The following is a 57,671-nucleotide window of genomic DNA, read 5'->3' as shown; positions in this document are numbered from 1 at the left end:
GCCGATTCGGGTGTCCCCCTCACGGAGATCAAGGTCGACGGCGGTATGATCGCCAACAATCTGCTCATGCAATTCCAGGCCGACATCCTTGGTGTCCCCGTGGTCCGACCGGTCGTCGCCGAAACGACGGCGCTGGGCGCCGCCTACGCTGCCGGCCTCGCCGTCGGCTTCTGGAGCAGCCTGGCTGAGCTGCGCACCAACTGGCAGGAAGACAGCCGCTGGACTCCGCAGATGGACGAAGCCGAACGCAGCCGCCAACTGCGCAACTGGAAGAAGGCGGTCACGAAGACCTTCGGGTGGGTCGACGAGGACGTCCTCTAACGAACAGCCCGAAACTGCGGCGGCCCGGTCTCAGACTTGGGTCGCCGCAATCCACGACGACAGCTTGGCCGTGGCCGCCCCGGAATCAATCGCTGCGGCAGCCACGGCCAATTTGCTGCGAAAACGGTCCAGGATGGCGACCTGCACCTGCGACGCATCGTTGGCCAGGTCGAACGCCACCAGTCCGGCCGCGGCGTTCAGTAGCACGATGTCTCGAATCGGACCCGGGTCGCCGGCGAGCACGGAGTGCACGATATCCGCGTTGTGCTGGGGCGAACCGCCCACCAGCTCGCTGATCTGGGCTCGCTTCAGGCCGAGATCCCGCGGGTCGATGTCGTGTTCGGTCACCAGACCCCGCGAGACCTCCCAGACGTGACTGTGACCTGTGGTCGTCATTTCATCGAGCCCATCATCCCCGCGAAAAACCAGTGCCGTCGCGCCTCGGGTTTGAAAGACGCCGACGAACAGCGGCACTCGATCGAGGTCGGCCACCCCCACAGCCGATGCCTCCGGTCGCGCCGGGTTGCACAGCGGGCCGAGATAGTTGAACACCGTGGGGATACCCAGCTCCTTGCGGGTGAGGGCCGCGTGGCGGAATCCGGGGTGAAAAGCCGCCGCAAAGGCGAAGGTGATCCCGGTTTCCTTGAAGACTTGGGCGACCCTGGTCGCGTCCCGCGACAGATCGATGCCCAATTCGCCGAGGACATCGGACGACCCGGAGGCGGAACTAGCGGCACGGTTACCGTGCTTGACGACCGGCACACCGGCCGCTGCGCAGACGATGGACGCCATCGTCGAGATATTCACCGTGCCGAACTGGTCACCACCGGTACCGACAATGTCGAGCGCCATCGGATTGACCGCCAACACTATGGCCTGCTCGAGGATCGCATCTCGGAATCCGACTATCTCATCGACGGTCTCCCCTTTGGCGCGAAGAGCGACAAGAAAGGCGCCCATCTGGGACGGCGATGCCTCGCCGAGCATGATGCGTTCCATGCTCCAGGCGGCATCTGCCACACTCAGGTCCCTGCCGGAAAGAAGGGAATTTAATATGTTGGGCCAAGACTGCGATTCAAGCATGATTCCGATCATAGGAGAACGGGCCCAACTCCCCCGAATTCACGGCATGGGAGTGCTGAAATTGCCCACCCCAACGAGGTAGAAACTCTCACTTGCACGCCCGATTGAGAAAAACCTGTGGGAATATCGGCCATAATGGAGGGGTGACCAGCACCTCAATTACTCAGACGGCGAGTGCGCCCGTCGTGAACCGGCCCAACAGCGTGGCTGTAGGCACCATTGTGTGGTTGGGCAGCGAGGTGATGTTTTTCGCGGGGCTCTTCGCAATCTACTTCACGCTCCGTTCAACCGCCCCCGAGCTGTGGCTCTTTGAGGCCGACAAGCACAACTTCACGTTCGCGTTGATCAATACGCTGGTGCTGGTGTCGTCGTCGGTGACCTGCCAGTTCGGAGTCTTCGCCGCCGAACGGCTACAGGCTCGTTCAACCGGTTGGAAGCCGAGTGAGTGGGGCATGGTGGAGTGGTTCTTCCTCACCTATGCTCTCGGCGCGATCTTCGTCACCGGGCAGGTGTTCGAATACGCCACCCTGGTATCCGAGGGAATCTCACTCTCCTCCAACGCTTACGGGTCAGCGTTCTACATCACGACCGGCTTCCACGGTATTCACGTGACCGCTGGCCTGCTGGCCTTCCTTCTTGTGATTGGGCGCGGCTTCGCGGTCAAGAACTTCGGCCATAAAGAAGCCACCAGTGCGATCGTGGTTTCCTACTACTGGCACTTCGTCGACGTCGTCTGGATCGGGCTCTTCCTGGTCATCTACGTTCTCAAATAGAAGTACATACCTAGAAACGGGAGCGGACTACTTCAGCATGACCACGATCAAAACCCCTCGCGCACGCCGGCCACGCAAGACCGGACGTCGCCATCCACTCGCCAGCGTTGCGCTCATTGCCATCGGACTGCTCTTCACTGGAGGCGCCTATGTCGCCTTCAGTAGCAGCACTGCCGTTGCGACAACGGATGCCTCGTCACAGCAGACCATCGCTCAGGGTGAAAAACTCTTCGCGGCAAACTGCGCCACCTGCCACGGCCTCAGCGCCCAGGGCTCCTCAGAAGGTCCGAGCCTGATCGGAGTCGGCGCAGCCTCCGTCGACTTCCAGGTGGGCACCGGTCGCATGCCGATGCAGATGCAGGGCCCGCAGGCGCAGAAGAAGCCGGTTCAGTTCACGGCCGAGCAGACCGCTGCCCTGGCCGCCTATGTGGCCTCGCTGGCTCCCGGTCCGGCGATTCCCGCCGCCGAGCTGCTGGACGCTGCCGGTGACGCCGCAACCGGTGCTGAACTGTTCCGCATCAACTGCGCCATGTGCCACAACGTTGCCGGTGCCGGTGGCGCACTGACCGAGGGCAAGTTTGCGCCTGCCATCGAAAACGTTTCGGCCCAGCACATCTACGAGGCCATGATCACCGGCCCGCAGAACATGCCCGTCTTCAACGACATGAACATCTCCCCCGAAGACAAGCGCGACATCATCACGTACCTCAAGTACGTCGAGGACAACCCGTCTCCGGGCGGACTGGCTCTCGGTTCTCTCGGACCGGTAGCTGAAGGACTCTTCATCTGGATCTTCGGACTGGGCGCAATCGTGGCCCTCACCGTGTGGATCACCGCAAAATCGAACTGAGACTCGGTACCCCGTCTTGACACATCATTCGGTACCGATCGAACGTCGCGTAGCACCAGAGTGCACAGTATTTACACCCACGAAGGAGACCCATGGCCAAGGACGATAACGGCGCGGAGGACGTAACCGCCGCCGACTCGCCTGGCGCGCAGCTCGCGACATCCGCCGCAAGCACAGCCGTCGTTACACGGGATGCCCTGGCTAACCCAGGATTCCCGCCGCACCGTCCGCGCATCACCGACCTTGACCACAAGGAAGAGCGCAAGGCGGAGCGCACCGTTTACACACTGTTCTACGTATCCATCGTGGGTAGTGTCTTCGCGATTGCTGCGTACATGGCCTTTCCGATCGTTGCTGAGGATCCGGGTTCGGTTCGACTGAACAACCTCTTCATCGGTCTCGGTCTCAGCCTCGCGTTGCTCGCCATCGGTATCGGCGCTGTTCACTGGGGCAAGGCGCTCATGAGCGATCATGAGGGGGTTGACGAACGACACCCCGTTCGTGGGACCGAGCCCGTTCGGGCCCGTGCCGTGGAGATCTTCCAGCAGGCCAATGAAGAATCGGGCTTCGGCCGCCGCACACTCATTCGCAACAGCCTCATCGGCGCTCTCGTCGTCTTCCCGCTCCCGGCTGTCGTTCTGTTTCGTGGCCTCGGCCCGATGGATCAAGACCCGGTAGCCCTGCTCAATGAGACCATGTGGAAAAAGGGCGTTCGCCTCACCATGGACCCGAGCGGAACCCCGATCAAGGCAGCGGATGTCACGCTCGGCTCGTCGTTCCACGTCATCCCGGAGGGCCTGTCCGAAATGGGCCACGGCCGTTTGGAAGAGAAGGCGAAAGCCGCCGTTCTGCTTATCCGAATGGATCCGGACGACCTGATCGAAGCGGAAGACCGCAAGTCCTGGTCCTATGACGGCATCGTGGCATATTCTAAGATATGCACCCACGTTGGATGCCCGGTTGCCCTTTATGAACAGCACACGCACCACCTGCTTTGCCCGTGCCACCAGTCGCAGTTCGACGTTGAGAACCATTGCAAGGTCATCTTCGGACCGGCCAAACGGGCACTACCCCAGCTCCCGATCGCCGTAGACGCTGAGGGATACCTGATCGCGCAAAGCGATTTCACTGAACCAGTCGGCCCGAGCTTCTGGGAGCGAGCATGACCACGATAACCACCCGCGAATCCGCTGAGGACCAGGGCGTCGGGGTGAAGAAAACCGGTGGCTTCACCGCCTCCGCCGCCAACTACATAGACGAACGCACGAGTATCTCGGGCGCCGTCAAGGAGCTTGGGCGCAAGATCTTCCCCGACCACTGGTCGTTCCTGCTCGGTGAGGTGGCGCTGTACAGCTTCGTCATCATTTTGCTGTCGGGGTCATTCCTGACCTTCTTCTTCCAGGCATCAATGGCAGAAGTCGTCTACGACGGCTCCTATGCCCCGCTCAAGGGCATCCCCATGTCGGCAGCCATGTCCTCCACGATGGACATCTCGTTCGACATTCGTGGCGGACTCCTCATGCGTCAGGTACACCACTGGGCGGCCCTGCTCTTCGTAGCCGCCATAGGCCTGCACATGTTGCGCATCTACTTCACAGGTGCTTTCCGCAAGCCGCGCGAGCTCAACTGGGTCATCGGCTTCATCCTCTTCATCCTCGCCATGGCCGAAGGCTTCACCGGCTACTCCCTCCCCGATGACCTGCTCTCTGGTAACGGACTGCGCATCATCGACGGTCTGATCAAGGGCATCCCGGTCGTAGGTACGTGGGTATCGTTCCTGCTCTTCGGTGGCGAATTCCCCGGCACCGACATCGTCGGACGACTGTACTCGCTGCATATTCTGCTGCTGCCGGCCATCATCGTCGCGTTGATCGCCATGCACCTCTTGTTCGTTGTCGTGCACAAGCACACCCAGTACCCGGCCGCCGGACACACCAACCAGAACGTGGTCGGCTACCCGGTTCTGCCGGTCTACGCCGCTAAGGCGGGGGGATTCTTCTTCATCGTCTTCGGTGTGGTCATGCTCATCGCGTCGCTTTTCACGATCAACCCGATCTGGAATTACGGCCCGTACGATCCCTCGCCGGTATCGGCGGGTACCCAGCCGGACTGGTACATCGGCTTCGCCGACGGTGCCATGCGGCTGATCCCGACCGGGTGGGAGTTCGTCTGGCTGAACCACACCTACTCCCTCAACATCCTCGTGGTGCTCACCGTGGTCGGACTGTTCATCGTGACCGTCATGATCTACCCCTTCATCGAAGGATGGATCACCGGCGACAAACGTGAACACCACGTGCTCGACCGTCCGCGCAACGCGCCGACCCGCACCGCTATCGGCGCAGCCGGCGTCACGTTCTATGCTTCCCTGTGGGCCGCAGCATCGTCGGACATCATGGCAACGCACTTCCACCTCACCATGGAAGGTGTCATCCACACGCTCCAGGCGACCACGTTGCTCGGCCCGTTCCTGGCCTTCTTCATCGCCAAGCGTGTCTGCCTGGCCCTGCAGAAGAAGGATCGTGAGATCGTGCTGCACGGTTACGAGTCTGGCCGCATCGTTCGGCTGCCCGGCGGCGAATTCGTCGAGGTCCACCAGCCGGTTGACGAGTACGAGCGCTGGAAGTTGGTCAGCTACAGCGACTTCAAGCCGCTCATGCTGCGCCCGAACGCTCAGGGCAAGATCGGCCCGGCCGAAAAGGTTCGCGCCGGCCTGTCCCGCTGGTTCTTCGAGGACCGGATCACTCCGGTCACTCAGGTGGAGCTGAACCAGGCTCACGGTGATCACCCCGCGGAGATCACCGACAAATAGGCATAACTCCAACAGAACGGGCATCGATGTCACTCCAGACGCTTTCGGAGTGGCTTCGATGCCCGAACTGCTTTCTCCCTCTGAATCCAGGCGGCGAACTCCTACTGGGCTGTGAACGTGGTCATTCCTTTGATGTGAACAAGCGGGGCTTCGTCAACCTGCTCACCGGCCAGCGCAAATTCATCGGCGACAGCGCGGCCATGCTGGACGCCAGGGATCGATTCCTTCGCGCCGGGTGGTACGAACCGCTCCGCGACGCCATCCACACTCTCGTTGGCGGCGAGTCCCCCCGGCGGCTTCTCGACGTGGGTTGCGGGACCGGCTATTACCTGGGTGCAGCGCTGCCCCCGGGAAAAGACGTGCGGGCGCTGGGAATGGACCTCTCCCCCACCGCCGTGAGTCGCACCATCCGCTCGCACGGTCGCGTTGACGGGCTGGTAGCGGATGTCTGGTCGCCCCTCCCCATTCGCGACGGCGCCGCCGACGTGATTCTGAACGTGTTCGCACCTCGCAACGCTGCGGAATTCCACCGCGTCCTGCGGCCCGACGGACTGCTGCTGGTCGTAGTGCCGCAACCGACGCACCTGCGTCAGCTGCGGGAATCGGGGCTGGCCGTGGAGATGCAGGCCGACAAAGCCGCCCATTTGACCACGAGTCTGGGCGCCTGGTTCCGCCTCGAGCGCCATGAACAAATCGACCGCACCGTGCACCTGTCACCGTTCGAGGTGGCGTCGCTCATCGGTATGGGACCGTCTTCGCACCATTCCGGCTCCGCCGCCAGCGGGGACAGCCTAGCCGCCGACCAGCTTGTCACGGTCGCCTTCGACGTCTTCGGCTTCCGCCGCCGGTAGCCCAGTTACTCTTCCCCGGCCACAGCGCGCCCGTCAAACGAAGATACCGACCTCCCTGTGCGGGAGATCGGTATCGATAGCAACGTGCGCTCAGCGGGCGAACAGGCCCCGGTAGTATTCGTAGACCCAGCCGGTGAGGGCTACCAAGCCTAGGCCCAGGCCGATGAAGCAGATCCAGATTCCCACTGCGAGGCCCAGAAAAAGCAACGCTGTTGATGCGGCCAGAAAAATCGGCCACCAGCTCCACGGGCTGAAGAAGCCCATCTCGGGGTCACCGTCGTCGATGTTGCCATCGAGACGGTCCTCCGGAAGCTCGGAGCCCTGGGCGGCGTGAACTTTGTCCAGATAGAAGGCAATGAACGCAACTAGCAGGGTGGACAGCCCCAGCATGAACGTTCCGGCCCATTCCACTTTTCCATGAGCCGGATCGAGCAGGCTCCAGACAACATAAGCGACCGTCACGATGCCGAAGAAGGCGGTGAGGATCCAGAGGATGTTGACGTTGGTCTTCATTTACTTGACCTGATTCGAATCGATGTCGTAGACCGCGGCGTCGGGTGCGTCCTTGCCAGGGCCGATGCCGACGGGCAGGCCGGCTTCGGGGTGGTTCAGGTCGAAGGCCGGACGTTCGGAGCGGATGCGGGGAATGGAGGTGAAGTTGTGGCGCGGCGGCGGGCACGAGGTCGCCCACTCCAGCGATGAACCGTAACCCCACGGGTCGTTCACGGTCACCAGCGGAGCCTTGCGGGCGGTGATGTACACGTTCAGGAAGAACGGAATCATCGAGACGGCCAAGATCATGGCACCGATTGTGGACACCTGGTTCATCCAGGTGAATCCGTCTTCCGGTGCGTAGGTGGCGTACCGACGCGGCATCCCCATGACACCGAGCCAGTGCTGGATCAGGAAGGTGGTGTGGAAACCGATGAACAGGAGCCAGAAGTGCCACTTGCCGAGGCTCTCGTTGAGCATCTTGCCGGTCCACTTGGGCCACCAGAAGTAGAATCCGCTGAACATGGCGAAGACGACGGTTCCGAACACGACGTAGTGGAAGTGGGCGACGACGAAGTAGGTGTCGGAGACATGGAAGTCGAGCGGCGGCGAGGCGAGGATGACTCCGGTCAAGCCACCGAAGGTGAACGTGACCAGAAAGCCGATGGCCCAGATCATGGGAGTCTCAAAGGTGATTGACCCGCGCCACATGGTGCCGATCCAGTTGAAGATCTTCACTCCGGTCGGTACCGCGATGAGCATTGTCATCAGCGAGAAAAACGGCAGCAAAACCGACCCGGTCACGTACATGTGGTGCGCCCAGACTGAGACCGAGAGGGCGGCGATCGAAATGGTCGCATAGACCAGCGTCTTGTAGCCGAACATGGGCTTGCGGCTGAAGACCGGGAACACTTCGGAAACGATGCCGAAGAACGGCAGGGCGATGATGTACACCTCGGGGTGACCGAAGAACCAGAACAAGTGCTGCCACAGGATGGCACCGCCGTTGGCTGGATCATAGATGTGCGAACCGAAGATGCGGTCAGAGGCCGCGGCAAGCATGGCAGCGGCAAGTACCGGGAAGACCATGAGCGCGAGCAGGGAGGTGATGAGCGAGTTCCAGGTAAAAATGGGCATCCGCCACATCGTCATTCCCGGGGCGCGCATGGTGATGATCGTGGTGATGAAGTTCACCGAACCGAGAATGGTACCGAAGCCGGAGAGACCGAGGCCGACCATCCAGAGGTTACCGCCGACGCCCGGTGAGAACGTCGTGCTCGCGAGCGGCTGGTACGCGAACCAGCCGAAGGATGCCGCCCCCTGCGGGGTGAGGAACCCGGATACGGCGATGAGACTGCCGAAGTTGAAGAACCAGTAGGCGAGGGCGTTCAGGCGCGGGAATGCGACGTCGGGGGCACCGATCTGCAGCGGCACCAGAAAGTTCGCGAAGCCGAAGAAGAGCGGCGTTGCGAACATGAGCAGCATGATCGTGCCGTGCATTGTGAACAGCTGGTTGTACTGCTCCTTCGTCTGCACCACGTCAAGGCCGGGCGCGAACAGCTGAGCTCGAATGATGAGCGCCATGACGCCACCGAGGCAGAAGTAGATGAAGGAGGTGATCAGGTACATGTACCCGATGACCTTGTGGTCGGTGGAGGTGATCCACCGGACGAGCACGTTGCCCTTGCGTTCGGCCGAGGTCGAGACCGGCGCTGCCGGGCGTGACTCCACTGGTGCGATGGTCGTGGTCATGGCTTAGTTGCCCTCCAGTGCCGTCGGGGCACTCGTGCCCGGCTGATTCTGACGTCGGTCGAATTCGTTGCCGAGCTGACCGACGTTACCTGCGGTGCGCAGGGATTGAATGTAGGTGTCGTAGTCAGCCTGGGAGACGACCTTGACGTTGAAGAGCATGAGTGAGTGGTATTCGCCACAGAGCTCGGCACACTTGCCCGCGTAGGTGCCGATGCGCTGCGGGGTGACCGACATGTAGTTGGTCTTGCCGGGAATAACGTCTTTCTTGTACAGGAAATCGATCACCCAGAACGAGTGGATGACGTCCCGAGATTCCAAGGCAATCTCAATGGTCTTATCAACCGGAAGCACGAGCACGGGGAGTTCGGACTGGTTGATCGCACCGGTTTCGCCGTTCGGATCGAGCTGGCCCTGGATTCCGGGCGAGTACACGTCTTCATCGACATAGTTGAAGTCCCAGGCCCACTGCTTGGCTTGAACTTCAATCGTCACGTCGGGATTGTCGTAGCGTGCCTCTACGGCGATCTGGTCGCGCACGGTGAAGGCGAAGAAACCGACGACCAGAATGAGCGGAACGATGGTGTAGAAGATCTCGATCGGCATGTTGTACCGCAGCTGCACCGGAAGCCCGGTCTGGCCCTTGCGTCGTCGATAGACGACGATCGTCCAGATGATGAGGCCCCAGGTGATGAGGCCGACGACAAGGAGCACGATCCACGAGGTGGTCCAGAGACCCGCAATGCGATCGGTGTGATTGGTCACCGCCGTTTCGCCCTCTTGTTCAAAACCGGGCAGGAAACCATGGAGCTGGGCTTGCGTGCATCCGGCCAGTACAACGGCTAACGTCGCTGCGAGCGGAATGGCAGCCCAACGAAGGCGGTGGTTATTGCGCACCGGGGACCTTTCGGGAGATTCGAGGACGCTTCTCAGGAAGCGTTTTGATCGATTCCTAGCCTACTCCGCGAGAGTGCACACGAAGTGCACTACGGGTCGGGTCGCACACGAATTGTGCGCCTGAAAGCCCGCTCTCGGGGCAAATCCGGGCGAATCCGGTGCAGATTGGGCAGAAAAAAAGCGGGGACACCATCAAAGTGATGATGTCCCCGCCGGTCGAGCTTCTTTAGTGGAAGGAGTCCCCGCAGGCACAACTGCCGCCGGCGTTCGGGTTGTCGATGGTGAAACCCTGCTTCTCAATCGTGTCTTCGAAGCTGATCGAGGCGCCCTCGAGATAGGGAACGCTCATCTTGTCGACAACGACCTCGACACCGTCGAAATCGACGAGGGCATCCCCCTCGAGCACGCGTTCGTCGAAGTAGAGCTGGTAAATGAGGCCGGAGCAACCGCCGGGCTGAACGGCGACGCGCAGCCGCAGATCTTCGCGACCTTCCTGAGCCAACAGGCTGCGCACCTTGAGCGCGGCCGCCTCGGTAAGTCCCACGCCGTGTGCGGCGTGGGCGGCGTCAGCAGGCGCGGTGTCAGCAACGCTGACGGTTTCTGTCATGGTGTCGGTCATGCTTCTCCTCGGTTCACGCAGTCACGCACAGTGCGATCTCATAGACGACGGTGTATTAAATTCTACCTTCGACAACCAAAAAGTCGACGGGGTCATTCCCACGCTCTCACATTTCTTTGGACGTCGGCAGTTGACCGGGCGCTTACTCAGTGTCCGCTGCGCTCGTTCAGGCTGCCCAGGAGGAACGCTTCACTGAGTACGGCCCGTTTGAACACGCCGAGGTGTAATGACTCATTCGGACTGTGGGCCCGGGAGTCAGGGTCTTCCACTCCGGTCACCAGAATCTGGGCTGCCGGAAAGACCCGCACCAGGTCGGCTATGAACGGGATCGATCCACCGACGCCAATGTCGACCGGGGGAACGCCCCAGGCAGCCGTCATGGCGGATCGTGCCTCGGTCACGGCCCAGCCGCTGGTATCGACGAGGAAGGGCTCACCGGTATCCACATCGTCGATCTCGACAAGCGCACCAAATGGCGTGTGCTCGCGCACGTGCGCCTCGATCGCTGCGGCGGCTTCCACTGCGGACTGGCCCGGAGCGATCCGAGTGCTGATCCGAACACTGACGGCCGGGGTGAGCGTGTTGGATGCATTGTCGACACTGGGGGCGTCGATCCCGGTGACGGTAAGCGCCGGCTGCGACCAGATTCGGCTGAGAATGGAGCCGTGTCCGATCGGGGTGACGCCGGGGAGCAGTCCGGTCTCGGCGCGCAGTTGCTCCTCGGAATAGTCCGGCGTGGGCACGTCGATGCTGGTCAGGCCGGCCACAGCGACGGAACCATCGTCGCCATACATGGTCGCGAGCAGTTTGATCGTGGCGAGCATGGCGTCGGGTACCGCTCCCCCGAACATTCCGGAGTGCGAGGCGTGGGCGAGTGTGCGCACGGTCAGGCGCAGGGTGACGTTGCCGCGCAGGGCCGTCGTGATGGCCGGCGTGTTGATGTCCCAGTTGTTGGAGTCGGCCACCACGATGACGTCGCCGCGCAGCGCCTCGCGGTTCTCGTCGAGGAAGGTGGCGAAGGATCGGCTGCCGAACTCTTCTTCTCCCTCGATGAACAGCGCAAGCCCGAGGTCGAAGTCCGGGCCGACGGCTGCGACCAGCGCACGGATGGACGCGATGTGCGCCATCACGCCGGCCTTATCGTCGGCGGCGCCGCGTCCATAGAGGCGGTCGCCGCGCACGGTCGGTGTGAATGGGTCCGATTCCCAGTCCTCATCCTTTCCGGGAGGCTGCACGTCGTGGTGGGCGTAGAGCAGCACGGTCGGTCGGCCGTTGCGCGCCGGGCGAGAGGCCAGAATGGCCGGCTGGCCCAGTTCGGTGCCGCCGGGGATACCGGCCTGCACGATGTCGATGGACTCGAACACGTCGAGTCCACGCACCAGGGCGGCGACGGCATCGGCGCTGGCAGCGACCTGGGCGCGGTCGAAGGCGGCCCAGGAAACCGACGGAATGCGCACTAGCGCGCAGAGGTCGGCAATCGTGCTGGGTAGCCCCAATTCGACGGCGGTGCGGAGGACGTCTTGCGCCCCCGAATCGGTGGGTGAAGCTGGGGCCGAGCCGTGCGTCGCGTCGGCCGAGTGGGAATTTGTCTGTGGGTTACCAGTCATACGGGTAATCTTAAGGCACCCAATTGCAAGGATTTGATGTGGCTAAGACTCCCGTAAACCCCGACGCCCAGCCGTCGACTGAAAGTTCCGACGAGACCGCAGCGCGCCTCGGTCTGACAAACACTGCCGGCAAGGGTCAGGCGACCCCCACCCGCAAGAAGCAGGAAGCGGCCAACAAGCGCCCGCTGGTGCCGGACGACCGCAAGCTCGCAGCGAAGCAGGCACGTGCCAAGTCGACCGCCGCGCGGGATGTCGCTCGGGCCGGCATGGCCGCCGGTATCGACAAGTACCTGCCGCTGCGGGAACGCGGTCTGCAGAAACGGTATGCCCGCGATTACGTCGATGCGCGGTTCAATGTCGGGGAGCTCATGATCCCGATCATGTTCCTGGTCATCCTCCTCACGACGATCCCGAGCATCTCGAGCTACTCGATCATCGCCCTGTGGGCGTTCTTCATTTTCGCGGTGATCGACTGCGTCGTGCTCGGCTTCGTACTCACCAAGAAGATCGAGGCCAAGTTCGGCTCTGACAAGGCCGAACGCGTGCGCTGGTACGCGGCTATGCGCGCGCTCCAGCTGCGCCCGATGCGGCTGCCCAAGCCGCAGGTTAAGCGTCGCCAGTACCCGATCTAACGCGCCAGACCCAGCGGGCGGCTTCGGCGCTTACCTTGCGAAGGCGCCCGCTCGGATCAGCGGCACACGCACTTCCTCATCGGTGAGGGAACCGTGTTGCCCGATCATGCCGCGTGCCCTCTGGTTCGCCGGTCGGGAGTCGTAGTACGCGATGGACTTACGGGCGGCGACCAGCACGTCACCGATGCGAGGCAGGACCTCGTCGGCGACCCGGCCGTACAGTCCGGCTGCCACGGCTTCGTCGCGGGTGTAGACCCAGGCACGATCCCCCTGAGACGCCCGCCAGGCATCCGCCAGCGTGTTAGCGCCATTCGAGTCAAACTCGGCCGCTGACCGCCGCGGCTCGAGGTAGAGCTGCACGCAGCGCGGGTCCCCCGCGATGTGCCGCACGTTGGCGACAAGCGCCGGTTCGGTATCGAACAGAACGTGCCTGGTACTCGGCACGTCGATCACACCATGGTCGGCGGTGAGCAGCATGCCCTCGTCAGAGCGCAGAGTGGCAGCGAACCGGGTCACCTCGGAGTCGAGGTTTTCGAGCTGGGCCAGCCACCGATCGGACTCCCATCCGTGCGCGTGCGCTGCCACGTCGAGCTCGGCCACGTAGAGGTAGATCAGGGCGGTGGGATTCTCATTCAGAATGCTGCGGGCCGCCGCGAAGCGATCGGCCACCGTCTCGGCCGGAACGTACTGGGCGCCGCGCAGCACAGCCTGGGTGAAGCCGGAGACCACGAACCGTTTAGGCCCGATGGCGAAGCTTGGCACGTTGTCGTCGGTGGCCAGGTCGAAGACGGTCCGGGCTCGTTGCCAGGTGCGCGGCTGCATCCCGTCGTCCCAGCCGGTGAGCTGGTTGACGACGCGGTCGTTTGCCCCGTCGAGCACCTGGTAGCCGACCAGCCCGTGCTGGCCCGGTTCCACGCCGGTGGTGAGCGTCGCGATTCCCGCGGCGGTCGTCGCGGGGAAGACCCCGTCGATGATGCTCGATTTGTTGAGCCGCGAGGACAGGAATCGTGCGTGCCCGGCCCTTGCCCGGATCGAGCTGACGCCGAGCCCATCGGCCAGAATCACGACCGCTTTGCGCACGGCCGGCAGGCCCAGAGGGTTCGGCCGGGCGCAGACGGCGTCGAGGGAACTGGTGAGAACATCGGCAAGGCGCAGAGCACTGAATTGGCGGGCCGGTAGCATTGTGGGCATCGGGTCTCATTCTTTCACAGGGACGAACCCGAGCCCTCCAGCGCTCCCGAGAGCGCTCCCTACGCAGTGCAGCGGCGACCGGTTCGATCGGTTGCCGTCGCACGCTTGAAGCAGAAGTTTTCAATGATCCGTTCAGACATCACCCCACCCGCCGCCAGCACCGCCAGTACCGAGCGCATCGAAGACGTCGATGTGTCGGTGGAGATGCAGGGGTCGTTCCTCGAATACGCCTATTCGGTGATCTACTCCCGGGCCCTGCCCGATGCCCGTGACGGTCTCAAACCGGTGCAGCGTCGCATCCTGTATCAGATGAGCGAAATGGGATTGCGCCCCGACAAGGGCCACGTGAAGAGCGCCCGGGTCGTCGGCGAGGTGATGGGCAAGCTGCACCCGCACGGCGACACGGCCATCTACGACGCCCTCGTGCGTATGGCGCAGTCTTTCTCACTGCGGGTTCCGCTCGTCGACGGCCACGGCAACTTCGGCTCGCTCGATGACGGGCCGGCAGCGCCCCGCTACACGGAAGCCCGTCTGGCGGCACCCGCTCTCGCGATGACCGAGAACCTCGACGAAGACGTCGTGGATTTCGTGCCGAACTACGACAACCAGCTCACCCAGCCCGACGTGCTGCCGGCCGCCTATCCCAACCTGCTCGTCAACGGCACGAGCGGCATCGCCGTCGGGATGGCCACCAACATGGCACCGCACAACCTGATCGAGGTCGTCGGGGCCGCCCGGCACCTGCTCGCTCACCCGAACGCAACCCTCGACGACGTCATGGAATTCGTGCCTGGTCCTGACCTGCCGACCGGTGGCACCATCGTGGGACTGGCCGGCATCAAGGACGCCTACAGCACCGGCCGCGGCAGCTTCAAGACGCGCGCCCGCGTCTCGGTCGAGTCGATCAGTGCTCGCAAGACCGGACTCGTCGTGACCGAACTCCCCTACCTGGTCGGCCCGGAAAAGGTGATCGAGAAGATCAAGGATGGTGTCAACTCCAAGAAGCTCAGCGGTATCTCGGATGTCACCGATCTCACCGACCGTACCAAGGGACTGCGTCTGGTCATCGGTATCAAGACCGGTTTCAGTCCCGATGCCGTGCTCGAGCAGCTCTACCGGTACACCCCGCTGGAAGACTCGTTCAACATCAACGCTGTCGCCCTGGTCAACGGTGCACCGCAGACGCTGGGATTGCTCGAACTGCTGCACGTCTACGTCAACCACCGCATCGAGGTCGTCACCCGGCGATCAGCCTATCGCCTGGCCCGGCGCAGGGAACGCCTGCACCTCGTGCTTGGCCTGCTAGTGGCGATCCTCGACATCGACGAGGTCATCCAGGTGATCCGCGCGAGCGACGACACCGAGCAGGCCCGCGCCAAACTGATCGACGTGTTCGACCTCAGCCAGATTCAGGCCGAATACATTCTCGAACTGCGGCTGCGGCGCCTCACCAAGTTCTCCCGCATCGAGCTCGAATCCGAACGTGACCAGTTGCTCGCTGAAATCGCGAAACTCGAGAAACTGCTGTCCTCGAAAGCCGCAATCCGCACGCTGGTGTCGGAGGAACTGGGCGCGGTAGCCGAGAAGTTCGGGACCCCGCGCCGTACCGTGCTCACCGAGGCCAAGCCGAGCATTGCCGGCCTGTCAGTGGCTGCTGCCAAACGCCAGGCGGCCGTACTCGAAGTGCAGGACATCCCCACGCGCGTGTTTCTGAGCGTGACCGGGCGCATCGCCCGGGTCGATCTGCTCGCTGTCGACGATTCGCTGCCGCCGCGGATCCAGCCACCGCAGCGCCGAAGCAAACACGATGCCGTTCTCTCGACTCTCGACACAACCAGCCGCACCGAGGTGGGCGCAGTGACCAACCGGGGGCGGCTCATCCGCTTCTCGCCGGTGGACCTGCCCGTGATGCCGCCGACGTCGATCCAGCTGGCCGCCGGGGTGCGCATCAGCGAATATCTGATGCTGACCGATAAGAAGGAGCGAGTGCTCGCGATCGTCTCGCTGGACTCCGATCGGGCGATCGCGCTCGGCACCCGTCAGGGCGTCGTGAAGCGGGTGACTCCCGGCGACTGGGCCAACAGGCCCGACTTCGACATCATCGCCCTCAAACCCAAGGATGAGGTGGTCGGTGCGGTGCAGGGCGCAGAGGACGACGACCTCGTCTTCATCACGACGGATGCGCAGCTGCTGCGCTTCACCGCCGCTGGTGTGCGGCCGCAGGGCCGAGCGGCCGGCGGTATGGCCGGCATCAAGCTGACCGCGGGGGAAACCGTCGTGTTCTTCACCAGCCTGTCAGCCGAGGACGTGGGAACGGCCGTCGTGGCCACCGTGGCGTCGAGCAGTCAGACGCTTCCAGGCACCGACCCGGGCAGCGCGAAGCAGAGCGATTTCTCGGAGTATCCGGCCAAGGGCCGTGCCACCGGCGGTGTTCGCGCCCAGCGCTTCCTCAAGGGTGAGGACACCCTCGCGGTGGCCTGGGTGGGCCGAGCCCCGGCCCGTGCCGTCGGTCCCGACGGTACCCCCCGCACCCTGCCCGACTCCGGTTCCCGCCGGGACGCCTCTGGAGTCATGCTCGACGCGTCAATCGGAGCCATCGGCACCGAAATCTAAGCCCGCACACCTCGTGGCACGCGTTGGAGAACGCGGCACTGGTTTGAACACGTGCCGGCTTCTCAAACACGGGCCACGAGGGCGCTGGGACGCCTCAGACGTCGATGCGATCGCGGGACAGTTTGTCGGAGCTGTCGATGATGAACTCCTTGCGCGGGGCGACATCGTTGCCCATGAGCAGCTCGAAGACCTTGCCGGCGGCTTCGGCGTCGTCGACGCGTACGCGCCGCAGGGTGCGGTGGGCACGTTCCATAGTGGTGGTCGCGAGCTGGTCGGCATCCATTTCGCCGAGGCCCTTGTAGCGCTGGATCGGGTCCTGATACCGACGATTCTTCTTCTCGAGGGCGCTCAGCACCCCGTGCAGCTCGGTTTCGGAGTAGGTGTAGATGGTCTCGTTGGGCTTCGAGCCCGGGTTCATGACGACGACCCGGTGCAGCGGCGGTACTGCGGCGAAGACCCGGCCCTCGGTGATCATGGGGCGCATGTAGCGAAAGAACAGGGTGAGCAGCAGGGTACGAATATGGGCGCCGTCGACGTCGGCGTCGCTCATGATGATGACTTTGCCGTAGCGGGCCGCTGACAGGTCGAAACTGCGACCGGAGCCGGCCCCGATCACCTGGATGATCGACGCGCACTCCGTATTGGACAACATGTCGGCGACGGACGCCTTCTGCACGTTCAGAATCTTGCCGCGAATCGGAAGCAACGCCTGGTGCTCGCTGTCGCGGGCGAGCTTGGCCGTGCCCAGGGCCGAGTCCCCCTCCACGATGAACAACTCACTGGTTGACACGTCGTTGCTGCGGCAGTCGACCAGCTTGGCCGGCAGCGACGAACTTTCCAGCGCGTTCTTGCGCCGCTGAGTCTCCTTGTGCGCCCGGGCTGAGATGCGCGATTTCATCTCGGCGACGATCTTGTCGAGCAGCAGCGTTGACTGGGTCTTGTCGTCGCGTTTCGGCGAGGCGTACCGCTCCGCCATGGCCTTGGCGACGATGTTGGCGACGATCGCCCGCACCGCGGGAGTGCCGAGCACTTCCTTGGTCTGGCCCTCAAACTGCGGCTCGGGCAGGCGCACCGTGAGTACGGCGGTGAGGCCTGCCATCACGTCGTCCTTGTCCAGCTTGTCGTTGCCGACCTTGAGACGCCGGGCGTTCAGTTCGACCTGGCCGCGCAGGAACTTCAGCAGCCCGGCGTCGAAACCGGCCTGGTGGGTGCCGCCCTTGGGCGTGGCGATGATATTGACGAAGCTCTGCACGATCGTGTCGTAGCCGGTGCCCCAGCGGAGGGCGATGTCCACCTGGCAGTCGCGCGTGAGCTCGGTCGGCACCATGGCGCCCTTGTCGGTGAGGACCGGAACGGTTTCAGTGAAGGTGCCGTTGCCGGTGAGCCGCCAGGTATCGGTGATCGGGGCATCCGTCGCGAGGTGCTCGACGAATTCGCTGATGCCGCCGTCGAACTGGAACAGGCTGGTGACGGGCTCCTCGGTGCGACGGTCGGCCACCTCGATCGCGAGGCCGGGAACGAGGAACGCCGTCTGGCGGGCTCGGCTCAACACCTCGTCGGTCTGGAACGCTGCACCCTTGGTGAAGATCTGCCGGTCAGCCCAGTAGCGGATGCGAGTGCCCGTGACGCCGCGCTTGACCTTGCCGATTACGCGCAGCTCGCTCTGGTTCTCGAACGGAGTGAACGGGGCGTCGGGGCTCTTCTCCCCCGAATCCGCGAACAGGCCGGGTTCACCGCGGTGGAACGACATCGCCCAGGTCTTGCCGTCGCGGTCGACCTCGACGTCGAGGCGTTCGGACAGCGCGTTGACAACGGATGCCCCCACCCCGTGCAGACCACCCGACGCGGCATACGACCCGCTGCCAAACTTTCCGCCGGCGTGCAGTTTGGTGAAGACGACCTCGACACCGGTCAGGCCGGTCTTGGGCTCGATATCCACCGGAATTCCGCGGGCGGTGTCGCGCACCTCGACGCTCTGGTCAGGATACAGCTCGATATTGATGCTGGCACCGTGCCCGCCCAGTGCCTCATCGACGGAGTTGTCGATGATCTCCCAGAGGCAGTGCATCAGTCCACGCGAGTCGGTGGAACCGATATACATGCCGGGGCGTTTACGCACTGCCTCGAGTCCCTCAAGGACTGACAGGTGGCGCGCGGAATAGTCAGAGCTCACAACAACCAAGAATACCGGCCCCGACCGGGAAACTTTCGCGCTGAGCAGGCACGGCGCGGCAGGCAACCCCCCACGACACGTCTACGCGGTGAGCGAAATACCGGCCAATCATCTCGTCATTGGCCCTGCGGCGTGTTTACATTAGATAAGAGGGTCAATGCAATTCAGTCTGGAGGAGGAGAATATGTCCCAGATCGCCACCGAAAATGGTGCTGTAGACAACCAGGGCACCCCCCACCAGCTCACCGCAGCCGACCGCTGCGACGCGTGCGGTGCCCAGGCTTATATCCGTGTCGTCGTGAAGAACAGCGAGCTGCTGTTCTGCGCGCACCACGGTCGCAAGCACCAGGAGAAGCTGGCAACGATTGCCGATAGCTGGCACGACGAATCGAGTCGTCTGCTCGAAGACCAGCGCTCCTAGCTGCTCGTAAGCACTAAAACGGATGCCGCGCCGGCGGCTGGCTCAGGCCAGTCTCCCGGCGCGGTTCTTTCGTCCCCACCGTTTTTCGGGTCTATAGAGCCGCGCTCAGCACGCAGACTTATTCGGCGTCCTGGCCCAGCCGCACGGCCACCTCGTTGCGGGCCGTCCGCGCGGTGTCGTCGACGGATTCGGCCGTCGCGGCGCGCGCATACTCGAGATCGTGGCGACTGAAGGCTGCCTGCAGCAGGTGGTCAGCGAGTGCCGGATTGCGAGCAAGAACGGGCCCGTGCAGGTGGGTGCAGAACACCTCACCCATGGTCAGTCCCTCAATCTGAGGTCCGCTCGCCGGGGCAGCGGCATTGCCGGTTCCGTACAGCACTCGGCCGAGCGGGCTGGCTTCAGCACCGATATAGTCGCGGGCGTTGTTTTCAAACCCGATCAGCCGCCCATATTTTGAGGCGACGATGATGTCGTCGGTCGCGCGTGAAGCGCGTGGCACGGCGTGGCCTGCTACGAGGCCGAGTCCTTCCAGCACGCTGCCGTTGGGGAGGTCGATCCCCCAGCTCAGCAGTTCCCACCCGGTGCCGACGGCCAGGATGGGCACGCCGGAATTGGACCAGAGGCGCAGTTCCTCCACCAGGGTACGCAGGGCGTCCCTGGCAGGCAGAAGTCCGGCATCCGTTCCCGAACCGATCGACACGGCATCCACGTCCTCGGGCAGGTCGGCCTGGGAATGCACGTCGACCACCCGCGCGTCGCGCCCGCCCCACCGAACGCGCTGCGCGAGCACTCGGGCATTGCCGGCATCACCGTTCGTGTTCAGCAGGCGCGGCAGCAGCGAGACGACCGTGAACGGCCGGTCCAGCGAAGTGGCGGTCATACCGGTTCCTCAGTGTTGGAGACGAGGCCGAGGTGCGAGCGGGTGCGCCGCATTCCGTCGGCGGAGAAGATGATGGTTTTCACCCCGGAGACGGGATCGGGCAGGGCCAGGAACGCGTCGAGAGCGGTCGGGACATCGGGCTCGATGCGGTCGACGGAGACGTCGTCGTAGGCCAGCTGCAAGGCGATATCGTGCGCCTTGAGCCCGGAGGCGATGAGTACGTGGCCGAGCCCGGAGGTGTCCACCGGCCAGAAGTATGACGGATCACGCACATCGGAGCCGATGATCACCAAAATCTGCTCGGTTCCCGATTCGAGACTGTCCACGTTGAGCTGAAAACTCGACGGGTTCTGCACGAGCACAAACTCAATTGTTTTGCCGCCAACGGTGACGACCTCGCCGCGTCCGAACACGGCCGGCATGGCCGACAGCGCCGTGCAGGCTATCGCCGGATCGAAGAGATCGCCGAGGGTCGACTGGGCCGTGCTCAGCGCGGTCAGCGCGTCGACGGCGTAGTGGATGCCGCGGGCCGGCAAGCGGATGCTGTGAACGCCGGTGGCAAACTGCACGTCGGCGTCCCGGCCGGCTACCCGGGTGAGCTGGAGCCCGGTTCCTACTGGCAGGCGAATCGGTGCGGTGTCGGCGTAACCGAGTCCGCGTGGATACTGAGCGAGAACCTCGGCAGTCACACCATAGCGGGCTACCGAAACGCCGGGTTCGAGATCGTGACCGAGATCGGCCAGGTAGCGGTCGTCAGCGTTGAGTACGACCGACTCCGTAGCCCGTGCAGCGATTTTCGCGAGCAGGGCGGCGACCATTTCAGAGTCGTGGAAGCGGTCGATCTGGTCCACCATGACGTTGGTCAGGGCGACGACCCGCGGAGTCAGCGACCCGGCGATGAACGCGCCGTGTCCCTCATCCATTTCAAGCACGGCAACGTCGCCGGCAATCCGACCGGACAGGCTGACCTGTTCCAGAAGGGCGCTGGTCAGCCCCTGGCTGATGTTGGCCGTCGACTGGTTGGTGAACACGGACAGGCCGTGCGCGCGCAGAACGGCGACGAGCATCTTGGTCGTGGTTGATTTGCCACTGGACCCGGTCACGATCACCAGGCCGAGCGGAAACCCGTTCAGCGTCGCGGCCAGAAAGCCCGGGGCGATGCGGTTGACGACGACGCCGGGAATGGCCGAGCCACCGCCCGGTTTGCGCCAGCGCGCAAGCAGCCGAACGGCCCGACCGATGAGAATCGCGGGGGCGTAGCGAAGAGAACTCACGAACCGCACAACGCAGTCCGGGTAGGACCTGTCACTGTCACGTTTACTCGAGGTAGTCGCGCAGGGACTGCGACCGGGACGGGTGTCGAAGCTTGGCCATCGTCTTGGACTCGATCTGACGGATGCGCTCACGCGTGACCCCGAAGGTGTCGCCAATCTGGTCGAGCGTTTTCGGCATGCCGTCGCCGAGGCCGAAGCGCATGCGAATCACACCGGCTTCGCGCTCGGACAGCGAGTCGAGCAGGCTCTCCAGCTGCTTCTGCAGCATGGTGAAACCCACGGCATCGGCAGGCACGACGGCTTCGGTGTCTTCGATGAGGTCACCGAATTCGCTGTCACCGTCTTCACCGAGCGGGGTGTGCAGCGAGATGGGCTCGCGACCGTACTTCTGAACCTCGACGACCTTTTCAGGCGTCATGTCGAGTTCGCGGCTGAGCTCTTCCGGGGTGGGTTCGCGACCGAGGTCCTGCAGCATCTGGCGCTGCACACGGGCGAGCTTGTTGATGACCTCGACCATGTGCACCGGAATACGAATGGTGCGAGCCTGGTCGGCCATGGCCCGGGTGATGGCCTGGCGGATCCACCAGGTGGCGTAGGTGCTGAACTTGAAGCCCTTGGTGTAGTCGAATTTCTCGACCGCACGAATGAGACCCAGGTTGCCTTCCTGGATCAGGTCGAGGAACTGCATTCCGCGACCGGTGTACCGCTTGGCGAGCGACACGACGAGGCGCAGGTTGGCACCGAGGAGGTGGCTCTTGGCCCGGGCGCCGTCTTTGGCGACCCACTGCAGCTCACGGCCGAGGGCATTCTTTTTCTCGACATCCGTCATCTCCGACAGCTTGTCTTCGGCGAACAGGCCGGCTTCGATGCGCATAGCGAGTTCGACCTCTTCAGCCGCGTTCAGCAGGGCGACTTTACCGATCTGCTTGAGGTAGTCCTTGACCGGGTCGGCCGTGGCACCGGTGATGGCGCTGGAATAGACCGGGACCTCGTCGTCATCGTCAACCAGGGAGAGTACGAGGGCGCCGCTGGGGAGCGGCTCGGCCGATGCCGTGCGCTTGGTGCTCTCCTCGTCTGACTCGTCGTCGTCGGCTTCGGAACCGCCGTCAACGTCGGCTTCATCGTCTTTCTTGACGACCTTCGCCTTGGTCGCGCGCTTCTTCGGGGCCGGCTTCTCGGCCGCCAAACCGGCGGCCGCGGACTTCTTCGTCGCTGCGGCCTCGACTGTTGCTGCCTTTGCGGCTGCAGCCTTGGTGACGGTCTTCTTGACCGGCGGTACTACCGGAGTCGTGACGGACTCGTCGGTCACGTCGGTCTTGACGGTGGTTGCCATTCGAACACCTCTCATGCGGAGTCGTACCTGCGTCTGTGCGACCGGTGACGGTGCCAGATGCGTTTTTGGGCAGAACTTGGACCCATGTCAAGTCCCGGGATGCCCACGCCAAAATGATTTCGGCGTGCCCCGGACCAGAACGGGTCCTAGAAATAATTATTGCACGGTTTGTCTGGACGACAAGCCACGACACGTACTACGATCGTTCGTTACGCCGTTTCCAGGCGCGTGATAGTGCAACCCAGATCGGTGCGACTTCTATTCCCTCGTCGCGGGAGAGCTGGCGTCTGGTGCGCCGCCTGGCGTGCACGAGAAAGCCGATGCCGATTCCGACGACCAGATACTGCACCGTGAATGCCACCCGAAATGCGTCGAGCGCGTACAGGTCGCTCGCTGCTCCCCCGGCCACGCGCCATCCGTTCTGCAGGTCGAGCAGCAGCCCGATCAGGTACATCATGACGAAGCTCGCGGTGAAGCCACCGACATTGACGACGCCGTTGGCCGAGCCCAGGCTGCGCTGCGGATTGAAGGTGCGCGCGAAATCGAAGCCGATCAGCGAGCCCGGCCCGCCGATGCCGAGCACGACCAGCAGCAGCACAATGCTCCAGAGCGGTGGAACGCCGGGCCAGAGCAGCACGGTCGCCCAGGCGATTCCGATGCCGGTCACGATGCCGAGCACGATATTGCTGCGGCGCAGTGGGTAGCGTGCGGTCAGCAGTCCGAGGATCGGCCCGAACACGAGGCCGGCGCCGACCAACACGGTCAGCATTCCGGCGGCGAACGCCGGTTCGTAGCCGAGGCCGAAGACCATGAAGGGATAGCCCCAGAGCAAACTGAAGACCGTGCCGGAAGACTGCGTCACGTAGTGCGACCAGAATCCGAGCTGGGTGCCCGGGCGCCGAAAACTGTGTCGCAGCTGGATCAGCGCGATACTGAGGCTATTGGCACGTACGTGCTCGGTGACGTCTCTGGGTCGGTCCTGCACGAAAATGATGACCACGATCAGGGCGATCACGGCTACGGATGCCGCCGAGAGGAAGGCGGGTTCCCAGCCGCTGGTGTGGAGCAGCCAGGCCAGCGGCACCGCGGAGAGTACCTGGCCGAGTTGACCGATGTTGCCCATCCACTGGGACAGCAGGGGGACGATGCGACCGCTGAACCAGGAACTGATCAGGCGGATCATCGAGATGAAAATGGTCGCGTCGCCCGCGCCGACGAGAATGCGCCCCACAATGGCGAGGGTGATATCCGGTGCCACGGCCAGGGTGATCTGACCGGTGACCATCAGGGCGGTGCCGGTGATCATGAGCACCCGTGGGCCGTACCGGTCGATCAACACGCCGACCGGAATTTGCGCAGCGGCGTAGACGATGAGCTGCACGACGGCCAGGCTCGAGAGGATGGCAGCGGAGCCGCCGAAACGTTCCGTGGCGGCGACCCCGGCGATACCCATCGAGGTGCGCTGCAGCACGGCAGACAGATACGCGAACGACCCGATGATAAAGATCAGGGTGGATCGACGGGAGTTCACTCGATCAAACCTATCGCGTTCCTGACCGGCAGGTCAGGCCTGCCAGTTGCGCCTAGTTGGCAGCTCCGTCATCACGACTGCGGCGCAGGGCGAGGAAATTCTCGAGTTCGGCAGCGATTTCATCCGCCGACGGCAGCTCGCCGTCCTCGTCGGTGAGCGGCGACCGCAGCGGGCTCCCCTCCATATAGGCGTCGTAGCGCTGCTCCAGGGTGCCCACCAGCTTGGCCAGCTCCGGGTTGTTCTGCACCTGGTCGTCGATGCGCGCCACGAACTCGCGATTGGCTTCACGGAGACGATCGGTCGGAAAAATTAATCCGGTCGATGCGCTCGTGCTTTCCAACGCGGTGAGGGCTGCGGCCGGGAATTCGGTGTCACCGAGATAGTGCGGAATGAGAAGTACATAGCCGACAGTGGAGGCGCCACGTTCTTGCAGGCGGAACTCCAGAAGGTGCAGAACGTTGGCCGCGACCTGCGTGTGCGGACGCCAGACCGATCGGTTCTCGATGAGATCAGATCGGTTGCCACTAACCGTGACACCGATTGGTCGGGTGTGCGGAACGGGCATCGGGATGGCGTGCACCCAGGTTGCCCCGACGACCGTGAAGCGGTCGACGAGCTGCAGCACGGCCGCGGTGAACTGCTCCCAGCGAAAGTCAGGTTCGAAGCCGGTCAGGAACAGGAACGGCTGTCCGATCTCATCGCGGGCCAGATACAACTTCAACACCGGCGGCTGATAATCGGTGAGGTGATCCTGATCGAAGTAGATGATTGGGCGCCGAGCCCGATAGTCCAGCAGGGTGTCGGTGTCGAACGACGCGACGACGGTGTGATCCAGTGTGGTCAGCAGATAGTCGGTGAACTGCGCAACCGCACCACCGGCATCCGCGAAGCCGGTCAGCCCCATGATCAGGTGCAACCCTTGCGGGACGCCAGCGGCGTCGGCGGTGAGTTCGTAGAGCTCCTCGGGGTCTGACATTCCTTAACTCTAATCCGAGGGTCACATTCGTGCTGTGTTTGGGGGCTTTCGACGTCGTGCCCAGAGCGAACAGCCCGGCGACGGCCACGGATAGCATCGAGGTATGACTGTTCCCACCCTGTCCCTGTCCACCGAGTCCGCGCTGGACTCCCCCGCCGACATTCTCATCCTCGCCGCGCTGCAAACGGATGATGGGGTGCAGCTGGTCGCGGACGTCACTCTCGGTGACGACCTGATCGCGTCGGTGGCAACTCAGCTGCCGCTCCTGAACGCAACCGGAGCTCGGGATGAGATCGTGCGTCTGGTGTCGGCTGTCGGCACTCCGCGCAGCATCGCCGTCGTCGGACTGGGACGCGTGCTCACCACCGCAGCCCTGCGTCACGCGGCCGGGTCTGCCGTTCGGCAGCTGACCGGCGCGACCTCGGTCGCCTTCGCTCTGCCCCTGGGCGACGCCGACCAGGTCGAGGCCGTGCTCGAGGGCGCCGCCCTCGGCGGCTACTCCTACACGGCTTACCGCCACAGTTCGCTGGCCGGTACCAAACTGCCGGCCCGAAACGTCCTGGTGCACACCGAGACGCCGGCGGCATCCGCTGTGGAGCGCGCCCAGGTCAGCGCCGAGGCCATGGCCCTGGTCAAGGATCTGGTGAACATGCCGCCGCTCGACCTGTATCCGGCGACGCTGGCTGAGTTGGCGATCGAAGCCGCCAGCGGACTGCCGCTGGCGGTGACGGTCTGGGACGAGCAGCAACTGGCCGCCGACGGGTTCGGCGGCATCGCCGGGGTCGGAGCCGGCTCCACCCGCCCGCCGCGCCTGGTCAAACTCAGCTACACGCCGAGCGGAGCCGGAAAGCACCTCGCCCTGGTCGGCAAGGGCATCACGTTCGACACCGGCGGACTCTCGCTCAAGCCGCCGGCATCCATGGTGGGAATGAAATACGACATGACCGGTGCTGCCACCGTGCTCGCTGTGGTCGTAGCCGCCGCAAAACTCCAGCTTCCGGTGCGGATCACCGCGTGGATGTGCATCGCCGAGAACATGCCGTCCGGTTCGGCCATCCGACCCAACGACGTGCTCCGCATGCGCGGCGGCCGCACCGTCGAGGTGCTCAACACGGATGCCGAGGGCCGACTGGTACTCGCCGACGGCCTCGTCGCGGCCGGCGAAGAACACCCCGACGCCATCATCGACGTCGCGACCCTGACCGGGGCGCAGGTCGTCGCACTGGGCAACCGCTATTTTGGCGCCATGGGCGATGACAATCTCGTGCAACACGTGCTCGCGGCCAGCGCTGCAGCGGGCGAGACGGCCTGGCCGATGCCGTTCCCGGAGGAACTGCGCGCCACCCTCAACTCGGACGTCGCCGACATCGCCAACGCGAAAATCGGCAGCGCGGCCGGCGGTATGCTGCTTGCCGGGGTCTTTTTGAAGGAATTCATCGGAACGGATGCGGCCGGCCAGACCATTCCATGGGCGCACCTAGACATCGCCGGACCGGCCGAGAACTCCGGCGCGGGCTGGGGATTCACCTCTGCCGGCCCTACCGGGGTGTCCGTCCGGGCGCTACTTCGACTGGCCGAGGACTTTTCACGCCCGTAGTACAGTCGTAGGGGCAAGAAAAAGCTTGTCAAACCACGCGGCCGATCAGCATAATCTGTCGGCCGTCGTGACAAAGCGTAATGCGCGAGGGAGTAGCTGAGTGTCGGAACAGAATTTTGACATTGTCGTTCTCGGTGGCGGAAGCGGTGGATACGCAGCAGCGCTGCGTGCCGTGCAGCTGGGATTCACTGTTGGTCTGATCGAGAAGGGCAAACTCGGCGGCACCTGCCTGCACGTCGGTTGCATTCCGACCAAAGCCCTCCTGCACTCGGCTGAAGTTGCCGATGTCAGCCGCGAAGCCGCCAAGTACGGCGTCAAGACCGCGTTCGAGGGCATCGACATCGCTGCAGTCACCGCGTTCCGCGAGGGTATCGTGGCGAGCAAGTACAAGGGATTGCAGGGCCTGGTCAAGGCTCGCGGAATCACGGTGATTGAGGGCGAAGGCCACCTGGTCTCCCCCACGACCGTTCAGGTCGGCGACGACATGATCGTCGGCAAGAACGTCATTCTGGCTACCGGCTCCTACTCTCGCTCGCTGCCCGGGCTCGAGATCGGTGGCCGCGTCATCACGAGCGAAACCGCTCTCGCCCTGGACTACGTTCCCAAGAAGGTCGCTGTGCTCGGCGGCGGCGTCATCGGCGTCGAGTTCGCGAGCGTCTGGAAGTCTTTCGGCGCCGACGTCACGATCATCGAGGCATTGCCGCACCTGGTGCCCAACGAGGAAGAGTCGATCTCCAAGCAGCTCGAGCGTGCCTTCCGCAAGCGCGGTATTGAGTATTCCCTCGGCATCCGCTTTCAGAGTGTCACGCAGTCCGATTCGGGCGTCGTTGTCACGCTCGAGAACGGTGCGACCGTTGAGGCGGACCTGCTCCTCGTGGCCGTCGGCCGCGGCCCGGTCACGGCGGGCCTCGGCTTCGACGAGGTCGGGGTCACTATGGACCGCGGGTTCGTCATCACCGACGAGCGCCTCGCCACGAACATCCCCGGCGTCTACGCCGTGGGCGACATCGTTCCCGGCCTGCAGCTCGCCCACCGTGGCTTCCAGCAGGGCATCTTCGTCGCCGAAGAAATCGCCGGACTGAACCCGATCATCGTCGAAGACGTGAATATCCCCAAGGTCACCTACTGTGACCCCGAGGTTGCCTCCGTCGGGTACAGCGAAGCCAGAGCGGCCGACAAGTTCGGTGCCGACCAGATCGCCACCTACGAGTACAACCTCGGCGGAAACGGCAAGAGCTCGATTCTCGGCACTGCCGGTTCGGTCAAGCTGGTACGCGTCAAGGACGGCCCCATCGTGGGCATCCACATGATCGGCGCTCGCGTCGGTGAGCTCATCGGCGAAGGCCAGCTCGTGGTGAACTGGGAAGCGTACCCGGAGGACATCGCTCCTTTCCTGCACGCCCACCCGACGCAGAACGAAGCGATGGGTGAGGCCTTCCTGGCGCTCGCCGGCAAACCGCTTCACGCGATGTAGTCGGATTCCACAATTTTCATCCATTTTTCAGATAAGCAAACGGTTTTGAAGGAGACATACGCATGAGCGAATCCGTCAGCCTCCCGGCACTCGGAGAGAGTGTCACAGAGGGCACGGTCACCCGCTGGCTCAAGAACGTGGGCGACCGCGTGGAGGTCGACGAGCCGTTGCTCGAGGTATCGACCGACAAGGTGGACACGGAAATCCCGTCCCCGGTCGCCGGCATCATTGAAGCCATCCTGGTGCAGGAAGATGAGACCGTCGAGGTCGGCACCCCCCTCGTCACCATCGGCGACGGATCCGGCGCTGCCGCACCCGTCGCTGAGACACCCGTCGCTGAGGCACCGGTTGCTGAGGCACCGGTTGCTGAGGCACCGGTTGCTGAGGCACCGGTTGCGGAAGCTCCCGTTGCGGAAGCTCCCGCGCCGGTCCCTGCGCCCGAGCCCGTTGCCGCACCAGCGCCCGTTGCGGCACCAGCGGCCGCACCAGCGCCAGTCGCTGCACCAGCACCCGTCGCGGCACCGATGGCTGCACCAGCGCCCGTCGCGGCACCGGTCGCTGCACCAGCACCCGTCGCGGCACCGGTGGCTGCACCAGCGCCCGTTGCGGCAGCACCGGCGCCGGTCGCTGCAGCCCCGGCAGCAGCACCTGCACCTGTCGCTGCCGCCCCGGCGGCACGCGGTTCACACGCCGGCACCAGCGGCTACGTCACACCGATCGTGCGCAAGCTCGCCAACGAAGCCGGTGTTGACCTGGCGACGATCAGCGGCACGGGAGTGGGCGGGCGCATCCGCAAGGAAGACATCGTGCAGGCGGCCTCGGCCGTCGGCACGACCGCTGCCGCACCGGTCGTCGAGGTCTCGCCGCTGCGTGGCACCACCCAGCCGATGTCGCGCCTGCGCAAGGTCGTCGCCGAGCGTGCTGTCATCTCGATGCAGTCATCCGCTCAGCTCACGACCGTGGTCGAGGTCGACGTCACCCGCGTCGCTCTGCTCCGCGACCGGGTCAAGGGCGCTTTCGCTGAGAAGACCGGCAACAAGCTGTCCTTCCTGCCGTTCTTCGCCCTCGCTGCCGCCGAGGCCCTCCGTGCCATCCCGATCGTGAACGCCACGATCGAGGGCGACACGATCGTCTACCCGGCGCAGGAGAACATCAGCATTGCCGTTGACACCGAGCGTGGCCTGCTGACCCCCGTTGTGCGTAACGCCGGGGAACTCGATCTGGCCGGTTTCGCCGCCCAGATCGCAGACCTCGCCGCTCGCACCCGCGACAACAAGCTGAAGCCCGATGAACTGAGTGGCGGAACGTTCACGCTGACCAACACCGGTTCGCGTGGCGCGCTGTTCGACACGCCCGTCGTGTTCCTGCCGCAGAGCGCCATTCTGGGCACTGGCATCGTGTATAAGAAGCCGCTCGTTGTCACCAACGACGGTCTCGACTCGATCGCGATCCGTTCCAGCGTGTACCTCGCGTTGTCCTATGACCACCGCATCATCGACGGAGCGGATGCAGCCCGCTTCCTCACCACGATGAAGGCGCGGCTCGAAGCCGGTGCGTTCGAGGGCAACCTCGGAATCTGACAGCACGAGCCGTCGGACGTTTCGGACTGGGACATCTCAGTAGTCGAAGATCTCACGAAGACGCCAGCCGCCCTCGCCCTTGACCACAAGGACCGAGGCCGGCTGGCTTTTTTGCTGCACGGACGCCGGAGTCAATGCGACCACGGCCAGGTCACCGCTCCGTTCTGCCAGGGACGGCAGGTAGGGCGTGTAGTCGGCGACCTCGTGGCCGGATCCGCCCTGCTGCCGTTCGCGGGCATCATAGCTGTCCGCTGCCAGAATGGCCGAGCCGGTCTGGTCCACGTCGATCAGGCAGACCAGGGATGCGGCGACCAGGCACGCCGCCCGGCGCACGAGGAGCGCCGGCACGGCCGATACCGGGTCATCCCCGGCTATCGCCGCCGCGCCTGCCGCCCGAGCGGCATCCGCGGGGTCAGCGACCGTTGGTACGGGGGTCGTTGGTACGGGGGTTGTTGTTACGGGGGTTGTCGGTACGGGGGTTGTCGGTACGGGGGCCGGAGTGCCCGTGTCCCCTGCACGGTTCCTCGATGTGCCGTCGGCACCCGAAGCGCCGGGTACCGCGCTTTCACCGGTACGGCCCGATACCGGGAGCAGGGTCAGGGCGAGCACAAGAATGCTGGCGCCGCCCAGCGCTGCCACCAGAAGCGGCCGGTGGTGCCCATACAGTCGTTTGCGCAGGGCGTGCGCTACCGCCTTGAGCGGATGCGAGTCGACCACAGAATCAACCACGGTCGAGAACGACCGACGAGGGCGCGCCTGCGGCCGGAGCCGGCGAACGAGGGCAGCTCCCCGAGCGGTGAGGCTGCGCAGGGCGTCGCTACCGACGCCGAATCGCGCGGGTGACGACCTGCCGTCGAACAACCCGTCGATCCTGTCGTTGAACTCATCGTCGAACGTGCCGCCGAACCCGTGATCGGACCCGTGATCGGTCCCGCCCCCGAGTTCGTGGCGGCGGAGTTGCTCCACGGTTACCTGACCAGTCCCCGCTTCGAACGCGCCAGCGTGCACGTTCTGTGCGCGGACCTCCAATCGCTGGGTGAAGCGAAATCCGTCAAGGGGTTCGGCGTCGGCCCAATCGAAAAGGTCATGCTCCAGTGTGCCGAGGACCGAACCGCCCCCTGCCCCGCCAGCTGCACCGTCTGAAGATATCGGGGAAACAGCCGGGTCGATGGCGCGACGGAAGCGCCTCAGCAACGCAGCGCCGCTCTCGCGATGCGTGTCCGTTTCAGCGACGGCCTCGACGAGGGCTTCCGTCACGATAGCCAGGCGTTCGTAGTCGGCGCGGAGCCGCCCCGTCCGTTCCCTGGGGATGTCAGTGAGCCGCGCAACCGCACCGAAACCGGTCACCACCGCCCGGCCGCTGGCATCCAGCAGAATTGTCGCCTGGCTGATGGCCCCGTGCGTGAACCCGGCCGTGTGCAGAGCGCCCAGGGCGACGATGATCGGTGCCAACAGGGTCACGGCTTCGCCGGGAGACAGTCGAGGGTGTTCGACCAGGTACCTGGCCAGGGATCCTCCGGTGAGTCGTTCCAGGACCAGACAAATGCGACCATCGCCGAGCTGCGCAACGTCGAGCAGGCGCACGAGTCCGGGCGCTGCCGCCGAGGTCAGCACGGCAATGTCGAGTTCGATGCTCGTCGACGCGGTGTCGGCGCGGAAGACCTTGAGGGCCACCGCGTTTGCCGCACCGGAATGACCCAGGTAGACCATGGCTCGATCCCCGGTGCCCAGCAAACGGATCACGCGGTGTCCTGCGACAATCCCCTCCGGGTGCATCGGTTCTGTCGCGGCGGAAGCGTCGTCGGGTTCGGGATGTACCGCGCGCTGGCCGGCACTGAACTCGCGTCCTGCTATGTAATCGGCCGAAGTCGGAGGTTGTTCAGAGCGTCGTCTCACCTGCCCATGATCGGCCGCTGGGCCGGCCAGAGCGCTCAGATCCCGCGCTCTCGTGCAGAACGGGCGATCTGCGCCGTTGTGGAGGAGCCGGTCTGGCCCGGTCCGGGTCGCACCGGTGCCGGCTGCGCCCTGGTGCTCGCTGCGCCCAAAATGCCGGCGACGACCCTAGACTGGGCAGATGCTCGACTTTGTCGTCGCGGGGCTAAGCGCCAACTCCGTGCCGTATGTTGAGGGCCTAGAGCTCCAACGCGCAGTCCATCGTTCCGTCGTCGCCCGTGAGCGACCGGACACCGTCCTCTTCCTGGAGCATCCGGCCGTGTATACCGCCGGGAAACGCACCCTGCCGGAGGAACGCCCCGTCGACGACACGCCGGTTATCGACGTCGACCGGGGTGGCAAGATCACCTGGCACGGCCCTGGTCAGCTCGTCGGGTATCCCATTTTGCACCTGGCGGAACCCGTCGACGTCGTCGGCTACGTTCGGTCCCTCGAATCAATCCTGATCGAGGTCCTGATCGACTTCGGGATCGATGCCGTACGCGTTGGGGGACGCTCAGGGGTGTGGGTGGGACCGTCTGGCCACGAAGACAAAATAGCCGCGATCGGAATCCGGGTCGCCCAGGGAGTGACCATGCACGGCTTCGCGCTCAACTGCAGCAACTCGTTGGACGCCTATTCGCGCATCATCGCCTGCGGAATTCGCGATGCCGGGGTGACCACGATGACCCGTGTGCTCGGCCGCAGCGTCGACCCGAGCGACGTGATCGGGCCGATCACGGCGGCCTTCCGCCATGCGGAGAGCCTCAATGCCGCCCCGGTGGCCCCTGAAAACACGACCCCAGCCAGCCTCGACACCGTCAGGACGAACGCATGAGCGCAGTACCCGAAGGCCGCAAACTGCTGAGGCTGGAAATTCGCAACGCGGAAACGCCCATCGAGCGGAAGCCCGCCTGGATCAAGACCGTCGCCAAGATGGGGCCGGAATACCAGAAGCTACAGGCGCTGGTGAAGAGCGAAAACCTGCACACGGTGTGTCAGGAGGCCGGCTGCCCGAATATTTTTGAATGTTGGGAAGATCGCGAAGCGACCTTCCTCATTGGGGGTTCACAGTGCACCCGTCGTTGCGACTTCTGCCAGATCGACACCGGTAAGCCCGCAGACTATGACATGGACGAGCCGCGTCGCGTCGGCGAGTCCGTCGTGTCGATGAACCTGCGCTATGCCACCGTGACCGGCGTCGCCCGCGACGACCTCCCCGATGAGGGTGCCTGGCTCTACGCCGAGACGATTCGTCAGATCCACCAGCAGAGCCCCGGCACCGGTGTCGAGATTCTGGTGCCAGACTTTTCCGGTAATCCGGAGCATCTCGCCCAGGTTTTCGACGCCAAACCCGAGGTCTTCGCCCACAACGTGGAGACCGTGCCCCGCATTTTCAAGCGCATCCGCCCGGCCTTTCGCTATGACCGCTCGCTCGACGTGCTCACCCAGGGCCGCAACGCCGGGCTGATCACCAAGTCCAACCTCATCCTCGGCATGGGCGAAGAGCGCGCAGAAATCACCCAGGCACTGCACGACCTGTATGACGCCGGTACCGACATCATCACTATCACCCAATACCTTCGCCCGAGCACCAGGCATCTTCCGGTCGCCCGCTGGGTGCGCCCTGAGGAATTCGTTGAGCTCAACGAGGAAGCCAAAGAGATCGGTTTTCTCGGCGTTCTCTCCGGTCCGCTGGTGCGTTCGTCCTACCGCGCCGGTCGGCTGTGGGCCCAGTCCATGGTCGCAACGGGTCGCCAGATCCCGGCCGAATTGCGCCAGCTTGCGGATGCCCAACTCGGGTTCGCTCAGGCTGTGTCCTGATGCGAGACACCGGCGAATTCGGTCACGCGGCATTCGAGTGACTGGGTAGTCTTATACCCATGGCACGCAGCAAGGAAAAGTCCCCCAAAAAACCAAAACAGCCCGGCCGCTTGAAGCAAATGTGGCAGGTATTCCAGATGACGAGACGCTACGACTCGAACATCGTCTGGATTCTGGTTTTGGCCTTCGTCGTCCCCGTTCTGATCAGCCTGGCCCTGGCCCTGCTGATCCCGGGGAGCAACGTCTTCACGATGGTGCTCTGGATCGTCGCCGGCGTGCTCGCCGGTATTCTGGCGATGCTCATCATCCTCGGTCGTCGGGCCGAGAAGGCCGCGTATTCGCAGATCGAGGGCCAGCCCGGTGCCGTGGGGGCGGTGCTGCGCAGTTCACTGAAGCGTGGCTGGGTCGGCAGTGAAATGCCGGTAGCGGTCAACGGCAAGACGCAGGATGCGGTCTATCGTGCGGTCGGTCGCGGCGGCGTCGTGCTGATCAGCGAAGGACCCAAAAGTCGCACTGCCCGTATGCTCGACGAAGAAAAGCGCAAGATTGTGCGCATCGGCGGCAACGTCGGCATCACGGTTATTTCCGTCGGACCCGACGAAGATGCCGTGCCGCTGCACAAGCTGGCTCGCCGCCTGACCCGGATCAAGCCCACGCTGACCAAGGCCGAGGTGCTCGCTGTGAACAACCGCCTCAACTCCATGGGCACGAAACTTCCCATTCCCAAGGGCGTCGATCCCATGAAGGCGCGCCCGCAGCGCGGCTGACCCAAGCAGACATTAGAACGGCCGGGCGTCCATCGCCCGGCCGTTCGTCGTTATCGCAGTGCTATTACTGCCGGATGAGCGCCGTTCCAGCAATTTTGTCGTGGAAGCCGCGCTGGTCGGAATCCCAAACCAACGCCGGGAGGGCAATTCCGAGCAACAGCGACCGGACCACGGGTCGCCAGAGACCAATCCAGCCGCCGTGGATAGAGATGAGTCGGAGGCCCACCAAACGGTGACCGATGCTGGCACCGATGGTCGGGATGAAGACGATCTGCAGGATGACGAAGATGATCAGGTTCGCCGCCGGGTCATAGTTGAAGAAGATCGCTGAGACGCCGATGGCGATGGCCCAGTCGATGGCGAAGCCGAGCATCCGTCGCCCGGGGCGGCCGATGGAACTCGGCCCGATCTGAGGTAATCCGAGCCGCTCCCCCGGCCATCTACTGGGTGGAAGCTGACCAAAAGTGTTCGGGCGGGAGTCGGAAGCTGGCACCCGATGAGTCTACCGAAGGGGCGTCCCTGTAACATGGGCGAAACATAAGCGTCACGGACAAGTAACGCAGCGCTACTAATCTCAATGAAGCCGATGTGTCCGATTCGGCCGTTTCCACGCCCTCGTCGTCTGGAGTTAATCCGCATGTTCCGCGATTCGTCCGAAGTGCTTAAATTCATCAAAGACAATGACGTCAAGTTTCTTGACATCCGTTTCACCGATCTCCCCGGTGTGCAGCAGCACTTCAACATTCCGGCATCCACCGTCGATGAGGAGTTCTTCACCGTCGGCCAAATGTTCGATGGTTCCTCGATCCGCGGTTTCGCGTCGATCCACGAATCCGACATGCAGCTCATTCCCGACGTGTCGACCGCATACCTCGACCCGTTCCGCACCGAGAAGACGCTCATCATGCTCTTCGACATCTACAACCCGCGCAACGGTGAGATCTACTCCAAGGACCCGCGCCAGGTCGCCAAGAAGGCCGAGAAGTACCTCGCCTCCACCGGCATCGGCGACACCGCCTTCTTCGGCTCCGAAGCCGAGTTCTACATCTTCGACGACGTGCGCTACGAAGTGAACCAGCACACCAGCTACTACAAGGTCGACTCCAGCGAGGGTGCCTGGAACTCGGGTCGTAAGGAAGAAGGCGGAAACCTCGCCAACAAGACCCCGTTCAAGGGCGGCTACTTTCCGGTCAGCCCGGTCGATCAGCACGTCGACATGCGCGATGACATCTGCCTCAAGCTGATCGAATCGGGCCTGGTGCTCGAGCGCAGCCACCACGAGGTCGGCACCGGCGGCCAGGGCGAGATCAACTACAAGTTCGACACCATGGTGCACGCTGCCGACGACCTGCTCAAATTCAAGTACATCGTCAAGAACACGGCGCATGACTGGAACAAGACCGCGACCTTCATGCCCAAGCCGCTCTTCGGCGACAACGGCTCCGGCATGCACACCCACCAGTCCCTGTGGGCCGACGGCAAGCCGCTGTTCTACGATGAAGCCGGCTACGGCGGGCTCTCCGACGTGGCGCGCTGGTACATCGGAGGCCTGCTCAAGCACGCCCCCGCCGTGCTCGCGTTCACCAACCCCACGGTCAACTCGTACCACCGTCTCGTCCCCGGCTTCGAAGCCCCGGTCAACCTGGTCTACTCGGCCGGTAACCGTTCGGCGTCGATCCGTATCCCGATCACCGGGACCAACCCCAAGGCCAAGCGTCTCGAGTTCCGTGCTCCCGACGCGTCCGGTAACCCGTACCTCGCCTTCGCCGCTCAGCTCATGGCCGGCCTCGACGGTATCAAGAACCGCATTGAGCCGCACGAGCCGGTCGACAAGGACCTTTACGAGCTGCCGCCCGAAGAAGCCAAGAACATCCCCCAGGTGCCCGCGTCACTCGAGGAGGCCCTGCAGGCCCTCGAAGCCGACCACGACTTCCTGATGGCGGGAAACGTCTTCACACCCGAACTGATCGAGACCTGGATTGAGTACAAGCGCGAAAACGAGATCAAGCCGCTCGCCCAGCGTCCGCACCCGTTCGAGTTCGAGCTCTATTACGGCGTCTAAGCAGTAGATTTGCGCGGTACGATCATCGGGCCCGGTCGACTGGGAAGGGACCTCATCGTCGGATGCGGTCCCTTCTATGTTTCCCGGTGCTGTGTTGCCGTGTGCAGTCCGGTCGCGCGCCTCGTGCCGGATCAGCCGACCGTGGGCCCTGGACGCTCCACGGGGCCGTAGAACAGTCGCTCGAACACTGCGCGAGCCCGGCGGGTCACAGCGAGATAGTCATCCTCGAGCTGGTTGCCCGACCCCGGCGGGTATTCCATAACGCGGGCGATTCCTTCGAGGGCGGCACGATCGGTGGGCAGCACGTTCGAGGTATGGTTCGTCCACAGGGTGATGGCCGAGCGTGCGCGGGACGCGAAGATCCACGCGCTGCGCAGCACCGCGGCATCGGCCGCCGGAACCAGTCCGGCACTGACCGCCTCGGCCAGAGCCGACAGAGTCGACGTCGTGCGGAGCGCCGGAATCGCTGCCGCGTGCTTCAACTGCAAAAGCTGCACCAGCCACTCCACGTCGCTGAGCGAGCCGCGCCCGAGCTTCAGATGCCGGTTGGGGTCTGCGGCCTGCGGAAGCCGCTCGTTCTCCACCCGAGCCTTGATTCGACGCACCTCTCGCACGGCCTGTTCGCTGATCGCGGTGGGATACCGCACCTCATCGGCGACGGCCGTGAAGTCGCTCAACAGCGCCGCGTCGCCGGCGACCCCACGGCCTCGAAGCAGCGCCTGCGCCTCCCAGGTGAGCGACCAGCGCCGGTAGTAGGCCTGGTAGGAGTCCAATGACCGAACGACCGGCCCATTGTTACCCTCGGGCCGCAAGCCAATGTCCAGGTCCAACGGCAGACGGGAGTCTTCGGTGAGCCGGTTGAGCTCGCGCACAATGTATCGGGCCCGATCATTGGCCGCTTCGCCGTCGAGGGTGCCGGCACGGAAGACATACATGACGTCCGCGTCGGAGCCGAAACCCAGCTCGGCTCCGCCGAACCGGCCCATGCCGATCACACCGAACTCAATTCCGTCGCCGCCGGAGGACCCGTCAGCGCCGCCTTGATCGTTCAGATCTCCCCCACGGATGGCGGCGATCACGCCCTGAATATAGGTCGCGTTGACGTCGGTCAGCCCCTGGCCCAGCTGGTCGAGATCGATTTGTCCGAGTAGCGCGGCGAATGCCAGGCGCAGCATCTCGCGGCGACGGGCGGCGCGCAGGATGGTGGCGGCAGCATCCGGGCTTTCATGCCGGCCCAATACGGCCCGGGTCTCATCCTGCAGGGATTTGCGCGGTCGTGGCTGCAGGTCGGCCTCGTCCTCTAGCCAGGCCACCGCCTCCGGGATCTTTTCCAGCAGCTCGCCGATGTACCGGCTTCCGGACAAGACCCGGGTGAGGCGCTCGGCGGCACCCGAAGAATCCCGCAGCATGCGCAGAAACCAGTAGGTCGAGCCGAGGTTATCGCTCAGGCGACGAAAGGCCAGAAAGCCGTAGTCGGGATCTGCTCCCTGGGACAGCCACTGCAACAGAACGGGGAGCAGGTGCCGCTGGATCGCCGCACGCCGGGACACCCCGCCGGAGAGAGCGGCGATGTGGGCCAGTGCGCCCTTGGTATTGAGGAAGCCGATCGCGGCGAGACGGGCCTCGGCCTGTGCGCTCGTCAGGTTGAGGCCGTCGGCCGGCAGCGAGGCCACCGCCGACAGCAGGGGCCGGTAGAACAGCCGCTCATGCAAGCCTCGCACCCTTTGTTTGGTCTCCGACCAGCGGATGGTCAGCCCGTCAGCGCTCGTGGCCAGACCGGTCGAGCGAGCCAATACCCGCAGGTTCGCTTCGTCCCGCGGCACCAGGTGGGTCCGGCGAAGCTTTTGCAACTGCAGCCGGTGCTCCATCAGGCGCAGCATCCGGTAGTCCTGCGCGAATTCGGTGGCTTCGGCCCGGCCAACGTACCCGGCGGTGGCCAGAGCGGTCAGCGCCGGCAGGGTACCGGCCTGTCGAACGTCTGGGTCGGTCTGGCCATGCACGAGCTGAAGCAGTTGCACCGTGAACTCGATATCGCGCAGCCCGCCAGGGCCGAGCTTGAGCTGTACGTCGACCTCGTCGTCGGGAATGTTGTCCGTGACGCGCTCGCGCATCCGCTGCACCGATTCGACGAAATTCTCCCGGCTGGCGCTGCTCCAGACCTTGGGCGTGACCGCATCGAGATAACGCGCCCCCAGCGCGCGGTCGCCGGCCAGCGTGCGGGCCTTAAGTAGGGCTTGGAACTCCCAACTCTTGGCCCAACGGTCGTAATAAGCCAGGTGTGATTCGATCGAGCGCACGAGCGCACCGCTCTTGCCCTCAGGGCGCAGGTTGGGGTCGACCTCCCACAGCTCAGGTTCGATGCCGGATTCGCCCAGGCCGCGCATGATGAGTACGGCCAGACGGGTGGCGATCTCAACGGCTCGGGAGCTTTCCAGCCCTGCCGCTTCGTCCCCATCGGCGACGAAAATGACGTCGACATCGCTGACATAGTTGAGCTCGCTCGCGCCGGCCTTGCCCATGCCGATAATGGCCAGGCGGGTGGCACGCACCTGGCCGGTCGGAAAAACACCGCGCCCGGCCGTGTCGCCGCTCGACATGGTGCGGGCGACCGCGAGGGCGGCTTCAAGCGCCGCGGTGGCCAGGTCGGACAGGGTCCGGGCAACGCCGTCGAGCCCGGCCACCGGGTCGGCCTGTTCGAGGTCGAAGGCCGCCAGCTGTGCCAGTCGGCGACGATAGCGCACCCGCAGGGCAATCCAGGCAGCATCGTCGACCAGCTGAGAGAATCCCTCGGTCGCACCGATCGAGTCCAATAGGTCACTCACCAGATCGTCGAGGCTGGGTAGCACCGCAAGCGGCGTTGCCAGAACCGAGAGTTCCACCGGATGCCGGAGGAAGAATTCGGTGAGTCCGCTGGAGGCTCCGAGAACCTTCAGGAGCCTCCCGGCCGTCGTGGCTGACTGTAAGAGCGCAAACAGTTCGGGCGACCCCTGTCGCAGCAGGGCGACCAGCGCCACCAGCGCGGCATCCGGGCTGGCCGTTGCCGCAAGGAGCGGCAGAAGCGCCCGCGTCTCGGTCAGCCTCCCCGCCGAATCCGGGTCAGTGTTCGGGCTGACCGCACCGAGCTGGGCGACCTCATCGAGGCGGGCACGCACGTCGGCAAGGTCGACGAAACCCGCCCGTACGAGTTCGGTCAGGGTCAACTGCAAACGCTCCATCGCGGGTGATTCCTTCGGTCATTGACCACTGCCGAGTTAAAGCATCTCCAGGTTTTTTTCCAGTTCGAACGGGGTGACCTGCGACCGGTAGTCGCGCCACTCCTGCCGTTTGTTGAGCAGAACATAGTTGAAGACCTGTTCGCCGAGGGTCTCGGCGACGAGCTCTGACTCCTCCATGAACTGGATGGCGTGATCGAGGCTGGCCGGCAGTTGCGTGTACCCAAGCGCACGACGTTCGGTGTCGCTGAGGCTCCACACGTTGTCTTCGGCTTCTGGAGGCAGCTCGTAGCCCTCCTCGATGCCCTTGAGGCCGGCCGCCAGCATGAGCGAATAGGCGAGGTAGGGATTCGCTGCGGAGTCAATCGCCCGGTACTCAACGCGGGCGCTCTGGCCCTTGTTGGGTTTGTAGAGCGGCACGCGAACCAGCGCTGAGCGGTTGTTGTGGCCCCAGCAGACAAAGCTCGGGGCCTCGTCACCGCCCCACAACCGCTTGTACGAGTTGACGAACTGGTTGGTCACCGCGGTGATCTCCGGGGCGTGCTTGAGCAGCCCGGCGATGAACTGACGGCCAATCTTGGAAAGCTGGTATTGGGCACCGGCCTCGTAGAACGCGTTCGCGTCCCCCTCGAACAGCGACATGTGCGTGTGCATGCCCGATCCCGGGTGCGCGGACATGGGCTTGGGCATGAACGTCGCGTACACGCCCTGCTCGATCGCGACTTCCTTGACCACTGTACGGAAGGTCATGATGTTGTCTGCGGTGGTGAGCGCGTCGGCATAGCGCAGGTCGATTTCGTTCTGGCCTGGGCCGGCTTCGTGGTGACTGAACTCCACAGAAATACCGAGGTCTTCGAGCATGCGCACCGACCGGCGGCGGAAGTCGTGGGCGGTGCCGCCGGGAACGTTGTCGAAGTAGCCGGCCGAGTCGACCGGAACCGGCCCGTTCTTGCCGTATTTCGACGACTTGAGCAGGTAGAACTCCACCTCGGGGTGAGTGTAGAACGTGAACCCGCGGTCAGCTGCCTTGGCGAGGGTGCGCTTGAGCACGTTGCGCGGATCGGCCACGGCTGGCTGACCGTCGGGGGTGGTGATGTCGCAGAACATGCGCGCAGTGGGGTCGACCTCGCCGCGCCAGGGCAGGATCTGGAAGGTGGTGGGATCCGGGTGCGCCAGGACATCCGCTTCAAACGAACGGGTGAGGCCTTCGATGGCTGAACCGTCGAACCCGAGGCCCTCGTTGAAGGCACCCTCGACTTCGGCTGGCGCGATCGCCACGGATTTGAGGGTACCGACGACATCGGTGAACCAGAGTCGAACGAACTTGATTCCTCGCTCCTCGATAGTCCGAAGAACGAAGTCGCGCTGCTTGTCCATTCACGCTCTCTCTGATTGCTCCAACAGGGAGCCAGCTAAACAACTACCGACCCCAATAACTACTGTCTAGGCTACTGGCTCCGGGCACGATTGCTTGCCTGACTACACTTGTCGCATGCCAGAGTTGACAGCACCCGAGCCTGATTCCACGGTTTCTCCCGCCGATGCCGCAGTGCAGCATCCCTACAACGCCGTTTCCGGGCCGAAGCGGGTGCGCACCCGTCACTTTCAGAACGCCAAGACGCAGGGCATCCCCATCACCGGCCTGACCAGCTACGACATGTTGACCGCCCAAATTTTCGACGAGGCCGGAATCGATTTTCTGCTCGTGGGCGACTCAGCCGGTAACAACGTCTTCGGGTACGAGACCACGCTGCCGGTAACGGTGGACGAGCTCATCCCCCTGACCCGTGCCGTTGCCCGGGCGGTGACTCGCGCCCTGGTCGTGGCCGATATGCCGTTCGGGTCGTACGAGATCGGGCCGGGTCAGGCCCTGGCGACCGCCGTGCGGTTCATGAAGGAGGCCCAGGCCCACGCGGTGAAACTCGAAGGCGGCCAGCGCAGCCACAAGCAGATCAGACGTATCGTCTCAGCCGGAATCCCCGTGATGGGACACGTCGGTTTTACCCCGCAGAGTGAACACGGTTTGGGCGGCCACATCATTCAGGGCCGAGGAAATGCTGCGGACGAGCTCATCGCTGACGCTCTCGCCGTGCAGGACGCCGGCGCTTTCGCCGTCGTCCTGGAGATGGTGCCGGCTTCCGTCGCCGCTCGCGTGACGCAACGGCTGTCGATCCCGACGATCGGGGTCGGTGCGGGACCATCCGTTGACGGACAGCTCCTGGTGTGGACCGACTTCGCCGGTATGACCAGCGGCCGGGTGCCCAAGTTTGTGCGGCAGTACGCCGACGTTCGGGCAGTACTGACGGATGCTGTGCAGCGGTTCACCGCGGACGTTGCCGCTGGCGCGTACCCCGCGCCAGAGCACAGCTACGAGTAGAACGGTTAGCGGGCGTCCTGAGCGTCGTCTTCCGACCACTTGGCGCTGTTCGCACGCAGCTTCTCCAGAGCGTGGGCTGCCTCATCGCGGGTTGCGAACGGCCCGACCCGATCGAGCGACGCCGATTGGAGACCGTGCTCTACCTCCCCGGTGCGCATGTTGTACCAGAATGCGTGTTCTTTGTCGTCGGCCATAAGCTTGATCCTATGCCTAAGGATTCAATCGGTCACCTCATCCCGGGAACGGTGTCACCGACCCGTTCCGTTCCATCTCACATCGTTCGCCCGGAGTACGTGGGCAAGAAGGGGCCGACCCCCTTCACCGGCTCTGACGTCTATTCGACCGAGAAAATCGACCTCATTCGCCAGTCCGGCCGCATCGCCGCCGAGGCGATTGCCGCTGTCGGCCGAGCCATCGTTCCCGGGGTCACCACCGAGCAGTTGGACCAAATCGGTCACGACTACCTGGTGGCCAACGATGCCTACCCCTCGACCCTTGGCTACCGCGGATATCCCAAATCGTTGTGCAGTTCGGTGAACGAGGTCATCTGCCACGGAATCCCGGACAACACGGTGCTCGAAAACGGCGATATCGTCAACATCGACATCACCGCGTACAAGAATGGCGTACACGGCGATACCAACGTCACGTTCATCGTGGGCGAAGCCGCCGAGGAGGTGACGCTGCTGGTCGAACGCACCAGGGAAGCGCTCGCCCGCGGTATCAAGGCTGTCGCCCCTGGGCGTCAGGTCAACGTGATCGGACGAACCATCGAGTCCTATGCCAAGCGCTTCAACTACGGCGTCGTGCGCGACTACACCGGCCACGGCGTGGGCGAAGCCTTCCACTCCGGTCTGATCATTCCGCACTATGACGCACCGCAGTACGACACGGTGATGGAGGTCGGGATGGTCTTCACCATCGAGCCGATGCTGACCCTCGGCACGAGCGACTGGGACATCTGGAGCGATGACTGGACCGTGCTGACCCGTGACCGCAGCATGACCGCACAGTTCGAACACACCCTCGTGGTGACCGAGCGCGGTGCCGAGATTTTGACCCTGGTCTGACCGACCTTCTCAAACGGAAAGAGGATCAACACATGACGGCACAGACCGCAATCGGCATAGACATCGGTGGCACGGGAATCAAGGGTGCGGTGGTCGACCTGGCCACCGGCGCGCTCCTCTCTGACCGGGTGAAGTTGCCCACTCCCAAGGGTGGTCGGCCGCAGGACATTGTCGAAACCACCCGAACCCTGCTCGCCACCGTCTCGAAGGACGTCGGAGACCTCCCGGTGGGCGTGTGCTTCCCCGCAGTCGTGAAGAACGGGCACACAATGTCGGCTGCGAACGTATCGCCGAAGTGGATCGGCCTCGCCGCGGAAGCCCTGTTCGAAAAGGCTCTCGGCCTGCCGATTCACTTTGTCAACGACGCGGATGCTGCCGGCTACGCGGAATCACAGTTCGGTGCGGCCATAGACGTCGCCGGCGTCGTGCTGCTGACCACTCTCGGTACCGGGATCGGTTCAGCGCTGCTGAATGACGGCGTGCTCGTGCCCAACACTGAGCTGGGTCACCTGCAGATCGACGGCTATGACTACGAAACCCGTGCGGCCTACTCCGCCAAGGAACGTGACGACCTCAGCTGGGACAAATGGGCCGCACGCTTGCAGAAGTATTACTCGACCCTCGAACTGCTCTTTTCCCCCGACCTGTTCATCGTCGGCGGCGGAGTCTCGAAGCACCACGAGAACTTTCTGCCCCTGCTCAACCTGAAGACCCGCATCATTCCTGCTGTGCATCGGAACAACGCTGGCATCCTCGGCGCGGCTGCGTTGGCGGCGCGCTTTCCCGACGCATAGGTATCCGTGCCGCATCCCACGTTCGTGGGATGCGGCACCTAAGAGTGGAATGGGCCGGCTATTACGCCGGGTTCTGTTCGGGTGTTTGCACACCGTCGACGGCCATCTATCTCGTGACTACGTTGCCGCAGCCCTCTAGCGGTCTACCCGAAAGCTCGGCGAGCCGCCTCAACGCTTTCTGTCTGACCTTGCTCCGGACGAGGTTTACCAAGCCGACCAGGTCACCCTGGCCTCTGGTGGTCTCTTACACCACCGTTTCACCCTTACCACCAGCTCTCGCTGGTGGCGGTCTACTTTCTGTGGCACTGTCTCGCGGGTTACCCCGGGTGGGTGTTACCCACCATCCTGCTCTATGGAGCCCGGACGTTCCTCGGCATCCGCTTGATCTAAAAAATCTCACGAATGACGCGACCGTCTTGCCGACCCATTCCGAGAATCGAGTCTACCGGGCGCGCGGGCTGCTGCCGAACCCACACCCCGTCGCTACTAGATTCCGGACTCTTCGGTGCGCACCAGCACTGCACCACAGTCGGGACAGAAAATGACCTCGTCGGCCGGTGCCTGGCGAGCATCGGCGAGGTCGCTGCCGGTGAGGGTCATAGTGCAGCCACTGCAGGTTCGGGCGCGCAGCAGGGCAGCGGCGTTGCCGTGGCCGGTGATGCGCAGACGCTCGTACAGCGCCGCGAGGTTGTCGGGGATGGTGGCCGCTACGGTGGCCCGGTCGCGCGTGAGTTCGCCGTGTTGGCGGGTGAGGACGACCAAAACCTCGTCGCGCGCGGACTCGGTCGCGCTCACACGTTCGGCGATGGCGTCACGCTCCTTTTCCACCACGGCGACGGCGGCCTCGTGCTCTTCCTGGCGCTCCAGTACAGCGATCTCGATCTCTTCGAGGTCGAACAGGCGTTTCTTGAGCGAGGCGACTTCGGAGTCCAGAGCCTGGATGTCCTTGATCGACGAGGTGTGCTGCAGGCGTTCGGTGTCGCGCGCGATTCGCTTCTCCACGACCTCGACGTCGCTCTCGATGCGTCCCAGTTCGGTGCGCACGTCGTCAAGCTCGCCCGACCGACCGAGCAGTTTCATGCGGCTGGCCTCGGCCTCACGATTGAGGTCGGCCAGCTCGGCGTGCGCCGCGAGCGATTTTGACTGGTGGCTGAGCTGAAGAACCTTGATGTCCAGGGCCTGAAGCCGCAGAAGTTCTTTCTGCTGGAGTGGTGATGCCTTCACGATGTCCTGACCTTACGCTTTTGATGAGATGTGGTTCGAAAATTGGGGATGACCCGGAGATTAGTGCACGACGGCGAAGGTCCACGGATCGGTGTTCAGTTCGCTGACGGTGACCACGATTCCGGGAAGAGCTGTTCGCAACTGCTCGGCCGCCGGTTCCAGCCAGAGCCATTCACTGGCCCAGTGCGACACGTCCATGAGCGCGGGGCCGCCCGTGCGGAGCGCGTGCTCTCGCGCTTCGGACGCGGGGTGGTGACGCAGATCGGAGGTGATGTAGACATCCGCTGTCTGCACCCCGGGGTGGCGCAGCAATGAATCGCCTGCACCGCCGCACACCGCGACGGTGGTGACCGGTGTCGAATAGTCGCCTGCGACGCGCACGCCCGACGCAGTCGCCGGCAGCAGGGCCAGCATGGTGTGCGCGAGGTGCCCGAGGGTTGTCGGCTCAGCCAAGCGTCCAACGCGACCGATGCCGGTTCCGGGCGCGGCGCTGTCGGTGATGGGGAGGGCGTCGATCAGTCCCAGCCGGGCGGCGATCACATCGGACACTCCGTCAGCGACGACGTCGGCGTTGGTGTGCGCGGCGAGCAGTGCGCAGTCTGCGCGAATCAGGCGACTGAGCAGGGCGCCCTTGTAGCCGTCTTCGGCAATGCTCGTGACACCGCGCAGCAGCAACGGATGATGCGTCAGCAGCAGGTCGGCGCCAGCCTCGATGGCCTCGTCGACGGTGTCGGAGACAGCATCGACGGCCAAGTGGATGCTGCGAATCGGCCGGTTCGGATCACCGCTGACCAGGCCAGGTGCGTCCCAGCCCTCGGCACCGTCAAGGGGCCACAGGGTATGGGCGACGCGGGTAACGTCGGCTAGCAAGAATGGCACTCGTTCAGCCTACCGGGCGTCCGGCGCTGGGGCTTCGCCGGACCGGGGCAACCCGATACTCCGGTCCGGCGAAAGATAAGTCAGTAGTCGAAGTCGTCGAACTGGGCGGCGGCTGATTCTTCACGGGTCCAGGCAGCGGGAATCATGGCACCGGTTTGGGCTTTGCGGTGCAGAAAATCGGTGGTCTCGGGTTCGATCAACTCCGGCGACAGACTATCGGCCGTCACGCTGACCAGCTGGCTGGCGGAACCGATGAGAAACTGGGCGCGCAGCAGGAGTCCGTCATCTCCCATCACCGGGATGTCGACGACGTCAACCTGCCGGCGGTTACAGAGGGCCTCGGCGTAGAGGAGTACGGCATCAGCGAGATCGCTGCCGGTTATTACTGAACCGCCCGGGTGAAATATGCGTTTCATGATCGCCCCTCGAAAGCTCACGGAATATACATGTGCTTCCAGGGTCCGGGGTCGCTCTAGCAGTATATGCCCGGTCTACCCCTAGGACGATAGAAACTCGGCTTTCTCGCATGTTCGCACGATTGGTAAGCCGCGACCGCGCAGGCTTAGAGGGTCAGTGCGCGATTCACGATCCGCTCGGCCACGTCCGCGAGGGGAAGACCGTTGTTGCGCGCATATTCGCGAATCTTGTCAAACGCATCGCCCATATGCACGCCGTGCGTGTAGGCCACTACACCCTTGGCCTGTTCGATCATCACCCGACTGCTGAGCGCGTGCTGCAGTTGCTGGCGAACAATATCGCTCTCCCGAATCGCCCGTTCCTGCAGGATGCCGATGGTAGCGACATCCGCGAGCGCCTGCACCGTGTTGGTGTCCCCCGCACTCAGACCGCCGGTACGGTCCCAGAACAGATTGAGGGAGCCGATGGTCGTGGCCCGCAATCGCAACGGAACGGCGTGCATCGAGGCGAAGCCTTGGGCGAGGGCGCCCGACCGAAACTTCGGCCATTTGTCGCCGGTGAGCTCGATATCGGGGATGGCAACGGCGCGGCCGGTCGTGAAGCTCTCCACGCACGGCCCTCTGCCGGCCCGCAGCTGGAGGATCTCCACCAGGCGACTGCGCTCGTTGGTCGAAGCGACGACCTCGAGCTCCCCGTCGCCGGCTGAGAGGATTATACCGGCAGCGGATGCCTCGAGCAGGGCTGCACATTTCTCGACCAGCGTGTGGAGCAGGTCGACGACATCGTAGTCGGCGACGAGAGTATCGGCCAGGGTAACGAAGGTCTCAACGAGTTGACCTTCCCGGGTTTTTGTCACCATAATTCCATCCTAAGACTCGACCATCGACGAAAAATCCAGTCGACGTGTCACTACATCCGCAGCTACTTCCCGGACAGTTCGTCCGTGAGAGAAGGCGTGGCCGTGAATAATCAGAAGCGCATCGGCCGCGGAAAGATCGAGCTGGGCCAGAACCATACCGGTCGCTTGGTGTACGACGCGCCTCGAATGACCTTCATTATCTTCCAGATTTGTCTTTAATGTTCGCGACGCGAGCGACCGGCGTAAAACCTGGCTGGCCGCAATCTGGGCGAGTACCTCAGCGTCAACGATCTGGCTGGGCGTCAGTGTCCCTCGGCCGTGAGAGAACAGCGACACCGCCCCAATATCGAGCGATCCCATGGTCAGGGGAAAAGCGTATACAGACTGCACATCGATGTCTCGTGTTGCCTTCAGAAGCGCTGGCCAGGGCGAGTGCCGCACGGAATGAAGATCATCGATCCGCACGGGACGCCGGGTGGTCATGGCATCCCAGGACGGTCCTTCCCCCAGGTCGAACTGCAACTCGTCAAAGGTCGCGGCCACCGCGTTGCTCGCACACACAGTTTCTGATCCGAACGGTTCGCCCAACGTGCACACACTCGCGGCGTCAATGGGCAATGCACGAACGAACGGATGGCACATGCTGGTCTGCCGTTCATAAGCAGCGCTCAAAGCCTCAACGGCCGCCCCGAACTGACCGCGGTCAGTCATCGTGCGCCAACCGGTGCAGGCCTGGAGCCCCAACGCATCGTTCTGTCATACGACCTCACGATCACGTCACTTCGGGCGAAACGAACTCGTCTCACCGTTCTTGCCGCACATTGATAATTGACCAGACAAATCGATCAATCGTGTTGTGTGGGCCCTACCGGGCTCGAACCGATGACATCCACGGTGTAAACGTGGCGCTCTACCAACTGAGCTAAAGGCCCCAGCGACGACGTTTGTCGCGGGTCTGTTCAGTATAGGTCAGTGTCGCGTGGCGATTGCCGCCCGACGGGCTCAGAGCACCGGTGCGAGCTGCTCGAGCGCGGCCCGATACGACTCGATCGACCGTGCCTCGCCCGGTGCGGTGATGAAACTGGAACGGATGATGCCGCTCGGGTCGATCAGGAAGGTCGCGCGATTGGCGAAGCCCTTCTCCTCGAGAAAAACGCCGTATTCCTTCGCGACGGCACCGTGCGGCCAGAAATCTGCGACCAGATCGAAAGTGTACTTTTCCTGCTCGCCGAAAGCCCGCAGGGCGTGTCGAGAGTCGACCGAAATGCCAATCAGTTCAACGCCGCCGTCGTCAAAGAGCGCGAGATTGTCGCGCAGCTCACACAGCTCACCGCTGCAGATTCCGGAAAAGGCGAGCGGAAAGAAGACGAGCGCGACCGACTTCGTCCCCCGGTATTGGCTGAGCTGAACGCTTTCGCCGAACTGGTTGATCAGTTTGAAGTCGGGTGCCTGGGTGTCGTTTTCGAGAGCCATGAATGCTCCTTTCCTGGTGCGCGTGCGCGTGCGCGCACGGATTGGCCGGTGACACACTCTAGCCCGGCAATGTGCGCGGATTCACAGACCGCGTGAATACGTCCTCGGGAATTTTGCCCGGTGAAGCCCCCGTCTGCGGACGACGACTAAAAATCTGTAGGCTTACCTGGTGCCGCTGGTTGCAATCCAACCTGCTCATTTACGGCACGTGCCTTCGTAGTGGCGAAAGAATGCCCCCACGAAGCACCATCGCTGCATAAACCCCAAGGAGAGGTCGACTGTGACGGTCAACGACCAGGACCCGTACTCGACGAACAACGCCGACTCCGATCCGGAGGAGACGGCCGAGTGGTCGCAATCCCTCGATTCGCTCGTTGCCGAACACGGCCACGAACGCGGACGTGAGATCATGCTCAGCCTGTTGAAGCGTTCGAAAGAGCTGCACCTCGGCGTTCCCATGGTGCCGACGACGGACTACATCAACACCATCGCCACGGAGAACGAACCCGACTTTCCCGGTGACGAAGACATCGAGCGCCGCTACCGCGCCTGGATTCGCTGGAACGCTGCCGTTCTGGTGCACCGCGCTCAGCGCCCCGGCATCGCCGTCGGCGGGCACATCGCGACCTATGCGTCATCTGCTGCCCTCTATGAGGTCGGGTTCAACCACTTCTTCCGCGGCCAGGATCACCCGGGCGGTGGCGACCAGATCTTCATCCAAGGACACGCCTCCCCCGGGACCTATGCTCGTGCCTTCCTTGAGGGACGACTGACCGAGAACCAGCTGGACGGCTTCCGCCAGGAAAAGTCGCACGCCCCCGACGGCATCTCCTCGTACCCGCACCCGCGGCTCATGCCGGAATTCTGGCAGTTCCCGACCGTGTCGATGGGTCTCGGACCGATCAACGCCATCTACCAGGCGCAGCTCAACCGCTACCTGACCAACCGTGGCATCAAGGACGCCAGCGACCAGCAGGTCTGGGCGTTCCTCGGCGACGGCGAAATGGACGAGGTCGAAAGCCGTGGCCAGCTGCAGGTCGCCGCCAACGAAGGCCTCGACAACCTCAACTTCGTGATCAACTGCAACCTGCAGCGCCTTGACGGCCCGGTGCGCGGTAATGGCAAGATCATCCAGGAGCTGGAGAGCTTCTTCCGCGGTGCCGGCTGGAACGTCATCAAGGTGGTCTGGGGTCGAGAGTGGGACAACCTGCTCAAGAACGACGTCGACGGCGCCCTGATCAACCTCATGAACGTCACGCCCGACGGCGACTATCAGACCTACAAGGCCGAAAGCGGCGCCTACGTGCGCGAGAACTTCTTCGGCCGCGACCCGCGCGCCCTCAAGCTGGTCGAGCACCTGAGCGACGACGAGGTCTGGAACCTCAAGCGCGGCGGCCACGACTACCGCAAGGTCTACGCCGCCTTCAAGGCCGCGTCCGAGCACAAGGGCCAGCCGACGGTCATTCTGGCGAAGACGATCAAGGGCTACGGCCTCGGACCGAGCTTCGAGGGCCGCAACGCGACCCACCAGATGAAGAAGATGACCCTCGAGAACCTCAAGTCCTTCCGTGACAGCATGCACGTGCCGATCACGGATGCCCAGCTCGAGGAAAACCCGTACCTGCCGCCGTACTACACCCCCGGCGACAAGGACGAGGCGATCGAGTACATGCACGAGCGTCGTCGTGCTCTCGGCGGCTACCTGCCGGAGCGTCGCACCACTCACGCCAAACTCAACCTACCCGGCGATGAGACCTACAAGGTCGCCAAAAAGGGTTCCGGAACCCAGGAGATCGCTACGACGATGTCCTTCGTGAGGCTGCTCAAGGAACTCGTGCGGGCCAAGGACTTCGGCAACCGAATCGTTCCGATCATCCCCGACGAGGCCCGCACCTTCGGCATCGACGCGTTCTTCCCCACCGCCAAGATCTACAACCCCAACGGCCAGCACTACACGTCCGTTGATCACGCCCAGCTGCTCTCCTATAAGGAGAGCCCGCAGGGTCAGATCCTGCACGTGGGCATCAACGAGGCCGGCGCTGCCGCGGCGTTCACCAACGTGGGTACCTCGTACGCCACCCAGGGTGAACCGCTCATTCCGGTCTACGTTTTCTATTCCATGTTCGGATTCCAGCGCACCGGCGACGCCCTCTGGGCTGCCGGCGACATGATGGCCCGCGGGTTCATCATTGGAGCCACGGCCGGTCGCACCACGCTGACCGGGGAGGGGCTGCAGCACGCCGATGGTCACTCGCCGCTGCTGGCATCGACCAACCCGGCCGTCGTCTCCTACGACCCGGCGTACGGTTACGAGATCGGCCACATCGTGCGCGCGGGACTCGATCGCATGTACGGCGGAACCCACACCGACCCGAACGTCATGTACTACATCACGGTCTACAACGAGCCGGCCGTTCAGCCGTCCGAGCCCGATGATGTCGATGTGGACGGCATCCTGCACGGTATCCACCGGGTGAGCGCATCCGCAGTGAATGGTCCGAAGGCTCAGCTGCTGGCCTCCGGTGTCTCCGTGCCGTGGGCGCTTGAGGCGCAGAAGTTGCTCGCCGACGACTGGGGGGTGTCAGCCGATGTCTGGTCGGTCACGTCCTGGACCGAGCTCCGCCGCGATGGTCTTGCCGCTGAGGAACACAACTTCCTGAACCCCGATGACGAGCCGCGGGTTCCCTATGTCACCTCGAAGCTCGAGGGAGCAGCCGGTCCGTTCGTGGCCGTGTCCGACTTCATGCACGCCGTTCCGGATCAGATTCGGCAGTTCGTTCCGAGCGACTTCGCGACGCTCGGTGCCGATAGCTTCGGCTTCTCGGACACCCGTCCGGCGGCACGTCGATTCTTCAAGATCGATGGTCCGTCGATGGTCGTGCGCACCCTGGAGCTGCTCGCTCGTCGCGGTGACGTTGACCGGAGTCTCGCCTGCCAGGCCATTGCAAAGTATCGCCTGCACGATGTGAGCGCGGGCACCACCGGCTCCGCCGGGGGCGAGAGCTAAAAAACCGTGGCACCGGCGCCCAAGACGAAAGAGCAGACTCTCAACTGGCTGCGCACCATCTCCGGTGAGCTGTCGACCCAGACGCTCAAGCGGCTCGAGGACACGCTGTCCTGGTATGGCGATATGCCACCAGGGCGGCGGTCCGCCGTCGGACTGGTAGCCCAGGCCGGAATCACGAGTTTCATCTCGTGGTTCGACGACCCGCGGTCAACGCCGTGGATCGCCGCTGACGTTTTCGGTGCCGCGCCCCGCGAACTGTTGCGCTCGGTGAGCCTGCAGCAGACGCTGCAGCTCATTCGGGTGACGGTTGAAGTCGTCGAGGAACGGGTCAAGGACGGCGGCGAGGCCCTGCGCGAGGCCATTCTGCTGTACTCCCGGGAGATCGCTTTTGGGGCAGCGGATGTCTACGCTCGCGCCGCCGAGGCGCGCGGGCTCTGGGACGCCCGTCTCGAAGCGCTCGTCGTCGACTCTATTCTCAGCGGGGAATATGACGATGAGCTTCCCAGCCGCATCGCGGCCCTCGGCTGGCACGGCCACGGCGAGGTCTGCGTTTTGGTCGGCACGACGCCGCAGATGCTCGACGTCGACCAGCTACGCCGGGCCGCCCGGCACATGGCTGCGGACGTACTGATCGGAGTGCAGGGCAACCGCCTGGTGCTCGTGATCGGTCGGGCCCGACCGGCGCCGGTCGACAGCGAGGACGTCGGCACCGCCGCAGCGTTAACCTTCATGGAAATTGCCATGCAACTGGAGCCGATCTTCGGCCCCGGGCACCTGGTGCTGGGCCACGAGGTACCCAACCTTGTGGATGCGTCGAAAAGCGCGAAGGCCGCACTGGCCGGCTTCGCGGTCGCGCGTTCGTGGCGCAATGCGCCGCGCCCGGTGCAGGCCGACGATCTGCTCCCCGAACGTGCCCTTGCTGGCGATCCACTCGCGCGGGCCACGCTCATTCATCGCATCTATCGGCCACTGCAAGCCCACTCCACCGAGCTGCTCACCACGCTCTGGTGCTACCTCGACAATGGTCGCTCATTGGAGGCGACCGCGCGCGAACTCTTCGTGCATCCGAACACCGTGCGGTATCGCCTCAAACGTGTGTCCGAGGTCATCGGCTACGACGCCACGGGAGCCCGCGAGGCGCTCATTCTGCAGTCCGCGCTGATTATCGGCTCGATCAGTGACCACGACGGATCCAGTCGACGCCGCTGATCCAGCCCCGGAAACCGGCGAATGTACTACTGTCGACAAAGCTTTCTTAGATACTTAGTGCGATCTGCACATTCATTTACGTCACCAGATTGGAAGACTAACTAAGTGATCGTTGTCGTCTGCCCGGGTCAGGGCTCCCAAACTCCCGGATTCCTTGAGCCTTGGCTGGCTCTGCCTGCCTTCGACGCTGGCCTCCGCCAAATTTCCGAGGAGGTCGGACTCGACCTGGTCGCGCACGGCACGGTGAGTGACGCCGACACCATTCGCGACACGGCGATCGCCCAGCCCCTCATCGTGGCTGCCGGCATCCTCACCCTCGAAGCCCTCCTCACGGACGGACGGCGTGACCGCATGGCCGGTATCGCCGGACACTCGGTCGGTGAGCTAACCGCGGCCGCTGGCGCTGGCATCCTGACCAACGCCGAGGCCGTGCGCTTCGTGCGGGAACGGGGCCTCGCCATGCAGGCGGCTTCCGCGCTCGAGCCCACCGGTATGAGCGCCGTCATCGGCGCCGATGAGACCGAGCTGCTCGGACAGGTCGCCGAACTGGGCCTGGAGCCGGCCAATTTCAACGGGAGCGGGCAGATCGTCGTCGCCGGGGCCCTCGATGCTCTCGCGGCCCTCGCCGCGACTCCCCCACACCGGGCCAGGGTCATCCCGCTTCAGGTAGCCGGTGCATTCCATACCCGGTATATGAAGCCGGCCGTCGAACGGATGACCGCGGTCGCCGACTCGCTCAGCCCCGCCGATCCCACGCTCCCGATCTGGACCAACCGCGACGGCAGCCGGGTGATCGACGGCATCCGTTTTGTGGAACTGCTCGTCGGTCAGGTGTCGTCGCCGGTACGGTGGGACAGGTGCATGGAGGCTTTCGCTCAAGCGGGAGTCACCGGAATCATCGAGGTGGCGCCCGCCGGCGCCCTCGTTGGACTTGCGAAACGAGCCCTGAAGGGCGTCCCCAGCGTCGCCATCAAGACCCCGGACGACCTGCCCGCCGCCTGGGCCATGATCGACCAGCAGTCCTGACTGTGCCAGCAGTTCTGAAGCACGAGAGAATGTGACGAAAGAGATTATGCCAAAGCCCACACTCCAGCAGTCCCACGGACCGAAGTACACCCGCATTCTGTCTGTAGGCGCTGCCCGCGGAGAGAACCTCGTCCCCAACGACGACCTCGTCGAGGCCATCGATTCCTCGGACGAGTGGATTCAACAGCGCACCGGCATCATCACGCGTGCCCGGTCCGGCCAGGACGTCGACGCCCTCGACCTCGCAACGGATGCCGCGCGGGAGGCCATTGAGAGAAGCGGTATCGCCCCCGCCCTCATCGACGCGGTGATTGTCGCGACCATCAGCAACGGCCGCCAGACCCCGTCGATAGCCGCCGTGGTGGCCGACCGGGTCGGCAGCAATCCGGCCGCAGCCTACGACATCAACGCTGCCTGCGCTGGCTATGCCTACGCCGTGGCGCAGGCCGACGCACTGATTCGTACCGGTGCCGCGCACTACGCGTTGGTCATCGGAGCCGAGAAACTGTCCGACCTTGTCGACCCCTCCGACCGCAGCATCTCGTTCCTGCTCGGCGACGGTGCGGGCGCCGTCGTCATCGGCCCGAGCGACTACCCGGGCATCGCCACAACCGTATGGGGCTCGGATGGTTCCAAGGCCGAAGCGATCCAGATGAACCACACCCTGCAGGAATATCGCCGCGGTGAAGCCGAATGGCCGACGCTGCGCCAGGAAGGACAGACGGTCTTCCGCTGGGCCGTGTGGGACATGGCCAAAGTGGCCAAAAAGGCCCTCGAAGTCGCCGGAATCGAAAGCTCCGACCTGGCCGCGTTCATTCCGCACCAGGCGAACATGCGCATCATCGATGAGTTCGCCAAGCAGCTCAAGCTTCCGGAATCCGTTGTCATTGCGCGTGATGTTGCCACGACCGGAAACACTTCGTCGGCTTCCATCCCACTCGCCACCCACCGTCTCCTTGAAGAACACCCCGAGCTCAGCGGCGGGCTTGCCCTGCAGATCGGCTTTGGTGCCGGACTTGTGTTCGGCGCGCAGGTCGTTGTGCTGCCCTAACCTACCCACCCCCTAAACTAGGTCTCGGTCAACCGAGACACCCTCAAGGAGAAAAAACATGGCATTGTCCACCGAAGAAGTTCTGACCGGCCTGGCCGAGCTCATCAACGACGAGACCGGAATTGCAACCGACACGGTTGAACTCGGCAAGTCGTTCACCGACGACTTGGACATCGACTCCATCTCGATGATGACCATTGTCGTCAACGCAGAAGAGAAGTTCGATGTGAAGATCCCCGACGAAGAGGTCAAGAACCTCAAGACCGTCGGCGACGCCGTTGAGTTCATTGTGAAGGCGCAGGACTAGGCCCAAGCCTGAACCAGGTCGGCCGGAAAACGGCCGACCTGTTCTTTGGACTGGCGCCACGATGCGCCCGCCCACACGTTTGTCGTTCCATGGAGAGTTGACTTATGACCAAGAAAATCGTTATCACCGGTATCGGTGCCACCACGCCGTTGGGCGGAACGGCGGTCGACACCTGGACAGCCCTCCTGGCCGGCGAATCTGGCGCCACGACCCTCGAGCAGCCCTGGGTCGCTGAAACGGCGATCCCCGTAACTTTCGCCGCACAGGCGCGTGTGAAAACCGTCGATGTGCTGCAGCGATTTGAAGTCAAGCGACTCGACCCGTCCAGCCAGTTCGCACTCATAGCTGGGCGCGAAGCCTGGGCAGATGCCGGCGCCCCCGAGGTTGAGCCCGAACGCCTTGCCGTGGATTGGGCCACCGGAATCGGCGGGGTATGGACTCTGCTCGACGCGTGGGACACCCTGCGCGAGCGCGGCCCCCGCCGCGTGCTGCCGATGACAGTTCCCATGCTCATGCCCAACGGCCCGGGCGCGGCCATTGGAATGGATCTGCACGCTCGTGCCGGAATCACCACGGTCGTTTCCGCGTGTGCATCGAGCACCGAAGCACTGGTCAACGCCTACAACCGTCTGCAGGCGGGATTGGCCGACGTCGTCATCGCTGGCGGATCCGAAGCCGCGATTCACCCGCTGCCCATCGCCTCGTTCGCGGCGATGCATGCCCTGTCGACCCGCAACGATGACCCGGCCACCGCGAGCCGCCCGTACGACGTGACCCGCGATGGTTTCGTTCTCGGTGAGGGCGCTGCCGCCCTCGTCATCGAGACCGAAGAACACGCCAAGGCGCGTGGAGCGCACATTTACGCTGAGCTCGTCGGCGGCGTCGTCAACAGCGACGCTTACCACGTCACCGCGCCCGACCCTGAGGGGACCGCGGCTGCCCGCGCCATGGTGTCAACGGTGCACAATGCCGGTGCGACCCTCGCCGATGTGTCCCACATCAACGCCCACGCAACCAGCACCCCGGTCGGAGACATCGCCGAGTACAACGCTCTCAAGCGAGTGTTCGGTGACCTGCTCGACGGTATCCCGGTGTCGGCGACCAAGGCATCAACCGGCCACCTGCTCGGCGGTGCCGGGGCCCTCGAGGCGTTCTTCACGGTGAAGGCTCTCGCCGAGCGCACCGCACCGCCGACGATCAACCTCACGTCGCAGGACCCGGAAATTCCGCTCGACGTGGTGACGTCACCGCGTGCACTGCCGGCCGGAGACCTGCTCGCGCTGAGCAACTCCTTCGGGTTCGGCGGGCACAACGCCGTCGTGGCATTCCGCTCCGTCTAAGGACTGCAGATGAGAATGACCCCGTCCGGATTCGGACGGGGTCATTTCTGTAAGGCGATTCGCCGTATCTGGCCGTGATCACAGGAACAGACTGCGACTTCGTGGGATTGCCACCGGGAATGTCACCGGTCGACAGGCCACGCCATCACGGGCGAACCGCACGCATGTGGAACCGGTCTGATCAGCCGACCTGGTGCAGCCACACCACGGCGTTCAGATCGCTGGCCTGCCGGAACGGTTCAAGCTCGTCGTCCCAGGTTTGCCCGAGGGCCAGGCGCAGCTCCCGGTGCAATTCGATCGCGTTGGCTCCGGCACGCTCCATCGCCGATCGAATGCGATCTTCCGGCACGACGACATTGCCCACGCTGTCGGTCTGGGCATAGAAAATGCCCAGCTCTGGCGTGTGCAGCCAGCGACCGCCATCCGAACCAGGTCCGGCATCTTCGGTGACTTCGAAACGCAGCTGTTCCCACCCGCGCAGAGCGGATGCGAGTATCGCGCCGGTCCCCGGGCAACCCTCCCAGTAGTATTCGGCCCGATGGGATCCGGGCAGAGCCGGTTGTTCTGACCAGTCAAAGTTGACCGCCTCGCCCAGCGCGCGGCCAGCCGACCACTCGACATGCGGGCAGACGGCCCGCGGAGAGGCGTGCACAAAGAGCACCCCTCGCGCGGTCCGCGCCCGACGGTTAGGTAATACGTCCATCGTGTTTCTCCGTTCCTAGTAGGTGCGTCTTCCCCAACGACCTCGGAACGACCGCGCTTTCAACGTTGAGTTTCTGATGACTCAGTGCTGTTCGCGCGATGGTGAATGTGAAATTGTTCGTCCGCCAGAGCGCAGCGAGCCGATAGCGCCATTATGCCCCAGCCACCTGCGCATTGACAAGCACCTGACAGGCCTTCCCCGGGCCTGCTGTACGCATGGCTTCGACGGCCGCGAACGCACTCTGCGACCACCAGTTTCCGCGTGAGCGCAGCGCGACCCGGTAATCGTGCACAGACTCCAAATTCGTTGAGCGGATGCGGTCGGGCCTGTTATCGCAGGTCCGGCCGCTTTTTTGTGCCCGTTTCCGGGTTTTCGTCTACCCCTGAACGGGGGGTGAACCTGAGAAAGA

Annotated in this window: 50 protein-coding genes, 1 tRNA gene and 1 other RNA gene (1 of these 52 running past the window's edge); 25 read left to right on the top strand and 27 right to left on the bottom strand. The window is 63.9% G+C overall.

Annotated features, from left to right (window positions below; genetic code table 11):
- On the top strand, window positions 1-321 hold the 3' portion of the coding sequence (glpK, locus tag QMF22_RS09270; RefSeq protein WP_283452781.1) for a glycerol kinase GlpK. It extends 1,194 nt beyond the left edge of the window; 321 of the gene's 1,515 nt are visible here — the last part of the coding sequence; its start codon lies beyond the left edge, outside the window; it ends in the stop codon at window positions 319-321.
- Window positions 322-351: 30 nt separating this feature from the next.
- Here glpK and trpD read toward each other — a convergent pair whose 3' ends face one another.
- Window positions 352-1,404 carry an anthranilate phosphoribosyltransferase gene (gene trpD, locus QMF22_RS09265; RefSeq protein ID WP_283452779.1) on the bottom strand — a complete coding sequence of 351 codons (1,053 nt, stop codon included), beginning with the start codon at window positions 1,402-1,404 and terminating at the stop codon, window positions 352-354.
- A 143-nt stretch (window positions 1,405-1,547) separates the two neighbouring features.
- Between trpD and ctaE the strand changes: the two genes are divergently transcribed.
- The 5 genes from ctaE (at window position 1,548) to QMF22_RS09240 (ending at window position 6,690) form a co-directional block, all read left to right on the top strand.
- Window positions 1,548-2,177 carry an aa3-type cytochrome oxidase subunit III gene (gene ctaE / locus QMF22_RS09260; protein ID WP_283452777.1) on the top strand — a complete coding sequence of 210 codons (630 nt, stop codon included), beginning with the start codon at window positions 1,548-1,550 and terminating at the stop codon, window positions 2,175-2,177.
- Window positions 2,178-2,214: 37 nt separating this feature from the next.
- A complete protein-coding gene (gene qcrC, locus QMF22_RS09255) occupies window positions 2,215-3,027 on the top strand; it encodes a cytochrome bc1 complex diheme cytochrome c subunit (protein ID WP_283452775.1) in 813 nt (270 codons plus the stop codon).
- Between the two features lie 92 nt (window positions 3,028-3,119).
- Window positions 3,120-4,193 carry a cytochrome bc1 complex Rieske iron-sulfur subunit gene (gene qcrA, locus QMF22_RS09250; RefSeq protein WP_283452773.1) on the top strand — a complete coding sequence of 358 codons (1,074 nt, stop codon included), beginning with the start codon at window positions 3,120-3,122 and terminating at the stop codon, window positions 4,191-4,193.
- Window positions 4,190-5,839, top strand: coding sequence for a cytochrome bc1 complex cytochrome b subunit (gene qcrB / locus QMF22_RS09245; protein WP_283452771.1), 1,650 nt, complete (start codon window positions 4,190-4,192; stop codon window positions 5,837-5,839). The genes qcrA and qcrB overlap by 4 nt, the downstream gene beginning before the upstream one ends.
- A 26-nt stretch (window positions 5,840-5,865) precedes the next feature.
- A complete protein-coding gene (locus QMF22_RS09240) occupies window positions 5,866-6,690 on the top strand; it encodes a methyltransferase domain-containing protein (RefSeq protein ID WP_349357088.1) in 825 nt (274 codons plus the stop codon).
- 90 nt (window positions 6,691-6,780) lie between these two features.
- Here the strand turns inward: QMF22_RS09240 and QMF22_RS09235 are convergent, their stop codons facing one another.
- The 5 genes from QMF22_RS09235 to QMF22_RS09215 form a co-directional block, all read right to left on the bottom strand.
- Window positions 6,781-7,203 carry a cytochrome c oxidase subunit 4 gene (locus QMF22_RS09235; protein WP_283452767.1) on the bottom strand — a complete coding sequence of 141 codons (423 nt, stop codon included), beginning with the start codon at window positions 7,201-7,203 and terminating at the stop codon, window positions 6,781-6,783.
- Window positions 7,204-8,934: an aa3-type cytochrome oxidase subunit I gene (gene ctaD / locus QMF22_RS09230; RefSeq protein WP_283452764.1), complete on the bottom strand. Its 1,731-nt coding sequence runs from the start codon at window positions 8,932-8,934 to the stop codon at window positions 7,204-7,206. It abuts the gene before it with no gap.
- A 3-nt stretch (window positions 8,935-8,937) separates the two neighbouring features.
- Window positions 8,938-9,828 (bottom strand): aa3-type cytochrome oxidase subunit II, encoded by an 891-nt coding sequence (gene ctaC, locus QMF22_RS09225; RefSeq protein WP_283452762.1) that lies wholly within the window; start codon window positions 9,826-9,828, stop codon window positions 8,938-8,940.
- Between the two features lie 226 nt (window positions 9,829-10,054).
- Window positions 10,055-10,435: a HesB/IscA family protein gene (locus QMF22_RS09220; protein WP_283453422.1), complete on the bottom strand. Its 381-nt coding sequence runs from the start codon at window positions 10,433-10,435 to the stop codon at window positions 10,055-10,057.
- A gap of 158 nt (window positions 10,436-10,593) precedes the next feature.
- Window positions 10,594-12,054, bottom strand: a complete 1,461-nt coding sequence (locus QMF22_RS09215; RefSeq protein WP_283452760.1) for a dipeptidase — start codon at window positions 12,052-12,054, stop codon at window positions 10,594-10,596.
- 38 nt (window positions 12,055-12,092) lie between these two features.
- On the opposite strand from QMF22_RS09215, the gene QMF22_RS09210 reads away from it, so the two are divergent.
- On the top strand, window positions 12,093-12,686 hold the full coding sequence (locus tag QMF22_RS09210; protein WP_283452758.1) for a DUF3043 domain-containing protein: 594 nt from the start codon (window positions 12,093-12,095) through the stop codon (window positions 12,684-12,686).
- Between the two features lie 30 nt (window positions 12,687-12,716).
- On the opposite strand, the gene QMF22_RS09205 is transcribed toward QMF22_RS09210, so the two are convergent.
- Window positions 12,717-13,877 carry an alkaline phosphatase family protein gene (locus QMF22_RS09205; RefSeq protein WP_283452756.1) on the bottom strand — a complete coding sequence of 387 codons (1,161 nt, stop codon included), beginning with the start codon at window positions 13,875-13,877 and terminating at the stop codon, window positions 12,717-12,719.
- Between the two features lie 123 nt (window positions 13,878-14,000).
- Here QMF22_RS09205 and QMF22_RS09200 point away from each other — a divergent pair, with 123 nt between their 5' ends.
- Window positions 14,001-16,490: a DNA gyrase/topoisomerase IV subunit A gene (locus tag QMF22_RS09200; protein WP_283452754.1), complete on the top strand. Its 2,490-nt coding sequence runs from the start codon at window positions 14,001-14,003 to the stop codon at window positions 16,488-16,490.
- Between the two features lie 94 nt (window positions 16,491-16,584).
- On the opposite strand, the gene QMF22_RS09195 is transcribed toward QMF22_RS09200, so the two are convergent.
- A complete protein-coding gene (locus QMF22_RS09195; protein ID WP_283452752.1) occupies window positions 16,585-18,663 on the bottom strand; it encodes a DNA gyrase/topoisomerase IV subunit B in 2,079 nt (692 codons plus the stop codon).
- A gap of 184 nt (window positions 18,664-18,847) precedes the next feature.
- Here QMF22_RS09195 and QMF22_RS09190 point away from each other — a divergent pair, with 184 nt between their 5' ends.
- Complete coding sequence (locus QMF22_RS09190) at window positions 18,848-19,084, top strand: DUF7455 domain-containing protein (RefSeq protein WP_283452750.1); 237 nt, start codon at window positions 18,848-18,850, stop codon at window positions 19,082-19,084.
- 118 nt (window positions 19,085-19,202) lie between these two features.
- On the opposite strand, the gene QMF22_RS09185 is transcribed toward QMF22_RS09190, so the two are convergent.
- From QMF22_RS09185 to QMF22_RS09165, 5 genes are all read right to left on the bottom strand, one after another.
- Window positions 19,203-19,964: a type 1 glutamine amidotransferase gene (locus QMF22_RS09185; RefSeq protein WP_283452748.1), complete on the bottom strand. Its 762-nt coding sequence runs from the start codon at window positions 19,962-19,964 to the stop codon at window positions 19,203-19,205.
- Window positions 19,961-21,238 carry a MurT ligase domain-containing protein gene (locus QMF22_RS09180; RefSeq protein WP_283452746.1) on the bottom strand — a complete coding sequence of 426 codons (1,278 nt, stop codon included), beginning with the start codon at window positions 21,236-21,238 and terminating at the stop codon, window positions 19,961-19,963. Before QMF22_RS09180 ends, QMF22_RS09185 begins: the two co-directional genes overlap by 4 nt.
- Before the next feature lie 43 nt (window positions 21,239-21,281).
- Window positions 21,282-22,571, bottom strand: a complete 1,290-nt coding sequence (locus tag QMF22_RS09175) for an RNA polymerase sigma factor (protein WP_283452744.1) — start codon at window positions 22,569-22,571, stop codon at window positions 21,282-21,284.
- A 196-nt stretch (window positions 22,572-22,767) separates the two neighbouring features.
- Window positions 22,768-24,102 (bottom strand): MFS transporter, encoded by a 1,335-nt coding sequence (locus QMF22_RS09170; protein ID WP_283452742.1) that lies wholly within the window; start codon window positions 24,100-24,102, stop codon window positions 22,768-22,770.
- 52 nt (window positions 24,103-24,154) lie between these two features.
- Window positions 24,155-25,078 (bottom strand): proteasome assembly chaperone family protein, encoded by a 924-nt coding sequence (locus QMF22_RS09165; protein WP_283452740.1) that lies wholly within the window; start codon window positions 25,076-25,078, stop codon window positions 24,155-24,157.
- Window positions 25,079-25,181: 103 nt separating this feature from the next.
- On the opposite strand from QMF22_RS09165, the gene QMF22_RS09160 reads away from it, so the two are divergent.
- From QMF22_RS09160 to QMF22_RS09150, 3 genes are all read left to right on the top strand, one after another.
- A complete protein-coding gene (locus tag QMF22_RS09160; RefSeq protein WP_283452738.1) occupies window positions 25,182-26,675 on the top strand; it encodes a leucyl aminopeptidase in 1,494 nt (497 codons plus the stop codon).
- 100 nt (window positions 26,676-26,775) lie between these two features.
- Window positions 26,776-28,149 (top strand): dihydrolipoyl dehydrogenase, encoded by a 1,374-nt coding sequence (gene lpdA / locus QMF22_RS09155; protein WP_283452737.1) that lies wholly within the window; start codon window positions 26,776-26,778, stop codon window positions 28,147-28,149.
- A 62-nt stretch (window positions 28,150-28,211) separates the two neighbouring features.
- Complete coding sequence (locus tag QMF22_RS09150; protein ID WP_283452736.1) at window positions 28,212-29,729, top strand: 2-oxo acid dehydrogenase subunit E2; 1,518 nt, start codon at window positions 28,212-28,214, stop codon at window positions 29,727-29,729.
- 36 nt (window positions 29,730-29,765) lie between these two features.
- Here QMF22_RS09150 and QMF22_RS09145 read toward each other — a convergent pair whose 3' ends face one another.
- Window positions 29,766-31,472: a protein kinase domain-containing protein gene (locus QMF22_RS09145; RefSeq protein ID WP_283452734.1), complete on the bottom strand. Its 1,707-nt coding sequence runs from the start codon at window positions 31,470-31,472 to the stop codon at window positions 29,766-29,768.
- Between the two features lie 331 nt (window positions 31,473-31,803).
- Between QMF22_RS09145 and lipB the strand changes: the two genes are divergently transcribed.
- Genes lipB through QMF22_RS09130 form a run of 3 tightly spaced genes read left to right on the top strand, consistent with a single transcriptional unit; the run spans window position 31,804 to window position 34,252 of the window.
- On the top strand, window positions 31,804-32,499 hold the full coding sequence (gene lipB, locus QMF22_RS09140; protein ID WP_283452732.1) for a lipoyl(octanoyl) transferase LipB: 696 nt from the start codon (window positions 31,804-31,806) through the stop codon (window positions 32,497-32,499).
- The gene (gene lipA / locus QMF22_RS09135) at window positions 32,496-33,485 is read left to right on the top strand and encodes a lipoyl synthase (RefSeq protein ID WP_283452729.1); all 990 of its coding nucleotides are present in this window, start codon (window positions 32,496-32,498) and stop codon (window positions 33,483-33,485) included. The genes lipB and lipA overlap by 4 nt, the downstream gene beginning before the upstream one ends.
- A gap of 59 nt (window positions 33,486-33,544) precedes the next feature.
- Window positions 33,545-34,252, top strand: coding sequence for a DUF4191 domain-containing protein (locus QMF22_RS09130; protein WP_283452727.1), 708 nt, complete (start codon window positions 33,545-33,547; stop codon window positions 34,250-34,252).
- Between the two features lie 64 nt (window positions 34,253-34,316).
- On the opposite strand, the gene QMF22_RS09125 is transcribed toward QMF22_RS09130, so the two are convergent.
- Window positions 34,317-34,745: an RDD family protein gene (locus tag QMF22_RS09125; protein WP_233197526.1), complete on the bottom strand. Its 429-nt coding sequence runs from the start codon at window positions 34,743-34,745 to the stop codon at window positions 34,317-34,319.
- Between the two features lie 144 nt (window positions 34,746-34,889).
- Between QMF22_RS09125 and glnA the strand changes: the two genes are divergently transcribed.
- Window positions 34,890-36,314, top strand: a complete 1,425-nt coding sequence (glnA, locus tag QMF22_RS09120) for a type I glutamate--ammonia ligase (protein ID WP_283452721.1) — start codon at window positions 34,890-34,892, stop codon at window positions 36,312-36,314.
- 131 nt (window positions 36,315-36,445) lie between these two features.
- Here glnA and QMF22_RS09115 read toward each other — a convergent pair whose 3' ends face one another.
- Together QMF22_RS09115 and QMF22_RS09110 are read right to left on the bottom strand one after the other, a co-directional pair.
- Entirely contained in the window at window positions 36,446-39,529 is a 3,084-nt protein-coding gene (locus tag QMF22_RS09115) for a bifunctional [glutamine synthetase] adenylyltransferase/[glutamine synthetase]-adenylyl-L-tyrosine phosphorylase (RefSeq protein ID WP_283452719.1), read from the bottom strand.
- Window positions 39,530-39,565: 36 nt separating this feature from the next.
- Window positions 39,566-40,903, bottom strand: a complete 1,338-nt coding sequence (locus tag QMF22_RS09110) for a glutamine synthetase family protein (RefSeq protein WP_283452717.1) — start codon at window positions 40,901-40,903, stop codon at window positions 39,566-39,568.
- A 115-nt stretch (window positions 40,904-41,018) separates the two neighbouring features.
- Between QMF22_RS09110 and panB the strand changes: the two genes are divergently transcribed.
- Window positions 41,019-41,903 (top strand): 3-methyl-2-oxobutanoate hydroxymethyltransferase, encoded by an 885-nt coding sequence (gene panB / locus QMF22_RS09105; protein WP_283452715.1) that lies wholly within the window; start codon window positions 41,019-41,021, stop codon window positions 41,901-41,903.
- Window positions 41,904-41,908: 5 nt separating this feature from the next.
- Here panB and QMF22_RS09100 read toward each other — a convergent pair whose 3' ends face one another.
- Window positions 41,909-42,097 (bottom strand): SPOR domain-containing protein, encoded by a 189-nt coding sequence (locus tag QMF22_RS09100; RefSeq protein WP_283452713.1) that lies wholly within the window; start codon window positions 42,095-42,097, stop codon window positions 41,909-41,911.
- 12 nt (window positions 42,098-42,109) lie between these two features.
- Between QMF22_RS09100 and map the strand changes: the two genes are divergently transcribed.
- A complete protein-coding gene (gene map, locus QMF22_RS09095) occupies window positions 42,110-42,973 on the top strand; it encodes a type I methionyl aminopeptidase (protein ID WP_283452711.1) in 864 nt (287 codons plus the stop codon).
- 32 nt (window positions 42,974-43,005) lie between these two features.
- Window positions 43,006-43,767: a polyphosphate--glucose phosphotransferase gene (gene ppgK / locus QMF22_RS09090; RefSeq protein ID WP_283452709.1), complete on the top strand. Its 762-nt coding sequence runs from the start codon at window positions 43,006-43,008 to the stop codon at window positions 43,765-43,767.
- Window positions 43,768-43,813: 46 nt separating this feature from the next.
- On the opposite strand, the gene rnpB is transcribed toward ppgK, so the two are convergent.
- The 8 genes from rnpB to QMF22_RS09050 form a co-directional block, all read right to left on the bottom strand.
- Window positions 43,814-44,194, bottom strand: an RNA gene (rnpB, locus tag QMF22_RS09085) — RNase P RNA component class A.
- 59 nt (window positions 44,195-44,253) lie between these two features.
- On the bottom strand, window positions 44,254-44,991 hold the full coding sequence (locus QMF22_RS09080) for a zinc ribbon domain-containing protein (RefSeq protein ID WP_283452707.1): 738 nt from the start codon (window positions 44,989-44,991) through the stop codon (window positions 44,254-44,256).
- 60 nt (window positions 44,992-45,051) lie between these two features.
- Window positions 45,052-45,870, bottom strand: a complete 819-nt coding sequence (locus QMF22_RS09075) for a Nif3-like dinuclear metal center hexameric protein (protein WP_283452705.1) — start codon at window positions 45,868-45,870, stop codon at window positions 45,052-45,054.
- Window positions 45,871-45,950: 80 nt separating this feature from the next.
- Window positions 45,951-46,286 carry a hypothetical protein gene (locus tag QMF22_RS09070; RefSeq protein WP_283452703.1) on the bottom strand — a complete coding sequence of 112 codons (336 nt, stop codon included), beginning with the start codon at window positions 46,284-46,286 and terminating at the stop codon, window positions 45,951-45,953.
- A gap of 146 nt (window positions 46,287-46,432) precedes the next feature.
- Window positions 46,433-47,146, bottom strand: coding sequence for a GAF and ANTAR domain-containing protein (locus QMF22_RS09065; RefSeq protein ID WP_283452701.1), 714 nt, complete (start codon window positions 47,144-47,146; stop codon window positions 46,433-46,435).
- Between the two features lie 9 nt (window positions 47,147-47,155).
- Window positions 47,156-47,857 (bottom strand): GAF and ANTAR domain-containing protein, encoded by a 702-nt coding sequence (locus QMF22_RS09060; protein ID WP_283452699.1) that lies wholly within the window; start codon window positions 47,855-47,857, stop codon window positions 47,156-47,158.
- A gap of 148 nt (window positions 47,858-48,005) precedes the next feature.
- Window positions 48,006-48,078, bottom strand: a tRNA-Val gene (locus QMF22_RS09055).
- A 70-nt stretch (window positions 48,079-48,148) separates the two neighbouring features.
- Window positions 48,149-48,619, bottom strand: coding sequence for a peroxiredoxin (locus QMF22_RS09050; RefSeq protein ID WP_092342228.1), 471 nt, complete (start codon window positions 48,617-48,619; stop codon window positions 48,149-48,151).
- 280 nt (window positions 48,620-48,899) lie between these two features.
- Between QMF22_RS09050 and aceE the strand changes: the two genes are divergently transcribed.
- The 6 genes from aceE (at window position 48,900) to QMF22_RS09020 (ending at window position 56,559) form a co-directional block, all read left to right on the top strand.
- Window positions 48,900-51,626 (top strand): pyruvate dehydrogenase (acetyl-transferring), homodimeric type, encoded by a 2,727-nt coding sequence (gene aceE, locus QMF22_RS09045; protein ID WP_283452696.1) that lies wholly within the window; start codon window positions 48,900-48,902, stop codon window positions 51,624-51,626.
- A 6-nt stretch (window positions 51,627-51,632) separates the two neighbouring features.
- Window positions 51,633-52,835 carry a PucR family transcriptional regulator gene (locus QMF22_RS09040; protein ID WP_092342232.1) on the top strand — a complete coding sequence of 401 codons (1,203 nt, stop codon included), beginning with the start codon at window positions 51,633-51,635 and terminating at the stop codon, window positions 52,833-52,835.
- A 105-nt stretch (window positions 52,836-52,940) separates the two neighbouring features.
- Window positions 52,941-53,861 (top strand): ACP S-malonyltransferase, encoded by a 921-nt coding sequence (locus QMF22_RS09035; RefSeq protein WP_283452691.1) that lies wholly within the window; start codon window positions 52,941-52,943, stop codon window positions 53,859-53,861.
- 46 nt (window positions 53,862-53,907) lie between these two features.
- Window positions 53,908-54,912: a beta-ketoacyl-ACP synthase III gene (locus QMF22_RS09030; protein ID WP_283452688.1), complete on the top strand. Its 1,005-nt coding sequence runs from the start codon at window positions 53,908-53,910 to the stop codon at window positions 54,910-54,912.
- Window positions 54,913-54,970: 58 nt separating this feature from the next.
- Window positions 54,971-55,219, top strand: a complete 249-nt coding sequence (locus QMF22_RS09025; RefSeq protein WP_092108059.1) for an acyl carrier protein — start codon at window positions 54,971-54,973, stop codon at window positions 55,217-55,219.
- A 104-nt stretch (window positions 55,220-55,323) separates the two neighbouring features.
- On the top strand, window positions 55,324-56,559 hold the full coding sequence (locus QMF22_RS09020) for a beta-ketoacyl-[acyl-carrier-protein] synthase family protein (protein WP_283452679.1): 1,236 nt from the start codon (window positions 55,324-55,326) through the stop codon (window positions 56,557-56,559).
- A 181-nt stretch (window positions 56,560-56,740) separates the two neighbouring features.
- Here QMF22_RS09020 and QMF22_RS09015 read toward each other — a convergent pair whose 3' ends face one another.
- Window positions 56,741-57,262: a DUF3145 domain-containing protein gene (locus QMF22_RS09015; RefSeq protein ID WP_283452677.1), complete on the bottom strand. Its 522-nt coding sequence runs from the start codon at window positions 57,260-57,262 to the stop codon at window positions 56,741-56,743.
- Window positions 57,263-57,671 lie beyond the last annotated feature (409 nt).

It is taken from the genome of Cryobacterium sp. PH31-L1, from assembly GCF_030063145.1.
GTDB lineage: Bacteria > Actinomycetota > Actinomycetes > Actinomycetales > Microbacteriaceae > Cryobacterium.
This window is presented reverse-complemented; position numbering and strand designations above follow the sequence as displayed.

Bases quoted from the DNA above. Each gene is read 5' to 3' on its own strand.
- QMF22_RS09220 (WP_283453422.1), bottom strand. From the start codon at position 10,435: ATGACAGAAACCGTCAGCGTTGCTGACACCGCGCCTGCTGACGCCGCC.
- panB (WP_283452715.1), top strand. From the start codon at position 41,019: ATGCCAGAGTTGACAGCACCCGAGCCTGATTCCACGGTTTCTCCCGCC.
- QMF22_RS09065 (WP_283452701.1), bottom strand. From the start codon at position 47,146: ATGGTGACAAAAACCCGGGAAGGTCAACTCGTTGAGACCTTCGTTACC.
- lipA (WP_283452729.1), top strand. From the start codon at position 32,496: ATGAGCGCAGTACCCGAAGGCCGCAAACTGCTGAGGCTGGAAATTCGC.
- QMF22_RS09115 (WP_283452719.1), bottom strand. From the start codon at position 39,529: ATGGAGCGTTTGCAGTTGACCCTGACCGAACTCGTACGGGCGGGTTTC.
- QMF22_RS09070 (WP_283452703.1), bottom strand. From the start codon at position 46,286: ATGAAACGCATATTTCACCCGGGCGGTTCAGTAATAACCGGCAGCGAT.
- QMF22_RS09110 (WP_283452717.1), bottom strand. From the start codon at position 40,903: ATGGACAAGCAGCGCGACTTCGTTCTTCGGACTATCGAGGAGCGAGGA.
- QMF22_RS09150 (WP_283452736.1), top strand. From the start codon at position 28,212: ATGAGCGAATCCGTCAGCCTCCCGGCACTCGGAGAGAGTGTCACAGAG.
- ppgK (WP_283452709.1), top strand. From the start codon at position 43,006: ATGACGGCACAGACCGCAATCGGCATAGACATCGGTGGCACGGGAATC.
- QMF22_RS09215 (WP_283452760.1), bottom strand. From the start codon at position 12,054: ATGACTGGTAACCCACAGACAAATTCCCACTCGGCCGACGCGACGCAC.
- lipB (WP_283452732.1), top strand. From the start codon at position 31,804: ATGCTCGACTTTGTCGTCGCGGGGCTAAGCGCCAACTCCGTGCCGTAT.
- QMF22_RS09175 (WP_283452744.1), bottom strand. From the start codon at position 22,571: ATGGCAACCACCGTCAAGACCGACGTGACCGACGAGTCCGTCACGACT.
- QMF22_RS09020 (WP_283452679.1), top strand. From the start codon at position 55,324: ATGACCAAGAAAATCGTTATCACCGGTATCGGTGCCACCACGCCGTTG.
- QMF22_RS09050 (WP_092342228.1), bottom strand. From the start codon at position 48,619: ATGGCTCTCGAAAACGACACCCAGGCACCCGACTTCAAACTGATCAAC.
- QMF22_RS09240 (WP_349357088.1), top strand. From the start codon at position 5,866: ATGTCACTCCAGACGCTTTCGGAGTGGCTTCGATGCCCGAACTGCTTT.
- QMF22_RS09015 (WP_283452677.1), bottom strand. From the start codon at position 57,262: ATGGACGTATTACCTAACCGTCGGGCGCGGACCGCGCGAGGGGTGCTC.
- QMF22_RS09100 (WP_283452713.1), bottom strand. From the start codon at position 42,097: ATGGCCGACGACAAAGAACACGCATTCTGGTACAACATGCGCACCGGG.
- QMF22_RS09060 (WP_283452699.1), bottom strand. From the start codon at position 47,857: ATGACTGACCGCGGTCAGTTCGGGGCGGCCGTTGAGGCTTTGAGCGCT.
- QMF22_RS09130 (WP_283452727.1), top strand. From the start codon at position 33,545: ATGGCACGCAGCAAGGAAAAGTCCCCCAAAAAACCAAAACAGCCCGGC.
- QMF22_RS09200 (WP_283452754.1), top strand. From the start codon at position 14,001: ATGATCCGTTCAGACATCACCCCACCCGCCGCCAGCACCGCCAGTACC.
- QMF22_RS09235 (WP_283452767.1), bottom strand. From the start codon at position 7,203: ATGAAGACCAACGTCAACATCCTCTGGATCCTCACCGCCTTCTTCGGC.
- qcrA (WP_283452773.1), top strand. From the start codon at position 3,120: ATGGCCAAGGACGATAACGGCGCGGAGGACGTAACCGCCGCCGACTCG.
- QMF22_RS09185 (WP_283452748.1), bottom strand. From the start codon at position 19,964: ATGACCGCCACTTCGCTGGACCGGCCGTTCACGGTCGTCTCGCTGCTG.
- QMF22_RS09160 (WP_283452738.1), top strand. From the start codon at position 25,182: ATGACTGTTCCCACCCTGTCCCTGTCCACCGAGTCCGCGCTGGACTCC.
- QMF22_RS09030 (WP_283452688.1), top strand. From the start codon at position 53,908: ATGCCAAAGCCCACACTCCAGCAGTCCCACGGACCGAAGTACACCCGC.
- glnA (WP_283452721.1), top strand. From the start codon at position 34,890: ATGTTCCGCGATTCGTCCGAAGTGCTTAAATTCATCAAAGACAATGAC.
- ctaD (WP_283452764.1), bottom strand. From the start codon at position 8,934: ATGACCACGACCATCGCACCAGTGGAGTCACGCCCGGCAGCGCCGGTC.
- QMF22_RS09165 (WP_283452740.1), bottom strand. From the start codon at position 25,078: ATGTCAGACCCCGAGGAGCTCTACGAACTCACCGCCGACGCCGCTGGC.
- trpD (WP_283452779.1), bottom strand. From the start codon at position 1,404: ATGCTTGAATCGCAGTCTTGGCCCAACATATTAAATTCCCTTCTTTCC.
- QMF22_RS09025 (WP_092108059.1), top strand. From the start codon at position 54,971: ATGGCATTGTCCACCGAAGAAGTTCTGACCGGCCTGGCCGAGCTCATC.
- qcrC (WP_283452775.1), top strand. From the start codon at position 2,215: ATGACCACGATCAAAACCCCTCGCGCACGCCGGCCACGCAAGACCGGA.
- qcrB (WP_283452771.1), top strand. From the start codon at position 4,190: ATGACCACGATAACCACCCGCGAATCCGCTGAGGACCAGGGCGTCGGG.
- QMF22_RS09205 (WP_283452756.1), bottom strand. From the start codon at position 13,877: ATGCCCACAATGCTACCGGCCCGCCAATTCAGTGCTCTGCGCCTTGCC.
- map (WP_283452711.1), top strand. From the start codon at position 42,110: ATGCCTAAGGATTCAATCGGTCACCTCATCCCGGGAACGGTGTCACCG.
- QMF22_RS09190 (WP_283452750.1), top strand. From the start codon at position 18,848: ATGTCCCAGATCGCCACCGAAAATGGTGCTGTAGACAACCAGGGCACC.